The organism is Acinetobacter sp. YH01008, from assembly GCF_013420435.1.
Classification (GTDB): domain Bacteria; phylum Pseudomonadota; class Gammaproteobacteria; order Pseudomonadales; family Moraxellaceae; genus Acinetobacter; species Acinetobacter pseudolwoffii.
In genome coordinates, this window is sequence record NZ_VOYD01000025.1 from 1 (window position 1) to 40,875 (window position 40,875).

At 44.7% G+C, this 40,875-nt stretch carries 35 protein-coding genes, 1 other RNA gene and 4 pseudogenes; 22 read left to right on the forward strand and 18 right to left on the reverse strand.

The annotated features are described in order from the left end of the window. The 3 genes and pseudogenes from FTT75_RS12350 to rimI all read left to right on the forward strand — a co-directional run. Positions 1 to 125 (forward strand): annotated as a pseudogene (locus tag FTT75_RS12350) (elongation factor Tu); the annotation flags it as partial. 197 nt (positions 126 to 322) lie between these two features. Continuing rightward, a complete protein-coding gene (locus tag FTT75_RS12355; protein WP_180186529.1) occupies positions 323 to 1,207 on the forward strand; it encodes a metal-dependent hydrolase in 885 nt (294 codons plus the stop codon). 102 nt (positions 1,208 to 1,309) lie between these two features. Further along, entirely contained in the window at positions 1,310 to 1,768 is a 459-nt protein-coding gene (gene rimI, locus FTT75_RS12360) for a ribosomal protein S18-alanine N-acetyltransferase (protein WP_005096020.1), read from the forward strand. A gap of 12 nt (positions 1,769 to 1,780) precedes the next feature. Here rimI and FTT75_RS12365 read toward each other — a convergent pair whose 3' ends face one another. The 3 genes from FTT75_RS12365 to trxB all read right to left on the reverse strand — a co-directional run bounded on the left by FTT75_RS12365 (position 1,781) and on the right by trxB (position 4,404). Beyond that, the gene (locus FTT75_RS12365; protein ID WP_005096022.1) at positions 1,781 to 2,596 is read right to left on the reverse strand and encodes an arginyltransferase; all 816 of its coding nucleotides are present in this window, start codon (positions 2,594 to 2,596) and stop codon (positions 1,781 to 1,783) included. Between the two features lie 21 nt (positions 2,597 to 2,617). Next, positions 2,618 to 3,349: a leucyl/phenylalanyl-tRNA--protein transferase gene (gene aat, locus FTT75_RS12370; RefSeq protein ID WP_180000118.1), complete on the reverse strand. Its 732-nt coding sequence runs from the start codon at positions 3,347 to 3,349 to the stop codon at positions 2,618 to 2,620. A gap of 92 nt (positions 3,350 to 3,441) precedes the next feature. Continuing rightward, a complete protein-coding gene (gene trxB / locus FTT75_RS12375; RefSeq protein WP_005172342.1) occupies positions 3,442 to 4,404 on the reverse strand; it encodes a thioredoxin-disulfide reductase in 963 nt (320 codons plus the stop codon). Positions 4,405 to 4,654: 250 nt separating this feature from the next. Between trxB and FTT75_RS12380 the strand changes: the two genes are divergently transcribed. After that, positions 4,655 to 7,708 (forward strand): DNA translocase FtsK, encoded by a 3,054-nt coding sequence (locus FTT75_RS12380; RefSeq protein WP_159516752.1) that lies wholly within the window; start codon positions 4,655 to 4,657, stop codon positions 7,706 to 7,708. 64 nt (positions 7,709 to 7,772) lie between these two features. Here FTT75_RS12380 and FTT75_RS12385 read toward each other — a convergent pair whose 3' ends face one another. From FTT75_RS12385 to FTT75_RS12410, 6 genes are all read right to left on the reverse strand, one after another. Next, the gene (locus FTT75_RS12385; protein WP_005096030.1) at positions 7,773 to 8,060 is read right to left on the reverse strand and encodes a PA4642 family protein; all 288 of its coding nucleotides are present in this window, start codon (positions 8,058 to 8,060) and stop codon (positions 7,773 to 7,775) included. 272 nt (positions 8,061 to 8,332) lie between these two features. Continuing rightward, entirely contained in the window at positions 8,333 to 8,605 is a 273-nt protein-coding gene (gene minE, locus FTT75_RS12390) for a cell division topological specificity factor MinE (RefSeq protein WP_005096032.1), read from the reverse strand. 2 nt (positions 8,606 to 8,607) lie between these two features. Then, positions 8,608 to 9,420, reverse strand: coding sequence for a septum site-determining protein MinD (minD, locus tag FTT75_RS12395; RefSeq protein ID WP_005096033.1), 813 nt, complete (start codon positions 9,418 to 9,420; stop codon positions 8,608 to 8,610). Between the two features lie 66 nt (positions 9,421 to 9,486). Beyond that, on the reverse strand, positions 9,487 to 10,197 hold the full coding sequence (gene minC / locus FTT75_RS12400; RefSeq protein WP_005096035.1) for a septum site-determining protein MinC: 711 nt from the start codon (positions 10,195 to 10,197) through the stop codon (positions 9,487 to 9,489). A 159-nt stretch (positions 10,198 to 10,356) separates the two neighbouring features. Then, complete coding sequence (locus tag FTT75_RS12405) at positions 10,357 to 11,421, reverse strand: preprotein translocase subunit SecA (protein ID WP_180186531.1); 1,065 nt, start codon at positions 11,419 to 11,421, stop codon at positions 10,357 to 10,359. Between the two features lie 18 nt (positions 11,422 to 11,439). Next, entirely contained in the window at positions 11,440 to 12,366 is a 927-nt protein-coding gene (locus FTT75_RS12410) for an acyltransferase (protein ID WP_005096040.1), read from the reverse strand. A gap of 253 nt (positions 12,367 to 12,619) precedes the next feature. Between FTT75_RS12410 and FTT75_RS12415 the strand changes: the two genes are divergently transcribed. From FTT75_RS12415 to FTT75_RS12455, 9 genes are all read left to right on the forward strand, one after another. Next, entirely contained in the window at positions 12,620 to 13,273 is a 654-nt protein-coding gene (locus FTT75_RS12415; protein ID WP_074384135.1) for an OmpA family protein, read from the forward strand. Positions 13,274 to 13,410: 137 nt separating this feature from the next. Continuing rightward, entirely contained in the window at positions 13,411 to 15,450 is a 2,040-nt protein-coding gene (locus tag FTT75_RS12420) for a UvrD-helicase domain-containing protein (RefSeq protein ID WP_005096042.1), read from the forward strand. A 47-nt stretch (positions 15,451 to 15,497) separates the two neighbouring features. Next, positions 15,498 to 15,950: a dUTP diphosphatase gene (dut, locus tag FTT75_RS12425; RefSeq protein ID WP_005172331.1), complete on the forward strand. Its 453-nt coding sequence runs from the start codon at positions 15,498 to 15,500 to the stop codon at positions 15,948 to 15,950. Between the two features lie 380 nt (positions 15,951 to 16,330). Then, positions 16,331 to 17,749 (forward strand): phosphomannomutase/phosphoglucomutase, encoded by a 1,419-nt coding sequence (locus tag FTT75_RS12430; protein ID WP_074384136.1) that lies wholly within the window; start codon positions 16,331 to 16,333, stop codon positions 17,747 to 17,749. Between the two features lie 10 nt (positions 17,750 to 17,759). Continuing rightward, the gene (gene argB / locus FTT75_RS12435) at positions 17,760 to 18,668 is read left to right on the forward strand and encodes an acetylglutamate kinase (protein WP_005096046.1); all 909 of its coding nucleotides are present in this window, start codon (positions 17,760 to 17,762) and stop codon (positions 18,666 to 18,668) included. Between the two features lie 132 nt (positions 18,669 to 18,800). After that, positions 18,801 to 19,649 (forward strand): class II glutamine amidotransferase, encoded by an 849-nt coding sequence (locus FTT75_RS12440; RefSeq protein WP_005096047.1) that lies wholly within the window; start codon positions 18,801 to 18,803, stop codon positions 19,647 to 19,649. Positions 19,650 to 19,905: 256 nt separating this feature from the next. After that, positions 19,906 to 20,361 (forward strand): bacteriohemerythrin, encoded by a 456-nt coding sequence (locus FTT75_RS12445; protein ID WP_005096048.1) that lies wholly within the window; start codon positions 19,906 to 19,908, stop codon positions 20,359 to 20,361. 143 nt (positions 20,362 to 20,504) lie between these two features. Continuing rightward, positions 20,505 to 21,584: a hypothetical protein gene (locus FTT75_RS12450; protein WP_180186532.1), complete on the forward strand. Its 1,080-nt coding sequence runs from the start codon at positions 20,505 to 20,507 to the stop codon at positions 21,582 to 21,584. Then, positions 21,584 to 21,916, forward strand: a complete 333-nt coding sequence (locus FTT75_RS12455) for an RnfH family protein (RefSeq protein ID WP_100328916.1) — start codon at positions 21,584 to 21,586, stop codon at positions 21,914 to 21,916. The genes FTT75_RS12450 and FTT75_RS12455 overlap by 1 nt, the downstream gene beginning before the upstream one ends. 100 nt (positions 21,917 to 22,016) lie before the next feature. On the opposite strand, the gene FTT75_RS12460 is transcribed toward FTT75_RS12455, so the two are convergent. Continuing rightward, positions 22,017 to 22,415, reverse strand: a complete 399-nt coding sequence (locus FTT75_RS12460; RefSeq protein WP_004279275.1) for an outer membrane protein assembly factor BamE — start codon at positions 22,413 to 22,415, stop codon at positions 22,017 to 22,019. Between the two features lie 112 nt (positions 22,416 to 22,527). On the opposite strand from FTT75_RS12460, the gene fur reads away from it, so the two are divergent. Further along, positions 22,528 to 22,965: a ferric iron uptake transcriptional regulator gene (fur, locus tag FTT75_RS12465; RefSeq protein ID WP_005096051.1), complete on the forward strand. Its 438-nt coding sequence runs from the start codon at positions 22,528 to 22,530 to the stop codon at positions 22,963 to 22,965. A 65-nt stretch (positions 22,966 to 23,030) separates the two neighbouring features. On the opposite strand, the gene FTT75_RS12470 is transcribed toward fur, so the two are convergent. Further along, a complete protein-coding gene (locus FTT75_RS12470; RefSeq protein WP_074384137.1) occupies positions 23,031 to 24,152 on the reverse strand; it encodes a PilT/PilU family type 4a pilus ATPase in 1,122 nt (373 codons plus the stop codon). 30 nt (positions 24,153 to 24,182) lie between these two features. Continuing rightward, entirely contained in the window at positions 24,183 to 25,220 is a 1,038-nt protein-coding gene (locus FTT75_RS12475; protein ID WP_004279279.1) for a type IV pilus twitching motility protein PilT, read from the reverse strand. Between the two features lie 123 nt (positions 25,221 to 25,343). Between FTT75_RS12475 and FTT75_RS12480 the strand changes: the two genes are divergently transcribed. Beyond that, positions 25,344 to 26,030 carry a YggS family pyridoxal phosphate-dependent enzyme gene (locus FTT75_RS12480; RefSeq protein WP_005172317.1) on the forward strand — a complete coding sequence of 229 codons (687 nt, stop codon included), beginning with the start codon at positions 25,344 to 25,346 and terminating at the stop codon, positions 26,028 to 26,030. Positions 26,031 to 26,063: 33 nt separating this feature from the next. Here FTT75_RS12480 and FTT75_RS12485 read toward each other — a convergent pair whose 3' ends face one another. From FTT75_RS12485 to FTT75_RS12495, 3 genes are read right to left on the reverse strand one after another with little or no spacing between them, the layout of a single operon-like run. Then, positions 26,064 to 27,167 carry an acyltransferase gene (locus FTT75_RS12485; RefSeq protein WP_180186544.1) on the reverse strand — a complete coding sequence of 368 codons (1,104 nt, stop codon included), beginning with the start codon at positions 27,165 to 27,167 and terminating at the stop codon, positions 26,064 to 26,066. A 5-nt stretch (positions 27,168 to 27,172) separates the two neighbouring features. After that, positions 27,173 to 30,784, reverse strand: a complete 3,612-nt coding sequence (locus FTT75_RS12490) for an AAA family ATPase (protein WP_180186534.1) — start codon at positions 30,782 to 30,784, stop codon at positions 27,173 to 27,175. An 8-nt stretch (positions 30,785 to 30,792) separates the two neighbouring features. Beyond that, positions 30,793 to 32,046 (reverse strand): exonuclease SbcCD subunit D C-terminal domain-containing protein, encoded by a 1,254-nt coding sequence (locus tag FTT75_RS12495; protein WP_180186536.1) that lies wholly within the window; start codon positions 32,044 to 32,046, stop codon positions 30,793 to 30,795. A gap of 468 nt (positions 32,047 to 32,514) precedes the next feature. Here FTT75_RS12495 and FTT75_RS12500 point away from each other — a divergent pair, with 468 nt between their 5' ends. Both FTT75_RS12500 and FTT75_RS12505 read left to right on the forward strand, forming a co-directional pair. Continuing rightward, positions 32,515 to 32,976: an ABZJ_00895 family protein gene (locus FTT75_RS12500; protein ID WP_180186538.1), complete on the forward strand. Its 462-nt coding sequence runs from the start codon at positions 32,515 to 32,517 to the stop codon at positions 32,974 to 32,976. Between the two features lie 152 nt (positions 32,977 to 33,128). Continuing rightward, on the forward strand, positions 33,129 to 34,034 hold the full coding sequence (locus FTT75_RS12505) for a TIGR01777 family oxidoreductase (protein ID WP_100354873.1): 906 nt from the start codon (positions 33,129 to 33,131) through the stop codon (positions 34,032 to 34,034). Here FTT75_RS12505 and thiO read toward each other — a convergent pair. Both thiO and hemB read right to left on the reverse strand, forming a co-directional pair. Continuing rightward, positions 34,023 to 35,150 (reverse strand): glycine oxidase ThiO, encoded by a 1,128-nt coding sequence (thiO, locus tag FTT75_RS12510; protein ID WP_074384142.1) that lies wholly within the window; start codon positions 35,148 to 35,150, stop codon positions 34,023 to 34,025. The genes FTT75_RS12505 and thiO overlap by 12 nt on opposite strands. A 15-nt stretch (positions 35,151 to 35,165) precedes the next feature. Then, positions 35,166 to 36,179: a porphobilinogen synthase gene (hemB, locus tag FTT75_RS12515; protein WP_159138477.1), complete on the reverse strand. Its 1,014-nt coding sequence runs from the start codon at positions 36,177 to 36,179 to the stop codon at positions 35,166 to 35,168. 105 nt (positions 36,180 to 36,284) lie between these two features. On the opposite strand from hemB, the gene FTT75_RS12520 reads away from it, so the two are divergent. Continuing rightward, positions 36,285 to 36,782, forward strand: coding sequence for a thioesterase family protein (locus tag FTT75_RS12520; protein ID WP_180000918.1), 498 nt, complete (start codon positions 36,285 to 36,287; stop codon positions 36,780 to 36,782). A gap of 73 nt (positions 36,783 to 36,855) precedes the next feature. Here FTT75_RS12520 and glpK read toward each other — a convergent pair whose 3' ends face one another. After that, the gene (gene glpK, locus FTT75_RS12525) at positions 36,856 to 38,340 is read right to left on the reverse strand and encodes a glycerol kinase GlpK (protein ID WP_180186540.1); all 1,485 of its coding nucleotides are present in this window, start codon (positions 38,338 to 38,340) and stop codon (positions 36,856 to 36,858) included. 130 nt (positions 38,341 to 38,470) lie between these two features. Here glpK and ssrA point away from each other — a divergent pair. The 4 genes and pseudogenes from ssrA to FTT75_RS12545 all read left to right on the forward strand — a co-directional run. Further along, positions 38,471 to 38,829: a transfer-messenger RNA gene (gene ssrA / locus FTT75_RS12530) on the forward strand. Between the two features lie 177 nt (positions 38,830 to 39,006). Beyond that, positions 39,007 to 39,474 (forward strand): annotated as a pseudogene (locus FTT75_RS12535) (tyrosine-type recombinase/integrase); the annotation flags it as partial. A 41-nt stretch (positions 39,475 to 39,515) separates the two neighbouring features. Next, positions 39,516 to 40,329, forward strand: a pseudogene (locus tag FTT75_RS12540) (IS5 family transposase). Positions 40,330 to 40,347: 18 nt separating this feature from the next. Then, a pseudogene (locus FTT75_RS12545) lies at positions 40,348 to 40,875 on the forward strand (tyrosine-type recombinase/integrase); the annotation flags it as partial.

Genomic DNA, 40,875 nt, shown 5'->3' on the forward strand with positions numbered 1-40,875 from the left:
GTGACAACGTTGAGATGTCAGTAGAGCTAATCCACCCAATCGCAATGGACCCAGGTCTACGTTTTGCGATCCGTGAAGGCGGTCGTACAGTGGGTGCTGGTGTAGTTGCTAAAGTAACTGCATAATCGCTGATTGTTTAAAAAAAGCGCCTCTTTGAGGCGTTTTTTTTTGTCTGGATTTTTGTCAGACAATCACTCATGAGTGTCCTTAACTGATAGTGTGATGACCTAAACTGCACTTATTTATACGATAAAAATCAATAAAACTAGGCTCAATAAAACAAATAATAGATTCAGGCAGCTGTGCTTGAAAGGAGCCTACAATGAACGTAAAAGTAAAAATTTCAGAGCGTGCTGGTGCAAGCTTTCCTGTTCGTCGTATGAATTTTGATTTCGATCATGTCCCGGAATACTGGATGCATGGATCAGCCGGTTTAACGCATTTTATGACCGCTTTATCTGCACTGTTTCCGGCAGGTGAAAAGTTCTTTATCGATAGCGTTCGGGCCGTACGTCAGCATTCAGCGATCAAAGATAATGCAGAATTGCAAAAAGAAATTTCTGCCTTTATTGGTCAAGAAGCTATGCACACGCATGAACATGTCGGTTTTAATGCCTCCGCACAGCGCTATGGACATGATGTCGAGACACTGGATCATTATACCGATCAGGTGATTCAGACCACGCGTAAAGTCATGGCCAAACTGCTGAAGCCAGTTGGCATTAGCCAAGAAATGGTGGATTTGACTGCAACCACAGCACTGGAACATTTTACCGCGACCATCGCAACGCAGTTGTTAAGTAACACTCATATCCAGGAACTGATGACTGATAAAACCATGAAAAATATGTGGATGTGGCATGCGATTGAAGAAAATGAACATAAAGCGGTGGCCTATGATGTGTTTGAAGCTGTCTTTGGTAAAGGTTTAAAAGCCTATGCGCTACGGACCTCATCTTTGGTCATTTTGATGGCAACCTTAGCTGTTGTACAAAGCTATTTTCTGGCCCGTTTACTCAAGCAGGACAATCAATTGAATTTGGAATCGCTGAAATCGATATATACCTACGCGTATAGCCCATCAAAAGGGGTAATTACGGGCATGGGTCGTGAAATGTTAATGTACTTTAAACCTGGCTTTCATCCAAATGATCATGATACACATGGCCTGTTAACAGTCTGGAAAGCCAAACTCGGACTTGAATAGGATTGAAAATTAAAGAGCGATTGAAATTGCTCTTTTTTTTACTCGATTTTTTGGATGAAGTTTCTATAATGCGGAAGTTAATTCTATATAAGATGAACGAAGATGATTCGTTTAATGCAAGCAGCGGATGTAGCAGCCGTTGCAAAGATTGAAAAATCTGTTCAATCACATCCCTGGACTTTAAAACAGTTTGAAGATGCAGTGACTGCTTATCAAAGTACCGTGATCGAGCAGCAAGGGCAGGTGCTGGGATTTTGTATTTTACAACCGGTGCTGGATGAAGCCAATTTACTGCTTATGGCAATTGATCCGGCTCAGCAAGGTCAGGGCTTGGGTTATCAATTATTGGATGCCTCAGTCGCCATGCTGAAAAATAATCCGGTGCAGATTTTCCTGGAAGTGCGCGAAACTAATATTGCTGCCATCAAGCTTTATGAAAAGTCAGGCTTTCATCAGATTGATTTACGCAAAAATTATTATCCGGGTTCAAACGGAACACGCGAACATGCCATCATTATGGTCAAGGCATGTACGGATGACTTTGCTAGCCTGTTCAAATAGAAACTGACGACCTTATTTAATAATCTGGTGATTCCATCCGCTGGGTAAGGTCGTCATCAATGAGTTTCCCAGGTGCTGAATCTCCAGCTCACTCAGCGCACGGTTTAAACGTCGCCATTGGCCATCAATCAAGAGTTCTAGAGGCAGATACTGAGATTTATAATTCATCTTGTTGGAGTGTGGCACCCAATAACCGAGGTAGATGAATTGCAAGCCAAGTTTTTGCGCATGTTCAATCTGCTTCAAGATTGCAAATGCACCGAGAGAGCGGCGATTTTCATCTGGATCGAAGAAGGTATATACAGCCGAGATGCCATCATCTAGCAAGTCGCAGGTGGAAACACTGATCAAGCGATCATCCAGCCATAATTCTAAAAAGAAGCTATCCGTACAACTTTGCAATAAAAACTTTTCGAACTGATCGCGACTCGGGGGGAACATGTCCCCATCTGCGTGGCGTTCATTGATATAGCGTTCATACAGCGCATAATGCGTATCACCGGCCTGCTCTGGACTGGTAATTTTCACCCGAAGATCCTGATTGCGTTTCCAGGCTTTTTTTTGTGAACTGTTCATGGAAAATTCAGCCACTGGTACGCGTGAAGATAAGCATTGACGACACAGATGACATTCCGGACGATAAACAAAATCGCCACTGCGCCGGAAACCGGTGCGCGACAGTTCTGACAGGGTCAGTACATCAATGCGATGCGCAGGATCCAGAAAAACCATACGTGCCGACTTATTGGGCAAGTAGCTGCAATCGTGCGGCGGCGTAATATAATACTGTAAATCGTTCAGTAGGGACTTTGGCTGATAAGAGTTCATAACAAGTACCCTCTGTTATTTTCATTCACTGAGTCGCGCGTTTTGCGCTATTGTTTTACTTGAAAATACACCCTCTTGATACTTTTTCCAATCGATAGCAGGCTGTTTTACAACATCTTGTAACGAATTAAGATAGTCTTGGCGAGAAAGTGTACAGGCGCCGAGGCTTAAAAGATGGTCATTGACCAACTGGCAGTCAATCCAGGGCAGCTTATTTTCCTGCCCAATCAGCATTAAAGTATAAAAAGCCATTTTAGAAACATCGGTCTGCGTACTAAACATGGACTCACCAAAACAACCCTGTCCAATCGTTACACCATAAAGCCCACCTACAATGCGATTTTCATCCCAGATCTCAATACTATAGCCATATCCGGCATCGAACATGTCGCAGTATCCTGCGATAATATCTTCACTGATCCAGGTATCTTCTGCATAAGCACGCGGCAATGAGCAGGAACGAATCACCCTTTCAAAAGCATGATTGACCGTGATTTGATAATCCCATTTTTTCATATTGCGGATCAGGGATTTACTTGGATGATAATCATGGGGCCGAATAATGCAGCGCGGTTCCGGACTCCACCAGCAAATAGGTTCTCCCTCAGAAAACCAGGGAAATAAGCCATGGGTATAGGCTTCAAAAAGTGTGGAAGGGGAGAGGTCAGCACCAATACAAATCAGTCCTTCGCCTTCAGGGTCAACCTGCATCGGGTCAGGGAAGATAAATTGTGAGGGAGAAAGTAGATGCATGGCAAACCTGAAATAAAACTATAGATGAATCATAAGCTAATTCTAGCAATAAAAAAGCCGCCCATAATGGACGGCATTTTTATTCTTGCTGCTTAGTCTAGTTTGCCCATCGCATCAAGATATTTTTCTGCATCGAGTGCAGCCATACAGCCTGAACCCGCAGAAGTAATGGCCTGACGGTAAATGCTGTCAGCAATATCGCCCGCAGCAAATACGCCCGGTACCGAAGTTTGGGTTGCATTACCCGCAGTACCACTTTGCACCTGAATATAACCGTCGCGCAGCTGCAACTGACCGTCAAACATTGAACTGTTTGGCTTATGGCCAATGGCAACAAACATACCCGTTACATCGACGTTTTGAGTAGAGTCATCCTGGGTCGACTTGATACGTACTGAGGTCACACCAGATTGTGCATCCCCTAAAACTTCATCGACCTGATGGTTCCAGATAATGCTGATCTTGCCTTCTTTTTCTTTGGCAAATAAATGATCTTGCAAGATTTTTTCAGAACGTAATGAATCACGGCGATGAACCAGAGTCACATGCGAAGCGATATTGGATAAGTATAAGGCTTCTTCAACAGCGGTGTTACCACCACCCACAACCATGACTTTCTGGTTTTTGTAGAAGAAACCATCACAAGTGGCGCAAGCGCTGACGCCTTGACCCATAAAGGCAGCTTCAGATTCAAGACCTAAATATTGAGCTGTTGCACCGGTACAGATGATTAAAGCATCACAGGTAAATTCGTCCATATCGCCTTTCAATACGAAAGGGCGCTGGTTTAGATCTACTTCATTGATATGGTCATACACGATTTCAGTGCCAAAGCGCTCTGCATGCGCCTGCATACGCTCCATCAATGCTGGACCGGTTAAGCCTTCAGGATCACCAGGCCAGTTATCCACGTCCGTGGTCGTGGTCAATTGGCCGCCCAGTTGCAAACCGGCAATGAGGGTTGGTTTTAGGTTTGCACGCGCTGCATAGACTGCTGCGCTGTAGCCTGCGGGGCCAGAACCTAAAATAATCAGTCGTGAGTGACGTGCGCTCATCAGCTGTATCCTTTTTTATTTAGAAATTTATTGAATTATACGTGAAACTGTATAACAGTGGGGTGAGATTAAAGTCGATATTATTGATCATTGAAATCGATTTGGGCTATATATAATAAGTACACAGTGTGCTTGCACAATAGTGCATCTTTTTTCACAGAACAGGTGCATAATATGCCTTTTATTGCGTCGCTTTTTTCAAGCATTGAAGCAAAAGAATATTCATGAAGAATTGGTTACAGGACAGTATATGACAGCGGTGTCGAGTGCCTATGCACAGCGCTTAGTAATGACATTATTTTTAGTCTCATTTGGGATTTATCTGTTTCTTGCAACAGTGACCTATACGCCATTTGATCCGGGATGGATGCATATCTCTAGTGATACGCAGACCGTTTCGAATGCCAGTGGGGTTGCGGGTGCCTGGATTGCAGACCTTTTGTTTGGCTTTCTCGGTTGGGCAAGCCTGCTGATTCCTGTCTATCTGTTTATGGAAGCGGTTCAGGTCTGGTGGCCACGTAGCTTCCTGAACCGGCCATTCCGCTATGCTGCGCAATTCTTCCTGTTATTGACCACGTCAGCACTGCTGTTTTTATTCTGGCAAGTGCCTGCCGATACGCTGGATAATTCTTCCGGCGGTATCATTGGCTATGAATTAGGCCAGAGTTTAGAACAGTTGCTGACGGTATATGGTGCTGCATTCTTCCTGTTGGTATTTTGGGTGATGTTATTTACACTGGCCTTTGGGGTGAAGTGGAACAAGACCTGGAGCAGTCTCAAAGCAACACCGGCTTATTTACAGGATCTGTTCTATCGCAATATCCCTGAAGGTATGTCCGATTTTGACCGGACTGCGCCTGTGATTAAAAAAGAGCCAGTGAATGCTGCGAAGAAAATGGTCGCAGTAACCCCTGCACCTGAGCATGAACTGGTAGACATCGATCCGGTAGTGCGTGATCAGGTTGCTGAACGCTTATTTGATGATTTTGCTGATAAAGAATCGCAGCAGCCACAGTTACATGACGATATTCCTGAGGCTGTACAGCAGGCTCCTGAGCCAGTCGAGACATTGAAGCAAGCACCGCAAGTGCCGCAACAGCCAGACCGCGTCGTGGCAACAGGCGAAGTATGGCGTGCCTTACATTCCAGTGAAGATCAGCGCCATAAACAGGATATTGATGCATTACTTAAAGCTGCCGAAGAAGAGCAGCATAGTGCTCCAGCCTCACACTTGGCGGTTTCTCAAGCTGCGCCGTCTCAACATGTTCAAGCCAGAACAGCGCCTGCTACGCATACTGGGCTGGACTGGGATGATGATGAAATCTTTGATGAACTTCTGGCTGCCGTTCCACAAGGAAAAACGGCGACAGATGTGCATAGTCCATTTAATGCTGCGCCTGCTGCAAAACCCCAGAGCTTTGCCGAAGAAGTTACAAGCGCGGCGCCGGTTCTGGCATCTGTCGCAACAGCACATGTAGTCAAAAATAGTGCATTGCAAGCCGATCTGGATGACCTGGGTGATTTGCTGATTGAAGAGGATGAGCCAAAACAAACTATACGTGCCTCTAGCTATGCGCAATCTTCTGCTTTTGTACAGGCCCCGATTCAGCATCAAGTTATAGCACAACCGGTATCTGATTCTTCTGCAACTCATGCCGCAGTACGCGAGGCTTTATCTAAAGAAGAATTTGTAGAAGCCTGGCAAGAAACGGCTGGCAAACCACAAGATGAAGACGAGTTTGATTTTGATGCACCTTTAACTGATGCTTCAGGCCGTCCGATGTCACGTGCGATGCAGGTGGCTGAGCGCCGTAAAGATCTATCGCCTCTTCCGGGTCTCGACCTGCTGGATGAAGTCGATCCGAATAAAAAAGTGAATTTCACTGAAGAGCAATTGTCGCGTTTATCTGAACTGCTTGAAATCAAACTGCAGGAATTCAATGTCAAAGCCAAGGTGGTTGAAGCACAGCCGGGCCCAGTGGTGACACGTTTTGAATTGGATCTGGCGCCGGGTGTGAAGGCCTCTAAAGTCACTAATATTTCCCGAGATTTGGCACGCTCGATGTCGATGGCATCGGTACGTGTGGTTGAAGTGATTCCCGGTAAACCGTATATCGGGATTGAAGTGCCGAACAGCAGCCGTGAAATGGTACGTTTGATCGAGCTTCTGACCATTCCAGCCTTCACTGATCCGAACAGTATTCTTTCCATGGCAATGGGTAAGGATATTTCCGGTAATCCGGTAATTGCTGACTTGGGCAAGGCACCGCATATGCTGGTGGCGGGTACCACGGGTTCAGGTAAATCGGTGGCAGTCAACTCGATGATTCTATCGATGTTGCTCAAATACAGCCCTGAACAGTTGCGTTTGATTCTGATCGATCCAAAGCAGCTGGAACTGGCCAACTATAATGATATTCCACATTTATTGACGCCTGTCGTCACCGATATGAAAGATGCAGTCAACGCATTAAATTGGTGTGTCAATGAAATGGAACGTCGCTATAAACTGATGTCTTTCCTGAAAATTCGTAAACTCAGTGACTATAACCGCAAGGTCGAAGAAGCGATTGCCAATGGTGAAGATCTGATCGATCCAACCTGGAAGGCCAGTGATTCAGTGGTGGGTGAGCGTGCACCGCGTTTAACGCCGTTGCCTTCGATTGTGATTGTCGCGGATGAATTTGCTGACATGATCATGCAGGTCGGTAAAAAAGCTGAAGAAATGATTACGCGTCTGGCACAAAAATCCCGTGCGGCCGGTATTCACTTGCTGCTTGCCACTCAGCGTCCATCGGTGGATGTGATCACCGGTTTAATCAAAGCCAATATTCCGACCCGTGTGGCACTGCGTGTCAACTCAAAAATTGACTCACGTACTATTCTGGATGCAGGCGGTGCAGAAGACTTGCTCGGTCATGGTGATATGCTCTTCCTGGGGCCTGGTAAAATTGAGCCTGAGCGTGTGCATGGCGCCTTTATTGCCGATGATGAAGTGAACCGGATTTGTGATGCATGGCGTGAACGTGGTGCGCCCAATTATGTCGATGAAATCCTGACGCCGTATGATGAGGAACCATCAAGTCGCGGTTTTGAAGAGGGTGGAGAGGGTGGCCCAGATCGAGATGCACTGTATGATCAGTGCGTAGCATTTGTACTCGAAACCCGTAAGGCTTCAACGTCTTCGCTACAGCGTAAATTTAGTCTGGGGTATAACCGTGCTGCGCGGATCATTGACCAGATGGAAGAGAACGGTATTGTCAGTGGCATGGGTGCCAATGGTAAACGCGAGATTCTGGTTTAAGTTTCTCTATGCTGAACCATAAAAAAGCCTGCAATTGCAGGCTTTTTTAATACGGTAGCTAAAATCAGGCAAACTTCGCCAATACCGCCAAGAACTCGGCACTTTGACGCGGGAAGGTGGCAATCACGTCATGAATGCGTTGCCCTTCAGGATTGGTTGCATTGACATCACGGCCATCAGCGACAAATTTCGTCAACAGGCGTTCATAATCAAATGGACGCATATGCTTGAAAGCATGATAAAGCACATGAAAGTCAGCATTTACACCTGCAGGAGGAAGCTGATTCAGGTAGGCAAATACACGCTCATCTGACCATTCTTCGTTAAAGGTCGCTGGTTGAGATAATGCCATCGCAATTTCCTTAATCTAATGTAGTTTTTTCGGCATGAAAAAAGGCAAAATTTGTATGAGCAAGAGACAGTGTCTTTTGAGCTGACTCTGTCGACTAGAAACATTGTTTCTAGTCTTGGGATTGAGTAAATCCTTAAAAGCCGTGCTTTAATTTACTGATCCAGTCCACTCAAAGCATAGCTTCTCGTCTTGCGGCCGGGTAAAGCCGTGCTTTACTAATCCGGCCTCATATTTTGCCTTGAATCAATTTGCTTGACCAATCAAAAATCAGATTATCGTTCTTCAGGTAAATTGATATTCATCTCAAGCATTTCAATATTGGCTTCAGAACGTACCGACATTTGAATATGCTGCTCATCGACACCACGTACATAGCGATTGACCACTTGCATGATTTCTGTCTTCATCTGATCAATTTTGTCCTGGCTCAAGCGACGACCCAAGCCTTGTTCGGAAGCAACGATAACCTTCAAACGGTCTTTAGCAGTCCGTGCGCTTGATGGTTTATCCTCGCCACTAAAAAGTTTACTCCAGAATCCTGCCATGTCTACGCTCCAAATAGTCGTGCTAACCAGCCCTTAGGTTTTACCTCGATATGACGGTAAGGACGTTCTTCGCCAAGGAAACGTGCCACGAGGTCGTCATAAGCCTGACCTGCTGCAGCCTCAGTAAAAAGAATCACCGGCTTACCTTCGTTCGATGCCTGTAAAACACTTGGACACTCAGGAATAACGCCCAAGGTCGGTACACGTAAAATATCTTTAGAAATATCGTCAATCGTCAGCATTTCCTGTTTATCGGCACGTTCCGGGTTGAAACGGGTAATACACAGATGCTTACGAATGCGACCTTCGTTTTGTTCTACTTTTTTAGTTTTACTGTCAAGCATGCCAATGATACGGTCAGAGTCACGTACTGATGAAATCTCAGGATTGGTGACAATGATGGCTTCATCAGCATGGTACATGGCCAAAATAGCACCACGTTCAATACCGGCAGGTGAATCACAGATAATGTAATCAAATTCCTGCGAAAGTTCATCCATTACACGAGCAACACCTTCATCTGTTAAGGCATCTTTATCACGTGTTTGTGATGCAGGCAAAATATATAAATTTTCAATATCTTTATCGCGAATCAGTGCTTGCTGTAATCGTGCTTCGTTATTTAAAACATTCACAAAATCATAAACTACACGGCGTTCACAGCCCATAATCAAATCAAGGTTACGTAAACCTACATCGAAATCGATCACAACAGTTTTGTGACCGCGTAGGGCTAAACCTGTTGCAAAAGATGCACTTGTTGTAGTTTTACCTACACCGCCTTTGCCTGACGTTACGACAACAATTTTCGCCACCGAATCCACTCCTGTTATGGTTCAAATCCCCTGTTTAAAATGGGGTTTTTGGTATTTATTTATACATTAAAATTGTAGAGCTTCAAATACAAGCTCTTGTTGATCATTCAAGTAAATATGCACTGATTTCTTAACGACATGCGGGGGAATATCATCCGCTACGCAATAGGTTCCCGCAATCGAGATCAGTTCTGCTTCAAGGCTGTGACAGAAAATACGGGCTGCCGTATTCCCCCCGACACCTGCAATGACACGACCACGTGCGCTGCCATACACATGGATATTGCCTGAAGCAATCAGTTCTGAACCACTGTTGATGCCGGCATTGATAATAATGTCGCCATTATGCTGCACAATACATTGGCCCGTCCGCAGAATTTCATCATGATATGAGGTCACATGCGCAACGATCGGGGCAGCAGCTGCCTGATCATCACTTGTCGCTGCTTCTGGCTTAACTTCTACCACCTGTTCTTTCGTGGCTTTCACTTCTTCTAACTGGCGATCGGGTGGCAGAACCGGGAACTGAATGGAACGCGCCTGATCACCCAGTAAACCCTCAGTCACGGCCATTGGCTGTACATCTAAGTCGATTAACAGCTGAATCAGGGCAATCAGTTCCTGTTCAACTGAACTTTCAATGACGGCCAAAGTGCCAGATGGGAATGCAGCTTGTAATTTTGGGCTAAGTTGCTGGCGGATGGCATCATGATCATTGGTATCTAAGCTAATGCGTATTGCATTGACCATTCTGCCTTTTATCCGTATATCAGCCATAATTCTTCCTTAAATACTTCTGACTTGCTGGTTTTATGTCGAAGCAATGTTGTAAATAGTGCAAATCCTAGAACAAATTGGCGTAATTCTCTAGCGATCTCAGTTATTTTTTTATGCCAACAGAACCGGATGATTTTATCTGGTTCTGCACTTTAAATGTTATCTATCTATTGAGCGCTGATTTTGCTCATGTTCTTCTAAAATCTGTTGCCACTGTTTGACTTTCACCTGTTTTTGGATCGCTTCAAGTGTTTCAAAAACAGCCGATTCGACCAACTTATCAATATGTGGATTATGTTCAATCTGAATCTGGCTGATTTTATCTGAAATTAGGGTAAAAGTCGGATTTTCTTTTTTACCGCTATGAGTAAAGGGATCAATCAGACCTTGGGTGATATTTTCCCCTAGACGTTGGCCAATACTTTGAATTTGTTGTTCAATCCGGCTACCGACAAGTGGAATTAATCGCAATAACTGGGTCAGTTCCGGGGTGTCTTCAATGGCTTGACTGACCACTTGCCCGACATTTTTAGCAATCATGGAACGTTGTGCCTGCAACTCTTTACCCAAAGATTCCTGCAAGATGTCTGCCAAGGCAACTGCCAGTAATTTACGATGATGTTCTACCAAATCATCAATCAATTTTTTATGTGATGTACTGGTGCTGAGTTCACGCTTAATACCGTCCAGTACAGTCAGCACCACACGGCTGGAAAGTTCTTCCATGAGCATGTTGTAATAAAAATTGCCTTGACGATACCAGCGCTCGGGAATGACTTTATAACCGTGACTATGCAAGTTATAGCCAATCGCGACCGCACGTAACAGACGCAGAAAGCGCAGTTGTGGAATAATGGAGAGAATTTCATACCAATGTACGAATGGAAAAAACCACCAGCGCCGATGATGGCGCTGAACAATGGCAATGCCCCAACGTGCCAGTAATTCACAGATCAGGAAGGTGGTAAACCAGACCTCAGTAATGACCACCCAAGGGCGTAAATCACTTTTATAAAACTGCAAGATTTCCGGTAAACGAATGAAGTCAAACAACCATTGACCAAAATCGCTCATTAAAATGGCATTGGCACTGAGACAAAATAGATTAATGATGATTAAGACCATCATAAAAATGTCGTAAATCAGTGCAACTTTCCAGCCCCAGGTGCCTTTACGAATAAACTTAAATGAGCTAGAGGTGATGTCGGGATTGTCGTTCTTCATAGTTACTCAGGCAAAAAATCAGACAGCGCTTTGGTCAAAGTTCTGCTGCATTTGCGCTATTAGTTGATCTTTTTCAGTCCAGATTTGATCAATCCATTTCTGGAAACGTGCACGGTATTCAGCATCATCTTCATAATTGCCGCCGAGTACCCAGTCAGGAATCTCAATTTTTCTTAAATTTACCGCAATTCGTGGCACTTCACCTAACCAAAATTCACCATAACCCGGAATACCGTCCGGATAAACGATGGTCATATCGACCAGCGCATCAATTTTATCGCCGAGAATACTCAGCGCCAAAGCCAGACCACCGGCCTTAGGTTTAAGTAAGTATTTGTAAGGAGACTGCTGCTGATCATGTTTGTCTTGGGTAAAACGCGTGCCTTCCAGATAATTTAACAGGGTAAAGGGCTGACTGATCAGCTGCTCACAGGCTTTACGTGCTTCTTCCATATCGCGGTATTTTAGCGCAGGATTTTTAGCAATCTGTTCCTTGCTATGCCGTTTCATCATCGGAAAACCTAAAATTTTAAAGGCTTGACCGACAAAAGGAATAAAAATAAGTTCCCATTTTGTAAAAAAACGCGTCAGCGGCATACGGGTCAAGCCGAAGTACTGATTGACGGTGGTATCGACCCAGCTTTGATGATTACAGGTCATCAAATAACGGCCCTGCATATTTAAATCAAGTGATTCATCTACTGTTATTTGCCATTCGGTATTGTTGAGCACATTGTCAATCAGCCAATTATTGACGCCTAACCAGCTGTTGGTAATCTTGATATTGGTTTCATCAACTTTTGCAGATTTTTTAAAAAACTTGGTAAAACCCAGTGCCAGAACCGGAGGGCCATGAAAAAAAGTACTGCCTGTCATCACTGAGGTGACAGCCAAGCCACGTGTAAGTTTTTTTAAAGTTGCTTGTTTATTGCTATTCGATGACATATCAAAACAGTCCCCAGAGATTAATCGCTTAAATTTTTTCATATTTTGAATAATATAATGAGAGTGAGGCAAATAAAAAAGCCTAAAGGCCTAACTATGAAGATATTGTGATGAAGTCCATTGTTTTAGTTACATATAAACATTACAAAATATTGCGAAACGATTTATTATTAACAAAAATTCAATGGTTATCCCGTTCAATTTAAATCATTATTTCGCTTATACAACAAAGCATACAATAAGGAGTCATGCGATGCGTGCACTAGTAATTTCAGCAGCTGTAGCAGGGGCCGTAGCACTTACAGGTTGTCAATCAACTGGTAATAACCTCGGTGGTGTGGAATATGATAAAGCTGCTTTAGGTACTTTAATTGGTGCTGCAGCAGGTTACGGTGTTTCTAAGAGTAATGCGAATACCAGCCGTCAAAACAACCGTGCAGCAGCGATTGGTGCTGTTGTTGGTGGTGCAGCAGGTGTTTATCTTGATAACAAAGAGAAAAAATTACGTCAAGCAACAGCCGGAACTGGCGTAGATGTTAACCGTAATGCAGATGGTTCGATTAACCTTGTAATGCCAGGTAGCATTACATTTGATACCAACAAATCGAACATCAAACCAAACTTCTATGGCACTTTGAATAAAGTGGCTCAAGTATTAACCGAAGATAACCAGAGCGGTATTTTGGTCACTGGCTATACAGACAGTACCGGTAATGACTCAATCAACATCCCGTTGTCTCAAGCACGTGCTAACTCTGTAGCAACTTATTTATCAGGTCAAGGTGTTTCACGTACACGTATTAATGCTCAAGGTTTAGGTTCAGCCAACCCGATCGCAGACAATACAACTGCGGCGGGTAAAGAACAAAACCGTCGTGTAGAAATCGCGGTATATGCTGTTCAATAATCTTTAAACGCATATAAAAAAACCACCTTCGGGTGGTTTTTTTATATCTGGACATTGACCTGATTAATCGTATTTTAAATTAGGCAACTGAGGCAGAGATGACTATAATCGGAGCCGAATCTAGAAGAGGAAGCCATATGTCACTCGCCAGTCAGTTAAATGACAAGCAACTTGAAGCCATGAAATACACTCAAGGACCCTTGTTAGTACTTGCAGGAGCGGGTTCAGGCAAGACTTCAGTGATCACGCGAAAAATCGCATATCTTGTCAAGCATTGCGGGATTCCTGCGCATCGTATTACTGCAATGACCTTTACCAACAAAGCGGCACGTGAGATGAAAGAGCGTGTCAGCAAATTGTTAACCCGTGAAGAAAGTAAAGGCGTTTCAGTTTCGACTTTCCATACCTTTGGCCTGAATATGCTGCGTCTGGAGCTGAAACATACCCCCCTTAAAAATAATTTTTCGATTCTGGATGCTGACGACTGCAAACGTATTCTGATGGATTTGATGCATCGTGATAATTTATCCGGTGCAGAAAGCAAAGAACTGATTGCCAAAGCCATGAAAATGATCTCGGACTGGAAAAATGATCTGATTCCACCCGAGCAGGCGCATACCACTTGTGAAACTGCCGAAGATGTCCAGTTTGCGCATTTATATCAGCTCTATGAACGTAATCTGCGTGCCTATAATGCGGTAGATTTTGATGACCTGATTGTGATGCCGACGCGCTTGTTGCAGGAAAATGCAGAAGTCCGTGACAAATGGCAAAACCGGGTTCGTTATCTGCTGGTCGATGAATATCAGGACACCAACACTGCACAGTATATTCTGGTGAAATTGCTGGTTGGCGTGATGGGGCAGTTCACTGCTGTAGGCGACGATGACCAGTCCATCTATGCCTGGCGTGGCGCCAAACCGGAAAATATGGCCTTGCTGCAACAAGATTTCCCGAATTTAAAAGTGATTAAATTGGAACAGAACTATCGTTCGACCAGTCGTATTCTTAAAGCAGCCAACACCGTGATTGGCAATAACCCGCATATTTTTGATAAAAAACTCTGGTCAGACAAAGGCCATGGTGAAGTGATCCGGGTGATTACTTGCCGTAATGATGATGATGAAGCAGAACGCGTGGTCAAAGACCTGATCACGCATAAATTGATGAATGGGAAAAGCTGGAAAGATTATGCGGTATTATATCGCGGCAATTTTCAGGCGCGTATTTTAGAAACCCATCTCCGTCAGATGCAGATTCCGTATAAATTGTCTGGCGGTCAATCTTTTTTCGCGCGTGCCGAAATCAAGGACATGATGAGTTATTTACGCCTGATCATTAACCCTGAAGATGACAGCGCTTTCCTACGGATTATCAATACGCCAAAACGTGCCATTGGGCCGGTGACACTGGAAAAACTGGGTCTCTTTGCTCAGGAAAATAACCTGTCACTGCTGGCTGCGGCAGCGGATCAGCGTTTGACCATGGCGATTCCGAAAAAGGCCACCACACAGTTGGCAGAGTTTGCCGACTTCATTGAGGGCTTTACCCGCAATTTACTTGATGATGATGAACCGGTACCGATCATCCGTCAGATGATGATTGAAGCAGGTTATATCGATTACATCAAGGAAACTGCAGCCACGCCGGCACAGGAAAAAACCAAGCTCGACAATATTGAAGTGCTTTACAGCAGCATCCAAAGCCTGATTAACCGCGCTGAAGATGTCGATGAAAAAAATATTGAAAGCGTGATTCGTAAAATGGTGCTGCTGGATATGCTGGAGCAGCAACAGGAAGAAGAAGATACTGACAAAGTCAACTTGTTAACCTTACATGCTTCTAAGGGGCTTGAGTTCCCTTATGTCTATCTGATCGGGCTGGAAGAAGAAATTCTGCCGCATAAGAACTCGATTGCTGCGGAGACGGTTGAAGAGGAACGTCGCCTGATGTATGTCGGGATTACCCGTGCACGTCAGGGTCTGACCATTACCTTGGCCGAACAGCGCAAGGCTGGCGGACAGATGAAGCAAATGACTCCAAGCCGTTTTCTGGATGAATTACCGGAAGATGAACTGGAATGGTTAGGTCGCAAGAAAAAGCTGGCGGGTAATATCGATCCGAAATTACAGGCGCAGCATTATCTGGATAATTTGCGCAATCTTATCAAACGATAAACTTCAACGCTTATACATATTTTAAATGCAACAACAGGAATGAACACATGAAAGTTCAGGTGAAAGTCCTTGACTCGCGTCTCGGTCAGGAATGGCCATTACCGACTTATGCCACCACAGGTTCAGCAGGGTTGGACTTGCGTGCCTGCGTCCATGAAACGACAGTGATTGAACCGGGTCAAACCGTTTTAGTGAAAACAGGCTTGGCGATTTATATCGAAGATCCTGCTTTTGCAGGTCTGATCTTGCCACGTTCAGGTTTAGGTCATAAGCACGGGATTGTGCTGGGTAATCTGGTAGGTCTTATCGATTCAGATTATCAGGGTGAATTGATGGTATCGGTCTGGAACCGGAGTCAGACTGCTTTCAGTCTGGAGCCGGGTGAACGTTTGGCGCAATATGTGCTGGTGCCGGTAGTACAAGCTGAATTTGATCTGGTCAGTGAATTTGAAGCCACTGAGCGTGGTGCTGGTGGCTTTGGCCATACCGGTAAAAACTAAAGAGAAGATGACCTGCAAACAATGAATGGATGTAGGTCATTTCTTAAATACAACAAAGTAAATCCTAAACATAATGTGACGCTTAAAATGGAGTTAAAAATAAAAATTTATTTTCTATATAAATAGAGTTATTCAAAATTGAAATTTATATCTTTATTTTAATTTTAGCCGGGGAAATTAAAAATAAATATAATTAAATAAGGACTATTTCATCACAGAAATTTTCTGATTATTCAGTTAACGGTAATATTTTTATAATTGATTGTTACATTGAAATGGTTTAAAAGTAGCGGGTCTTAAAACAAAAACAAATGTTTAAAGTCATGATGATGAAATAAGTCATTTTATATCTCCTTATATTTAGTGAAAAGAACAGTTTTATGGGATCTATGAATCATCTATTCCCTATGCACATTTTTCGAGCCTATGACATACGCGGTAAAGTCAGTGTACTGGGTGCTGGGATTATCGATGCAATTGCTCACGGTTTAGCACAGCAATATCAGGCTGCGCGACAGACACGTGTCGCAATTGGCTATGATGCACGGCTTAGCAGTCCGGCTTTTGCAGAAACCATTCGCCGTATTTTTCAAGCTTATTCGATTGAAGCCACCATTGTCGGTTGTTGTTCCAGTCCGATGCTGTATTTCACCGCACGGCAATTTGATGGCAATGGCATCATGGTCACGGCCAGTCACAATCCCAAAGAAGATAATGGTATTAAATGGATTGTCTCTGGTGAGCCGCCTTGCCCAGAGATGATCCAGCAGGTGGCTCATCTGGCCAAACCACATTATAGCAATCAGCAGCTTTGCCTAGACGAACAGACTCATCAAGTTATTCCAGAATTTTGTCTAAAATATCAGCATGGTATATTAAAAGATATCCAGTTGAAGCGCTCATTTAAAGTGGTTCTGGATGGTCTGAATGGTTCAGCCGGGCGCTGTGCCAATCTGGTGCTTCAAAAAATGGGTTGTGCGGTGATGGCTTTGCGTTGTGATGCCAATGGGCATTTTCCAGACCATGCACCAGATCCTTCGCAAGACAAACATCTGGAGACTTTACGCCAAAGCATCATGCAACAGCAGGCTGATCTGGGCATTGCCCTGGATGGCGATGGCGATCGCGTGGTATTGATTGATGCACAGGGCCAGATTATCACGGCGGATCAGTTACTGTGCCTGTTTGCCGAAATTTGCCTCACTGACTCAGCACCACGCAAGTTTGTTTATGATGTCAAATGTTCAACCCTGGTGCGAGACACCGTGCAACGTTTGGGCGGTGAGCCGGTGATGATTCGTACCGGAAGCTCATTTCTGAGAACTTATCTGGCACAATCTCAGCAGCAGGCGATTTTTGGTGGAGAATATGCCGGGCATTATGTCTTTAATGATGGCCGTGGCTGGGGCTATGATGATGGACTCTATGCAGCGCTCAGAGTCATGGAATATCTGGATCAAACTGGTCAAAGTCTTGCACAAGCTTTAGCGGCTTATCCGAAACGGCATGGGACCGAAGATCTTTATATTGCCACGCATCATGTGCATCCGGTTGAACTTTTAGACTTTGTTGAACAGCAATCTGAAAGAATTCGTGCGCAAATCAGTAAAATTGATGGGATACGTCTTGATTTTGAGGATGGTTTTGGCATCATTCGAGCATCCAATACAGGTGAGTATTTCACAGTGCGCTTTGATGCCAATGATGCTCAGGGCCTGAATGAAATTCGTCAGCTGTTTGTAGCCATGTTGCGTGACCGTTATCCACAGATCGCTCAAGATATTTTAGATGCTCAATAAGGAGAGGCGAATGCCAAATCAACAAACAGGCATCGACAAAGCACAGATTTTGACAGAAGCTTTGCCGTATATTCAACGCTTTGCGGGTAAAACCCTGGTAGTAAAATACGGCGGTAATGCGATGACCGATCCTGAGCTGGAAAGTTCATTTGCACGTGATATCGTATTATTAAAAACGGTTGGTATTAATCCGATTGTGGTGCATGGTGGGGGGCCACAAGTCGATTCCATGCTGAAACAGTTGGGCCGTGAATCAGACCGTATCGACGGGATGCGCGTGACTGATCCTGCCACGATGGAAGTCGTGGAAATGGTACTTGGCGGTAGTGTCAATAAATCGATTGTGAACCTGATCAACCAGCATGGTGGTCGTGCCATTGGCTTGACCGGTAAAGACGGCAACCTGATTCGTGCACAAAAACTGCTGATGGAAAAAGTGGCTGAAGATGGTTCGGTTCAGCAAATTGATTTGGGTCTGGTCGGTGAAGTCGTTGGCGTAAAAACCGATGTGCTGGAAATGTTCACCAACAGCGATTTCATTCCCGTGATTGCACCGCTGGGCGTGGATGAAGAAGGCAATACCTATAACATCAATGCAGACTTGGTGGCAGGTAAAGTCGCAGAAGCCCTAGGTGCAGAGAAGCTGATTCTGCTGACCAATATTACAGGTGTTCTGGATGAAAATAAAAACCTGCTGACGGGTTTAAGCACTCAGGAAGTTGACCGTCTGATTGAAACAGGCGTGATCTATGGTGGCATGATTCCTAAAGTCGGCTGTGCACTGGATGCGGTCAAAGGCGGCGTAGTGAGCGCGCATATTGTAGATGGTCGTGTGCCACATGCCAGCTTATTGGAAATTTTTACCGATCATGGCGTTGGTACACTGATTACCAACCGTGCCCATCCACCTCGTCCATAAGTTGTTTTTTTGCGGAAAAGAGCCTCAATTGAGGCTCTTTTTTATCTCTATTTATAACTGATAGCTATTTGAAATGACTCGGGTAGTCATGCACAATAAGCATCTAAGAAAATAGAAAGCTGAAACCAGACCATGTGCCAACTGCTCGGAATGAATTGTGCCACCCCGACGGATATTACCTTTTCATTTCGTGGGTTTTCCCAGCGGGCCGGAATTACCTCGGATCATGCCGACGGTTTTGGAATTGCTTTTTTTGAGGATAAAGCCTGTCGTCTATTTGTCGATAACCAGTCTGCGGTTGAATCTCCGATTGCCGAGCTGGTGCGTAACTATCCGATCAAATCCCGTAATGTGATTGCGCACATCCGTAAAGCCACCCAAGGCAAAATCAATCTGGAAAATTCGCATCCATTTAGCCGCGAACTGTGGGGCCGGCAGTGGATTTTTGCCCATAATGGCGATTTGCATGAGTATTTTCCGGTGCTGAGTGGCCGTTTTACCCCAGTCGGCAATACTGACAGTGAGCGCGCTTTTTGCTATTTGCTCGATCAGCTGGTCAAACGCTTTGGTTATGATGAACCGAGTCTGGATCAGGTCTTTGAACTACTTGCTGAGGTTTCACCTGCGATTGCAGAACACGGCACTTTTAATTTCTGTCTTTCCAATGGGCAGGCGCTGTTTAGCTATGCCATTACCAAATTGCACTGGCTGGTGCGTGAATACCCGTTTAGACCGGCACAGCTGATTGATATTGATGTCGAGGTGGACTTTAGTCAGGTCACTACGCCTAAGGACAGGGTTGCGGTTATTACCACCGAGCCATTGACACAAAATGAGGAATGGACCGCTTTTCAGCCGGGTGAAATGATTCTGTTTAAAGAGGGTGCCAAGTTCCGTTCGCAACTGACTCGGGTAGATCGGTTGGAACGGGAACGTCTAGATCCGTCCTTAAAACGTGTGACCAAAGCAGATTTATATTAAAAATAGATTTTTTTATTTTTTAATATCTTTTTTATTTAAATTAAAGAGAAACCATATTATTAGAAATAGTAGATTGATTAAAAAATATCTGATTCTTATACTCGGGTTTAAAATATATTCCTAATGAAAACAGTTAATTGCAAGGTTTCTCTTAAATTAAGCCGAAAGCCGACTAATTTACTTCATTTTTATTCAAATCAATACGTTATATGATGATTTTTATGTGATAAGTCCTTAATATTTATAGGTGGTCGTAATGAAAATGAAATGGGTTCCAGACTATAATACTGGTATCGATGTGATTGACGATCAGCACAAACGAATTCTCGATTATATCAATGAAATTGATGAGATCAATGTAAATACCGACCGTGCCCGTATTAAACAGATCCTCGAAAATATTATCGATTATACCCAGTCGCATTTTACTTTTGAAGAATCTCTTCAGGAAGAAGCGGGTTATAAATACCGAGTTCCACATAAACGTGTACATGACCTGTTTATCAAGAAAATCGAGTCTTATCGTGATCGTTTTGAACTGGGGCAGTCGATTGAATCAGAACTGCATGAAGTATTATCTAAATGGTTAATCAACCATATTCAGCACGATGACGCTGATTATGTCGGCGCAGTCAAAGAAAATATGATGGGCATTATCAAAGAAAAAGAACAGAAAAAAGGTAAAAACTGGTTCGCTCGTTTCTTCTCATAATAAAAGACGTAACGAGATAACAAGAATTACAATTTAATAATAAATTTTGCGCAGCAAATCACTGTCATGGTGGTTTGCTTTTTGTTTTTGATTTTCACCGCTTCACAAGGCAAAATAGCGCTAGATTTTTATAGGAATGCATCATGCAGGACAATGCTATGTCAAAATGGTTATCACCGCTGATGGCTTTCTGTTTATCGTTTATTATCATCGCGACGCTCGCACCGATAACGGGTATACAGATTGATCGTCAGCTGGATTTCTGGATGCTCTGGTTAGCCACTATGCTGATTCTGGCGCTTCCCATCTGCTACTTGGAAATTGCTTTGGCCAAGCGCTCTAAAACAACGGCATTACAGGCACTGTCAACGCTGACCCGTGAAGCAGATGCCTCACAAAAATGGCGTATAGTCGGCTGGCTCAGTGTGATCTTTATTCCTTTTCTGGCCGGTGCCATGCTGAACAATGCCAGCAATGTTCTGGCGCTTGCTGCTCTTGATCTTGCACCGAATCTTTTGTTTATAGGTCTGGTAATTGCCGCTCTGGTCTTGTCACTGCTGCCGCGTCAAATTTTGTTAGTCATTACGGCGATTGGCGTACTGGCATCTCTGATCTTGGCAAATGTGATGGGAACTGTGCTACCTGCATGGCAAGTCACGCCAGTTGAATTCTCGGAATGGGGCAATGCCACCGTATTGGCACTGGTTGCAAGTGGCCTAGGCATGGGCTTGTACTGGCAGTCTAGCCTGAGTGCTGTACAACAGCAGGATGTCGCCAGCAAGACGGTCTTGCCGATCTGGATCGCACAATTGCTTGCTGTGATTGTATTTGCCTTCTTTGCTGTACAAGCACAAATCCCTGCATTTACGTTGGTGGCCGCGATTGTAGCGACTGCTGCATTCATCCTGCAGATGGCACGAGAGCAGTTACAGCAACGTCAGCTTCACCCTGCGATTCAATGGGCGATTATGGCTGTCGTCACCCTGATCTGGGCCATTCCAAATGTGACACCAATGTTCAACGTAGTCTTACTGCTTTGGGGCTTATTGATTTGTTTGATTTACGCGCTCTTTGCGGGCTGGATCATGAAGATCAGCCATTTACGTAAATCAATGAATTTTAGCTCTGAAGGGTTCTATAACCTGTGGCGTATTGCTGTCCGTGTGGTATTGCCTGTTTCGATTATCGTGGCGATGGTCGCTGTTCTAGGACAACTGTTCTGATGAATAATGCACTGATCTGGGTGGCCTATGCGACTCCGGAGCAACAGTTTCATCTGGCTGTACCATTTCAGCCCGGCATGACAGCATTGGATGCCATCCAGCAAAGTGGCATAGTAGAGCAGGTTACCCTACCTGAACCTTTGTCTTTGGGTATCTTCGGTGTATGCTTGCAAGATCATCAGCAGCCACTGGCAGCAGGTGATCGAGTCGAAATTTACCGAGCACTGACTATCAATCCTAAAGATATCCGACGTAAACGTGCCGAGAAAAATCCGGTGGGTCGTTATGCCAGAGGCAATCTTTTAAGAAAGCTGAAACCATCTTCCGAATAGAAAGCGGCTTGAATGAGCATTAGTTTCAATGATCTGCTCAATCAATCGACTTAATCAAAAAAGCCCCTGATGATTCAGGGGCTTTTTCATGAGAAAGCGACTATAGTGGAGGCGCATTTAAAATTGCTTCTTTTGAACCTGGTAAGCCGGGTTGAGATTCTGGAATGGTTTCCAGACCTTCAACACGTTCCACGATACCAGACTGGTTAAAGTAAATTTTCAAATGCTGGCCTTGGGCTGCCGGGATCTTGGCTTTTTTAGCGTAGGTTCCTGGGGTATAGTTATAGATGTAGTCCCAGCGTAAAGGATTCAGCGGATCGCTTACCGTTGGACTGCCCAGTAAGAAACGCACCTGTTGATGACTCATTCCCACTTGAATTTTAGCGGCTTGAGCTTGGGTTAAAGGGGTTCCTTGTGGAATATCTACTTTATAAACACCTAATGTCGAACAGCCGACGAGCAAGGAAGTGACGAATAACGTCAACATGATTTTTTGCATTTTGCTAAACTATCCCAAATTAATTATGATGCATTTGATCCAAGGATAGATCATACTGCATCTAAAGTTTGTTGCATATTCCAACTTTGATTTTGTTGAGAGACCTTTTTACATGACTATTTCAAACCAAGATTTACGAAAAGCTGGACTGAAAGTTACCCTTCCACGAATTAAAATATTAGAATTACTAGAAAATTCAAGACAACATCATTTAAGTGCGGAAGATATTTACAAGACTTTACTCGATCAGGGTGAAGATGTAGGTTTAGCAACTGTGTATCGTGTGTTAACACAGTTTGAAGCCGCGGGTATTATTGAGCGTCATAATTTTGAAAACAATCATTCCGTTTTCGAGATCATGCAGGAAGATCACCACGATCACCTGGTCTGTTTGAATTGCAGCAAAGTCGTTGAATTCATCAATGATACGATTGAAAAAGAGCAGCATGATGTTGCTGAAAAATTTGGTTTTGAATTAACCGGTCACTCTCTGAATCTGTATGGCTACTGCGATGCGCCGGCCTGTCAGGAAGTGTTTCGTAAAAAATAATTTGCACTCCGGTTGAAACAAAAAACAGGCTTCTTGAAGCCTGTTTTTTTATGTGCTCAATCTGATCAGGACTGGCCATCAAAGGTGATATTGGAATGTGCACGTAATAAATGACTGCCGCCTTCTTCTGCCAGTTTGATTTGCAGACGTAAGTCATTGGGTGAATCCGCATGTTTCAGCGCATCTTTATAGCTGATCTGCTTGGCCTTATACAGGTCATACAGTGCCTGATCGAAGGTTTGCATGCCCAGTTCACGGGAACGCTTCATCAGGTCCTTGATCTCATGCACATCACCTTTACGGATCAGGTCAGCAATCAGGGGGGAGTTAATCAGAATCTCAATCGCGGCACGACGACCATTGCCATCGATGGTTGGGATCAGTTGCTGTGCCACAATGGCTTTCATGTTCAGCGACAAATCCATGAACAGCTGGTTATGCCGGTCTGCTTCAAAGAAATGAATGATCCGGTCAATGGCCTGGTTGGCGTTGTTGGCATGCAGGGTCGCAAAGACCAGATGGCCGGTTTCGGCAAAGGCAATCGCATAATCCATGGTTTCACGCGAACGAATCTCACCAATCAGAATCACGTCCGGCGCCTGACGTAAGGTGTTTTTCAGGGCAATTTCAAAGGAATCGGTATCAATCCCGACTTCACGCTGGGTGATGATACAGCCTTTATGCTGGTGAACGAATTCGATCGGATCTTCAATAGTAATGATATGACCTTTGGAATTTTCATTGCGATAACCGACCAGCGAGGCCAGCGAGGTTGATTTACCGGTACCGGTTGCCCCGACAAAAATAATGATGCCGCGTTTGGTCATCGCCAGTTCTTTTAGAATCGGCGGTAATTTGAGTTCATCCATGGTCGGAATCACGGTTTCAATCCGACGCAACACCATACCCGGCTGATCACGCTGCTGAAAGGCACTGACACGGAAGCGGGCACTTTTGTCCGGTGTGCTGATGGCGAAGTTACATTCACGCGTGTCTGCAAATTCTTTACGCTGCTTGTCGCTCATGATGGAATGGAGCAGTTGTCCTACTGCCGCGCCGGGTAATTTTATCGAACCAATCGGTAAAATCTGCCCGTTAATCTTGATTGAAGGTTCGACATCGGCTGTAATGAACAGATCCGATGCTTTTTTCTCCACCATATAATCGAGTAAGCCGTTAAAATCCATGTATAAAAACCCCAATACAATTAATTTTTCTTATAAGAATGCTTCTGGCTGTTTGGCTGCAGTACGTGCCACTTGCGGGCTGATGAGGCCTTTAGATACCAGCGTTTTCAGAGTCTGATCCAGTGTGGTCATGCCATAGTTGGCACCGGTCTGAATCGCAGAATACATTTGTGCGACTTTATTTTCACGAATCAGGTTACGGATTGCAGGAATACCAATCATGATTTCATGCGCTGCAACACGTCCGCCGCCATTTTTCTTTAATAGGGCCTGTGAAACCACAGCCTGCAATGATTCCGATAACATGGCACGAACCATATCTTTTTCTTCGGCAGGGAATACGTCAATCACACGGTCAATGGTTTTGGCCGCAGAGGTGGTATGCAGGGTGCCGAACACCAGGTGACCAGTTTCTGCCGCAGTTAAGGCCAGACGGATGGTTTCAAGGTCACGCATCTCACCGACCAGAATAATATCAGGGTCTTCACGCAGTGCCGAACGCAGGGCTTCATTAAAGCCATGCGTATCACGATGCACTTCACGCTGGTTGATCAGGCATTTCTTGGATTGATGCACAAATTCGATTGGATCTTCGACGGTCAGAATATGGTCATAGCGGTTGTCGTTAATATAATCCAGCATCGCCGCCAAGGTGGTTGATTTACCCGAACCGGTTGGCCCTGTGACCAGTACCAGACCACGCGGATATTCACAGATATCTTTAAAAATCTGTCCCATGCCCAGATCTTCAAGGGTCAGAACTTTGGATGGAATGGTACGGAATACTGCACCGGCACCACGGTTCTGGTTAAATGCGTTGACACGGAAACGGGCCACACCGGGTACTTCAAAAGAAAAGTCAGTTTCCAGATTTTCTTCAAAATCACGGCGCTGTTTATCGTTCATGATGTCATAAACAAGTTTATGTACTTCTTTATGTTCTAATGCTGGCAGGTTGATACGACGAACTTCCCCATCGACACGAATCATTGGCGGTAAGCCTGCAGACAAGTGTAAATCCGACGCACCATTTTTAGCAGAAAATGCCAACAATTCTGTGATATCCATAAGGTCCCCGAGTTCATTAAAATGTTAATTATTTTGATAGAATAATAAGGCTTTCCCACAGCTTAACCAACCCTTAGTTTATGGGCAAGGGAAAAAAAGATGAATGAAATGAGAACCCCATCAATGAATATGTTGCAACAGTCACGAAATCAGGTTTTAGCGCAAATTGAAACAGCCTGTGCTCAGGCCGGTCGTGAGCCAGATTCGGTGCAACTGCTGGCCGTTTCCAAGACCCAGCCGAGTGCAGTACTGGCTGATATGTATCAGGCGGGACAACGTGCCTTTGGCGAAAACTATTTGCAGGAAGCGCTGGAAAAAATTACGGCTCTAAAAGACTTGGAAATTGAATGGCATTTTATTGGCCATGTACAGCGTAACAAGACCAAACATCTGGCAGAAAATTTTGCCTGGGTGCATGGGGTGGATCGTCTGATTATTGCCGAGCGTTTATCCAATCAGCGTAGAGAAGATCAGCTCGCGCTGAATATCTGTCTTCAGGTCAATATTGATGCTCAGGATACGAAAGATGGTTGCCAACCGGAAGAAGTTACTGATTTAGTTAGACAAATCAGCCAACTGCCAAATGTGCGCTTACGTGGCTTGATGGTGATTCCAGCGCCGGGGAATCCTCAAGCTTTCATCGAGGCTAAAGCTTTATTTGATAGGGTGAAAGCTCAGCATGCGCATCCTGAAGATTGGGATACTTTAAGTATGGGCATGTCGGCCGATATGCAGGCTGCAATTGCTGCCGGTTCCAGCATGGTGCGTGTCGGCACGGCATTATTTGGTGCACGTCCTCAAAAGGATTAACAGGCGTTGTCGGGTTATTTTGAAAAAGTATGATTAAGCGTTATTCGATAACGCTTTTTTTCTTTGTGGCTCCAGCCATTTTGCCATGAGCCAGGCAAAGACAATCAGGCTGCCCATACTGCCGAGCAAGGCTAAAACAGCGCCGCCCAGACCATAAGCGAAGGTTGCCGGAACACAGCCCAGAATAAACAGCAGCAAAGGGAAATGGGTTACATACAAGGTATAGGAAAAATCAGCGGATTGTACCCAGACCGGATTGTAGTGACTGCGCTGCTGCTGGAGTTGTACCAGCCAGCAGCTAAATGCTAGGCCGATACAGAAATTAAAGAGAGTAAAATTTGCAGCGCGATATTGTCGGGCTTGATCGACGATATGAAACTGGTAAGCATCAATGCAGGCGATTAGAAATGCCAAGCCAAATAACCCCAGTTTAAGCACTTGTAACCGGTTTAGAAAATGTCGCTGGATATGACGAAATGAACAGGCAAAGGCCATCAGCCAGACCAGAAAATAAATAAAAAACTGAATATTCAGGATGGATAAAACGATTAAAACACTAAAAAAGCCGATTTTGGCTATTTCTGAATCTTTGAAAAAAGGTAGAAATCCGGCCAAGACATAGAACCAGACTTCATAACTCAGGCTCCAGAGCGGGGCATTGGCTGAAACTGTAGGCGTGATGAAGCCATTCAAAAACAGCAGAGCGCCAATAAAATCACCTGAATCGAGACCATAGTCAGTCCGGATCATCATGCCAAAACTGTTTTGAAAGGCATGGCTTTGAGTGGCAAAGAGTAGTGGTGCCAACAGATACAACAACAGGCTCAGAGCCATGGCAAACAGAAAGGGTGGCAAAATCCTGCGATAACGCTGTTGGGTATAACGGCGCAGATTGAACTGACCATGCTGATGAATATTGTGCTGGATCGAATAGCCAATCAGATAACCACTCAGAACAAAGAAAATCATGACCGCGGCCTGACCAAGCAGGCGCACCCATGAATACAGGCTGAGGTCAAAAGGGGCGATAAAGGCCTGAAAGCAATGCGTGAACAGTACAACAATGGCACTGATGCCCCGTAGGCTCTCGAGCTGTAAGCTGAAATAGGGCGAGAGCTTGTCTGGGGCAGGGTGCATCATTGTCAACCTATAATCTGAATGGTACTGGCGCCAGCACCGACTGGCTTGACCTGAATCTGTACTGGAATCCGTTCATGCATTTCCTGCACATGCGAGATTAAGACCACTTTACGACCCTGACTTTGTAAATGATCCAGTGCATTCATCACCATATGTAATGAGGCTGGATCTAAAGTACCAAAGCCTTCATCAATAAATAGCGATTCCAGTTTCATCGAACCGGAAGCCATATTGGCAATCGCCAGTGCCAAGGCCAGAGAAACCAGAAAGGTTTCTCCGCCAGATAAAGACAAGACCGGACGTACTTCGCTGTTCATGTCCAGATCAATAATCGCCAGACTCAGGCTGTCTGGAATACGGTGCAACTGATAGCGCGGTGCCAGCGGTTGCAGTTGTTGGTTGGCGTATTCCACCAAGATATCCAGATGATGTTCCTGAGCAATTTTCTGGAACTTGGTACCTTCCTTATGTCCGATTAAATCGTAGATACGGCCCCAGCGATATTCTTCGGCTTTGACCTGTTCAATCTGTTGCTGATATTTGGCATAGGTATTTTGATTATTGGCATTCATACGCAGTTTGGTATCAATCTCATTGAAGCTGTTTTGTTGCTCGGTTTTTTCCTGTGCCAAACTATTTAAATGTGCTTCCACTTCCTCAAAAGCAAGTTCAGGCTGTTGCTGGAGATGCTTCTGGTATTGATCTTCCAGCGTTTGCCAGGCAATTTTGGCATTTTCCAGTGCTTGATGTTGTGCCTGTAATTGCTGCCGGATTTGCTGATGTTCACTCAGACCAATGGTCAGACATTGTTGGATCAGTTCCGCATTAAAATGTCGATGCAGATTTTGCCATGTACGGATGGCCTGATCAGATTGTGCCTGCTGTTGAGTTAGCTGTTGCATTTGGGTCAGCAAAGCCTGTTGTTTAAGTAAAGCCTGATGCAAAGCTTGCTCATGCTGTTCATATACCTGGCGTTGTGCTTGAAGCTGGCTATCAAGCGCTTTTAACTGGGTATCCAGTTGCAGTCGCCATTCTGCTGCCAGCTTATAGGTCTGACCGGCATGTTGTTCGGTCAGCTGATTGAGTTGCTGACGTAAGTCTTTGCCTTGTTCAAGCAAATAATGGGTCTCGGCCTGTATTTGCGTATGCCGCTGCTCATGCATCTGTAGTTGCTGTTGAGCCTGATTCAGTTGCTGCTTGAAACCTTGTAGCTCCTGTTCCGCAGTTTTGACTTGATTGACAAGATGTAATCGCTGCTGCAAATGTTGTTGCAGCTGGGTACAGGCAGCAGGCGCATTCTTGTGCCAAGCGAGCTGCTGTGCTTCGGGCAGTACTGTAAGAATTGGCTCAATCAGTTGATCCAGTTGCAGCATTTTTTGCAGACTCAGTTGTAAGCTGTCGAGTTGCTGTTGCTGTTGTCGCCAGTTTTGCCAAGTCTGTTGCAGGATTTTGAACTGCTCGTTTGCCTGAGTGTGTTGCTGTTGCCATTGGCCAAGCTGTGTTTGCAGGGGATGGAGCAACTGGGCTGAATGATCAGGATTGGTTTGCTCAAGTCCTAACTCTTTTAAGTTTTGTTGTAATGTCTGGTGTTGTTCATTCAGTATCCGTTCAATGTGGATTAAACGCTGTTGTTTTTGCTCAAGGAGCATCTTGATTTTGGACTGTTGAATCTGGATTGCTTTTAAATCATCTTTAAGCTGATTCAGTTGTTGCTGTGCCTGTTGCAGCTGTTGATCTTGCAGCTGGTTTAGCGCTGTGTCTAATAATGCTTGATGTTGGACAAACGGATGCTGTTGGCTGCCACAGACCATACAGGCTTCATCAGGTTTGAGCTGCGCGCGCAGTTCCTGCACGCTTTGGGTTTGCAGCAGGCGCTGTTGCTGCAGCATATTTTGTAGTTGTTCAAATTCCTGTTCGGTGTTGCTGACTATTTGCTGCAGTTGAATTTCCGTATGTTCAAGCTGGATTAATTCTGTCTGTGCATGCGCTACGTCTTGTTTGAGTTGCTGTTGTTCGGCTTCCTGTTCCGCTAGACGTGCCACGTGCTGGATCAAGCCTTCCAGTTTAAGCAGTTGAGTCGTGCTCTGTTGCTGTACAGTCTGCTGCTGCTGAAGCTGTTGTTCCAATTGGGCTTGATTGCCAAATTGTTGCTGCAAACTTTCGATTTGTTGAGCCAGCTGCTGTCGGGAATGTTCCAGTTCAGTACGCGATTGAGAGAGTACTGCCGGCGCCTGTTGCTGCATCTGTTGATACAGCTTTTGATAGTCTTGCAGTCGTTGCAGTGTACTTTGTGGTTCCAGATCAAACACGGCAAGATCAGCCTGCTGTTCAAGTTGCGTCAGGCGTTGCTGTTGCTGCTCGGCAGCAGATGCGAGTTGCTGTTTCGATGATTCAATCTGTTGTTGCAAGGGTTGGATATACTGCTGTGCATAGTCCAATAAATCTGCTGATTTTTTCTTATAGTCATTGCCGACCAGATGCATCTCATGATCCAGTTTTAGACCTTGTTCCAGATGCGGCTGCATGGCATGCATATGTTGAACATGGGCTTGTTGCTGTTGCTGGATCTGAGCAAGTTGCGCAAATTCAGCATCACGTTGCTGTTGCACCTGTTGTAGCTGCTGTTCGAATGATTGTTGTTGTATCGCAAGCTGTTTTTGCTGCGTGAGCATTTGATTCTGTTGGATAAACTGTTCTCGAATGCCCTGAAACTCATCCAAATGAACCAGCAACTGCTTTTGTGCGGTCAGCTTCTGATCGGCATCCAGCTGTACATCGTAAATTTCTTTTTTGGCCTGAATTTCAGTATATAAAGCATGTTTCTGCCGATACCATTTCAGGTCATTTTCTAGTAATTTTTCACTCTGGTTAAAATGCTCAAGTATCTGGTTGAAGGCAGTATGTTGCTGTTGAAGCTGAGTAATATCGTCTTCGGATAATAATTCCAGATGACCGAGCCAGTTTTCCAGTTCATGGCGCTTTTGTCGAACCTGACTATGCTTTTCCGCTGCTTTTTTACTGACCTCACTGAAAATCTGCGAATTGGTCAGATATTCCAGCAAGTCTGCACGTTCATGATCTTTGGCTTTTAAAAATGCGCCAACTTCCGACTGCGCCAGCAGTACCGCGCGGGTAAACTGTTCAAAGCTCAGGCCCAGCAGTTTTTCAATTAAGGGGGTAACTTCAGATATTTTTTGCGTTAGCGTCGTATCATCATCGATGCACTTGATAAAACGATCTACTTTTAGATTGCCATCGACTTTCTGACGTGCCCGGCGAATCTCCCAGCGTGCTGTATAGCGTTTGCTATCCAGGGCAATAAACTCCAGCTCGGCAAAACCATGCACACAGCCACGGCGTAGAATATTCTTGGAGTCTTTAATCGAAACATCCTGACCGCCGGCATCTTTCAGGCTGCCAGTCGCACCTTTTAGACGTGGAATTTCGTTATAGAGCGCCAGACACATGGCATCGAGCAGGGTCGATTTTCCAGCCCCGGTTTTTCCAGTGATCGCAATCAGGCCGGCATGTGTTAAAGGACTGGATTCAAAATCAATATGATGGGTGCCGGTGAGGGAGGCCAGATTGTTGAGACTCAAACGTAAAATTTTCATGGCCGATCCTAGGCTTGTTGTTTCTGAGCAAGTTCGTGCTGGGCTTCAACCAGAAGTTGCTGAAAATCCTGTTGTACAGAATGATCATGTTCATAGCCCATTTTTTTCCAGATATTCAAAAACAGCGATTCCGGCGTCGGTGGTGCCAGATCAATTTTCGAATCTCCTTGCGTATGTTCGGCCTGTTGCTGATAAATCCGGCTGATGCGCAGCAAGCGGTAACGGTTGGTGGGTAAAGCCAGTTCAATTTGCTGGCGTAAATCGACTGGTGGCGGCGCATCGGTGGTGTATTCTATTTCCAGAAAATGTCGTGCCGACAGTTGTTCGATTTCTCCGGCAGGCAAGGCCTGAAGTTTAGCAATTAAATCTTCCAGCTTTTCCCGAATCCGGAACAGCTCGACGGTGCGTGGCACTTTTAGAACATCGTATTGAAAGCGCTGTTCCGGGCTTTGCTCAGGATCAATTCTGACCTCAACCACCTGATGTTGATAGTTGATTTCACTAAATGACAGCGGAATCGGTGAGCCACTATAACGGATATGCGGCTGACCAACTTTTTGTGGTTTATGCAGATGACCGAGTGCGACATAATCAATCACTTCATCAAACAGCGCCGTCGAGAGCGCTTCTTCATTACCGACAATAATTGGCCGTTCCGAGTCGGAAGTTTCGCCACCTTGCATATGTGCATGCGACATTAAAATCAGGGCTTGATGCGGCTGTTTACGGGCCTTGGCTTCGGCAATCAGTTGTTGATGCAGATAGCTAATCGCATTCTGGCTATTGCTGGTATGCTCATTCAGCCCGGTAATTTCGGCACTGCGTAAATAGGGCAGGGTCAGACACCAGGCGATGATATTTTTATCCTGATCATAAATCGGAATCAGCAAGCGATCCAGATTCAGGGTGTTTTCTGCGGTTCGGCCCACAATTCCCACAGCTTTGGCATTGAATTTAGACAGAAAAGGTTCAACCTGCTCAATCCGGTAACCGGAATCATGGTTGCCGGCAATCATCAAAGTCTGCATGTGCGGGGCCAGATTATGTGCATCGGCCAGAAACTGATACAGTTGCTTTTGCGCACTTGAGGCTGGATTGATCACATCAAAAATATCACCGGCAATCAACAAAGCATGCGGTTGTTTTGTTTTAATTTGATCGAGCAACCAAGTCAAAAACTGGGCATGTTCAAATTCACGGTCATGGTTATGGAAAAATTGCCCCAGATGCCAATCGGAAGTGTGAAGAAAATGAACTGCCATGTAGATGAACCCTGAAATGTCTGCCTTGCTACTATAGGAAAAAGCTGAGGGGAAAATCTACTTAAAAAAGATATTTCAGCGAATTGTTACTGATGTCAGGCTGAATTTATTTTAATTAGTAGGCAAAATAGCAGGATAGTCATGTCTAAATCACCCAGTCTTGAACAGTCATGCAATTCATCAGGCTGAAAAATCGGAATTTTAAAAAATAAAAACCGACGATTCGAGTGATGTGAAATCGTCGGTCAAATTTGTGTTACATGAAGATTTTGGCTGCTATTCAAAATTTCCCTGTACACTGGACTTATTGCTTTAGCTCTAAGGTCAGCAAAAATTCGTGGATGCCAGTCCAAATTTTTGTACCTTGTACCCTATATAACGTCATCCTCTGGCCGATGGTTGACAATAAAATGAAAAAAAACCTGTTTTTTTTTATACTAGCTTGATGAATGTCACTGAGTGATTCCTATGTTGCCTTTAACTCGTTATTTTATCTGGTTTTTTATTATCTGCTTTATTTTTACCTGCATTTGCGGGGTGCTGGCAGCACTGATGCCAACGGGGATGGGCGCCGTACTGACGGTTGTTCCTTATCTGGTGGCCATGATCTGGATCTTATTTAAGTTTTTAAAACAGCAAAAACGTGCCCCAACGCAGTCGGAACGTAAAAAAATCACCTTGGGGTTTAGCCTGATTTATTGGGGCTATAACCTGCTATTTCTGTTACTTGGTATTCTGATTGCCACGCGCTCTAATCCAAATGCCTGGCAGGACTTTTTGCTATATCTACAGCAGCCACAATTTATAAGTATTGTGCTGATCATGTTCTTGCTGATCGCGATTCCGTTGTATTTATTGACTTACTGGTTCTATGGCAAGCAGGCACAGCGTATGGCAGATCAAATGTTTGGCAATTCGCCGCAGGCCTGAGAGGTAGGTGGCTTTATGACGATTGATCTTGATAAATTGATCGCATCAGGCAGGATACAAATTCACCACGACAAAGAGGGCATTGATTGAAAAACCCCAGAATAAGTTGCGTATAATTTAAATAGAAAAAATAACAGGGCTAAGAATGACTTATGGATAAACCTGTAGTGCTGGTGACCGGAGCGAGGGGTTTTATTGGCAGTCATCTGGTACGTTTTTTATTGGAACGTGATTATCGGGTGATTGGGCTGACCCGCCGCAAGAATCAATCTGAACCGCATCCAGATTTTCACTGGATTAACCAGCTGGATGAATTAAAACAGCCTCAGATTGATTATGTGATTAATCTGGCTGGCGAAAGCATCGGTCAGGGACGCTGGACGGCAGCGCGTAAAAAGAAATTGCTGGATAGCCGTTTAGACACCACCAAACAGTTATTTGACTATTTAGAAAAATACCAGATCAAACCGAAACGGATTATTTCAACCTCAGCCGTTGGTTATTATGGTATTGACCCGAGCGAGCGCTGGGAGCAGGTCTGTACGGAACAAAGCCCGCCACAAGATATTTTTATGTCTGAGCTCTGTGCGAAGTGGGAACAACTGGCTTTGTCCTATAGCAGTCAGGACACCAAAATTGTTCGCTTTGCTGTGGTCTTCGGCAAAGGTGGTGGAATTCTGCCGCAGATGTTATTGCCGATTAAGCTGAATCTGTTCGGGCGGATTGGTCATGGGCGTCAGCCAGTCACTTGGGTGCATTTAGAAGATGTATTGCGTGCGATTGAATTCTTGATGCTTGAAACGACGACCGGGCAGATTTTTAATGTGGTTGCTCCGGAAAAAGTCAGTCAGGCACAGTTTGCCCGGACTGCTGCACAGCTACTGAAACGCAAACCTTTACTGCCACTGCCAGCATGCAGTTTGAAAATGATGCTGGGAGAACAATCGCAACTGGTTTTAAACGGTCAGTATGTACAGCCTCAAGCTTTACAGGATGCGGGCTTTCAGTTTGATTATCCAACCTTGAAAGAAGCGCTGCATAATATCCTAAAGCACTAAGCGACCTGGCTCCAATAGATGGGCCGGAGCATAGGGCTGTGGATCTACAATGGTCGGTGTTTGTGCAAGCATCAATTGAGCCAGTAATTTGCCTGAGGCTGGGGCCATGCATAAGCCATTGCGGAAATGGCCAAAATTGGCCCAGGCATTTTGAAATTCGGGGATTTTGCCAATATAGGGAATACCATCGGGTGAGCTAGGTCTTAATCCGGCCCATTGCTTGACCAGCGGAAAATCCGCCAGTTCCGGTACCATCCCCAGACAAGCCTGTAGAATATCTTGCCGGATTTCAGCAGAAGGCGAGGTGTCAAAACCGACCTGACGCATACTGGAACCACATACAACATGTCCGTCGCGCCGTGGAATCAGATACATGACCTTGTTCATGCACATGCTCGGTAGCCAGTTTTCTGGGGTTTTAAACAGCAGCATTTGTCCTTGCACCGGTTGTACCGGAATTTCACAGCCAAGCTGTTCTGACCAGCCTGCAGACCATGCGCCTGTGGCGATTACAAACTGATCTGCCTGAAAGTGTTGGCCGCTTTCACTGGACACACTCGTTACCCAGCCTTGCTGAATATTGAGCTGAGTGATTTTACAATGTTCTTGCCAGGTGACATGCGGATGCTGTTTTAAATAGCTGATGACCGACTGTAATAGCCGGGGGTTGCGGATATTGGCCAGTTCCGGAAAGTAAATCGCCTGTTGGAACTTGTGTTGATCAATTCGAGGATTGATTTGTTGTAGCTGAGTCTGATCAAGCAATTCGGCCTGTTGCTGAGGGTCCTGATATTTTTCCGCATAGCGCAAGCCAAGCTCAAAATCATCTTCATCAAAAATCAGCATACCACTTTCATGAATCTGGAAATCGATACCGGTCACTGGCTGCAGTTTTTGATTCCAGTCCTGATAGAGCGGTTTGGCATGTCGGGCCAACGTATTGACTGCAGCGGGGTAGCGCCAGGGATACATCGGAGAAAGAATCCCGCCTCCGGCCCAGGACGCAGCCTGCCCGGCAACTTGCTGATCAAAAATCGTGACAGAACATCCCTGTTCAAGCAGTTCCAGCGCCGACATCAACCCGGTGATGCCAGCGCCGATAATGGCGATATGCATTGCGCCGAAATCCTTTTACTTCATGTCTTTCAGTTTAAGCGCAGCTTCTTCGGCAAAGTAAGTCCAGATGCCATCGGCACCGGCGCGGCGGCAGCTCATCAGTGATTCAATAATTACGCTGTCAGATAACCAGCCATTTTGAATGGCAGCGGCCAGCATCGCATATTCACCACTGACCTGATAGACAAAGGTTGGTACACCAAAAGTGTCTTTAACTTCACGGACGATATCCAGATAAGGCATGCCCGGTTTGACAATCACCATGTCTGCGCCTTCCTGAATATCCAGCGCAATTTCATGCAGTGCTTCGGCACGGTTACCGACATCCATCTGGTAATTGTATTTATTGCCGCCTTTTAAATTGCTGGCAGAACCGACTGCATCACGGAATGGGCCATAGAAGCTGGATGCATATTTGGCTGAATAAGCCATGATTGAGGTATAAATATGCCCATTTTGTTCAAAGGCCTGACGAATTGCACCGATCCGGCCATCCATCATGTCACTTGGGGCAAATACATCTGCGCCTGCTTCGGCATGGCTTAAGCCCTGTTTAATCAGACATTCGACCGTTTCATCATTTAAGACATAACCGGTCTCATCAATAATGCCATCCTGACCATGCGTGGTATAGGGGTCGAGTGCACCATCAGTAATCAGCACCATTTCTGGCAGTTCTTTTTTTAATAAACGCAAAGTGCGTTGGACCAGACCATCTTCGCGCCAAGCCGCTTCGGCGGTCAGGCTTTTATCTTCTTGTGGGGTGACCGGAAACAGCGCCAGTTTATTGACACCGAGTTCCAGCAGACGCTCTGATTTTTTTAACAGCAAGTCTGCTGACAGGCGCTGGATATTCGGCATACTGGGAATATCTTGACTCTGGTTTTGTCCCGGCAGTACAAATACTGGATAAATCAGGTGATCTGCACTGATATGCGTTTCACGTACCATAGAACGTAAATGCTCATTTTTACGAATACGACGCATGCGAGTTGCAGGAAACGCGGGACGATTGAACGTATAGGTCATAAAAATCTCAGCAATCAGTATTAAACTAGGCACCTATTGTAGCCCTAACTGAAATTTTTGGGCATAAATTAGCGGTTTTTTATTGCGGTGGATTTGAGCAGAGTGATGACTAAGACAGAGAAAAGCTGGACAGGTAATATACACTTGGGGGCAAAGGTGGATATTGATGTGGTCTTAAATCAGTTGGTACATGCTTTTAATAGCTCTCCTTTTTTTAAGCATAATGGCATGAGCATGCGGGTGGTGGAAGGCCAGATCGAAGCCTATGTCGAAATGCAGGATTTTATGGTTGGGAATGTCGCGTTTCAAATTTTGCATGGCGGTCTTGCGGCCACGGTACTCGATAGTGTCGGTGGAATTGTAGCGATGGGGGAGCTATATAAAAAAGCCGAACCTGAAACCATTGCCGATACCATTAAAAAAGTCTCGCGTTTGGCGACAGTGGATATGCGGGTGGATTATCTGGCACCTGGGCGTGGTAAATATTTTATCGCGCGGGCAGAAACCTTACGTTTGGGGCGTAAGGGCTGCACCATGCGTATGACCATGGTCAATGATGAAGATAAGCCAATTGCTACAGCGATTGCATCTTATGCTTATTGAGGGTAAGAGATAGAAAATAAAAAGCACTGTTTAACAGTGCTTTTTTAGCTTTCGACCTTCAGATCGATACAGGTTATAGATCTGATTTGGCCCGTTTTAAGGCCTTCTGCCATTTGGCTAAATGAGCTTCACGCTCATCATTTTTCATTTTTGGTTCAAAGGCACGTTCAAGTTGCCAAGACTGCGAAATTTCCTCCAGACTGGAAAATATTCCGGATTTTAATCCGGCCATGGCGGCTGCCCCCCAAGCGGTAGACTCCAGCATTTTCGGACGCAGCACCGGCACATTGAGAATATCTGCCTGAAACTGCATCAGCATGTCATTGCTACTGGCACCGCCATCGACCCGTAATTCTTTTAAAGGGTGGGCAATATCGGATTGCATTGCACTGAGGACATCCGATACCTGAAAAGCGATTGATTCTAAGGCTGCTCGGGCGATATGCGCTTGAGTCGTACCACGAGACATGCCACAGAGCAGGGCACGCGCTTCACTGTCCCAATGCGGCGCGCCAAGTCCGGTAAAGGCTGGAACCAAAACTACGCCGTCGGTATCCTCAACTTTACAGGCCAGTTTTTCCACATCACGGCTTTGTTGAATAATCCCCAGACCATCACGTAGCCATTGCACTACCGCACCTGCCATAAATACGCTGCCTTCGAGCGCATAGGTGGTTTGACCCTGCGCTTGCCAGGCAAGGGTAGAAAGCAGTTTATTCTGACTGAGCTGGATGTCTTGACCGGTATTGAACAGCATAAAACAGCCGGTGCCATAGGTATTTTTTGCGCTCCCCACTTCAAAACAGGATTGACCAAACAGTGCAGATTGCTGATCACCTAGAATACCGGTAATGGGGATATTGGCACCGAGTAAACCTGAAGCGGTGTCAGCGATATAATTATCCGAGGAAATAATTTTTGGTAAGACCGAAGCAGGAATATGAAACAGCTCCAGTAGTTCTTCGTCCCAAGTTTGTTGATGTAGATTCATCAGCATGGTACGGGAAGCATTGCTGGCTTCAATCACATGTTCTACGCCTTGAGTCAGGTTCCAGATCAGCCAGCTATCGATAGTACCAAAAGCGACATGACCCTGTTCAGCCAGTTCACGTACGCCTTCTACATGCTCCAGAAACCAGACCAATTTTCCTGCACTAAAATAAGGATCAATCCGTAGACCGGTTTTTTGCTGAATTTTGGTCATCCAGCCCTGTTCAATCAGCTGGTTACACCAGTCAGACGTTCGACGGTCTTGCCAGACGATGGCCGGCGCGAGCGGTTTACCATTTCTTCGATCCCAAACCACCGTGGTTTCGCGCTGATTGGTCAGACCAATGGCTTTAATATCTTTGGCGAGAATACGCGCCGTAGCAAGCGCTTGCTGTACCACCGCAATCTGCGTGCTCCAGATTTCCTGAGCATCCTGTTCGACCCAACCTGAATGTGGCGTCTGAATATGGGTTTCACGTTGAGCCGTTGCCTGAATTTGTCCATGTTCATTAAAAATAATAGCCCGACTCGATGTGGTTCCTTGATCTAGGGCCAGTAAATAGCTCATAATTTTTCTGTTATTCGGCTTGAAAAGTAAAATATTAGCGCAATAATGTAATTAAGCGCATCAAGTTGTGTAAATGTTTAGAAAATGCATCGTAATTTTTGACATCTATGCTATGATTGCCTTGTACTTTGGGGGTGTTTCTGGCTTCGACGCTGGTGATGAAACTCATAGATGCATGCCGAGAGCGCATTTTCTCTCGTAAATCAAATTTGCATTTTTTAGTCGCAAACGACGAATCATACGCTCTAGCTGCCTAAGGGCAGCTTGTCCGCCTCTCCGAATACTTGTGGTTAGAGAGTCCGACTGAAGCGCACGCACACAAGTCCGTATAAAGCCAAGCCTCGGGGCTTTGTACTAAACTAAGAGGATCGCGATTTGTATCCTGTTCGTCGGGTCACAAAGAGTTAAAACAATAGACGATATCTAAGCATGTAGTATTCTCGAGCGTAATGCTGGCGGACGCGGGTTCAACTCCCGCCACCTCCACCAAATTTATAAATTCACATGACGTTATATAATGACTTATGAATTGGAAAGCCCTGATCTATAAAGGATTCAGGGCTTTTTTACGTGTACTTATAACGAATTATAAATATCTACAGCATTGCTTATCATGTATCACACCTTGTGTCATTCAATAATTATTGAAACCGCAGTGATACAAAAATGAAAAGATCCGATATTAAAAAGTGGCCGCTATCAGATACCGTATTAGCTAATCTGGAACCTGAATCAAAAGAGTATCGGGAGCTGGACGGCGAAGGCTTATATTTTCGTGTGAAGCCCGATGGTAAAAAAGCATGGTTATTCAGATATAAGAAAGCGGATGGTAAATGGTCGTGGTTGGGTATCGGTACTTATCCTGAATTGTCGGGAGCTGGTTCACGTAAAAAGGCCAGAGAAATCATTAAGGATATTTCACACGGCGATAATCCAATCATCACCAAGCAAGAACGTAAACGGCAAGAACTAGAACAGCACAATACCACCTTTGAAGTTCTGGCCCGTGAATGGTTAGACACCAAAGCGAATACTTGGGTGCAGGACACGATGACCAGAAATAAAAGTGCATTGGAAAAACATGTATTTTCTGTTTTTGGCAAACGCTTGTACACCAGCATAAAACCGATTGAATAGACCTCTTGCGAAAGTAAAAAATTGTTTATACTAGTTCCATGAAATATGAAAATTTAACTAGATTTAATGATGAGGAATTTAAACGACTTGTTGGAGTTCCTCGTCCATTATTCTTAAAAATGGTATCAGTGTTACAACATGCTGAACTTGCCAAGAAAAAACCTGGAAGACCTCATTCGTTGTGTTTAGAGGATCAATTGTTATTAACTTTAAATTACTTACGCTGTTATAGAACTCAAATTGAGTTATCCGCCGACTATAACCTAGCTGAAAGTAATGTGAATCGTACGATTCAGAAAGTTGAAAATGCTCTGATTCAATCACGGATTTTCGCATTGCTTAAAAGGAATCAAAAGTTTAGTGAGGAGGATTATATAATTGTTGATGTCACTGAGTCACAGATTGAGCGTCCCAAAAAAACAAAGAAAATTTTATAGCGGTAAAAAGAAGAAACATACGCTAAAAACACAGGTCATTTTTAACCCAAAATTAAAGCAAATTGTAAGTATATAGATTGAAGATGGCAGAAAACACGATCTGAACATTGCGCGTAAGTATTTGAAGGAGATGGTCATTTATCCTTGTATCATGGCAGATTTAGCCTATAAAGGATTTCATCAGATTAAGAGTAAGTTACTCATTCCAATCAAGAAACCTAAGAATTTATCATTACCCCAAATAGCAAAACAGATCAACCAAGAAATCAGTCGGCGTAGGATCACAATTGAACATATCAACGGCAAACTTAAACATTTTCGGATATTAACAGAACGCTATAGAAATAGACGGAAACGCTTTGGTCTAAGAATGAATTTAATTGCTGGAATGGTAAATTGGATGCTCTTAAATTAACTTTCGCAAGAGATCTAATGGATGAATCATTTAAAAAGTATTCAGCAGAAGCAGGGTATATATGAGCAGGTGAACCGAGTTCGTGCTATGGGTCGTGATATATACGATTTTGCCAAAGTAACTGGGAGAATGGATTACAACCCGGTGGAAGGCATCCAAAAATACCTACAACAAGGCAAAAAAGAAAATATGGCTCATGTGACTGAGCAGGAGTTACCAGCACTACTAAGAGCAATCAATAATTATCCAACTATAGATGTTCGGATGGGATTGCAGCTTTTAGCAATGTTATTTTGCCGACCTACTGAGTTAAGGGGAGCTAAATGGGAGGAGTTCGACCTTGAACAAGGGCTATGGAATATCCCAGAGCACCGTATGAAGAAACGGCGTGAGCATGTTGTGCCTTTATCTACTCAAGTAGTGACGATATTAAAAGAATTGCAGACCTACCAAACCAATTCAGATTATTTATTTCCGAGCAGATCGGATAAGAATAAGCCTAAATCAGACACCGTTTTTATTATGGCTTTGCGCCGTATGGGATAT

What these genes read in the sequence shown, in the direction of transcription:
- FTT75_RS12365 (WP_005096022.1), bottom strand. Translation starts at nt 2,596, where the DNA reads ATGAACTCTTATCAGCCAAAGTCCCTACTGAACGATTTACAGTATTAT.
- argB (WP_005096046.1), top strand. Translation starts at nt 17,760, where the DNA reads ATGCCAAATCAACAAACAGGCATCGACAAAGCACAGATTTTGACAGAA.
- hemB (WP_159138477.1), bottom strand. Translation starts at nt 36,179, where the DNA reads ATGACCTATACGTTCAATCGTCCCGCGTTTCCTGCAACTCGCATGCGT.
- minC (WP_005096035.1), bottom strand. Translation starts at nt 10,197, where the DNA reads ATGGCTGATATACGGATAAAAGGCAGAATGGTCAATGCAATACGCATT.
- FTT75_RS12385 (WP_005096030.1), bottom strand. Translation starts at nt 8,060, where the DNA reads ATGGCATTATCTCAACCAGCGACCTTTAACGAAGAATGGTCAGATGAG.
- FTT75_RS12445 (WP_005096048.1), top strand. Translation starts at nt 19,906, where the DNA reads ATGAAAATGAAATGGGTTCCAGACTATAATACTGGTATCGATGTGATT.
- FTT75_RS12415 (WP_074384135.1), top strand. Translation starts at nt 12,620, where the DNA reads ATGCGTGCACTAGTAATTTCAGCAGCTGTAGCAGGGGCCGTAGCACTT.
- FTT75_RS12500 (WP_180186538.1), top strand. Translation starts at nt 32,515, where the DNA reads ATGTTGCCTTTAACTCGTTATTTTATCTGGTTTTTTATTATCTGCTTT.
- FTT75_RS12430 (WP_074384136.1), top strand. Translation starts at nt 16,331, where the DNA reads ATGGGATCTATGAATCATCTATTCCCTATGCACATTTTTCGAGCCTAT.
- FTT75_RS12470 (WP_074384137.1), bottom strand. Translation starts at nt 24,152, where the DNA reads ATGGATTTTAACGGCTTACTCGATTATATGGTGGAGAAAAAAGCATCG.
- FTT75_RS12480 (WP_005172317.1), top strand. Translation starts at nt 25,344, where the DNA reads ATGAATATGTTGCAACAGTCACGAAATCAGGTTTTAGCGCAAATTGAA.
- FTT75_RS12520 (WP_180000918.1), top strand. Translation starts at nt 36,285, where the DNA reads ATGACTAAGACAGAGAAAAGCTGGACAGGTAATATACACTTGGGGGCA.
- FTT75_RS12440 (WP_005096047.1), top strand. Translation starts at nt 18,801, where the DNA reads ATGTGCCAACTGCTCGGAATGAATTGTGCCACCCCGACGGATATTACC.
- FTT75_RS12495 (WP_180186536.1), bottom strand. Translation starts at nt 32,046, where the DNA reads ATGGCAGTTCATTTTCTTCACACTTCCGATTGGCATCTGGGGCAATTT.
- thiO (WP_074384142.1), bottom strand. Translation starts at nt 35,150, where the DNA reads ATGCATATCGCCATTATCGGCGCTGGCATCACCGGGTTGATGTCGGCG.
- FTT75_RS12450 (WP_180186532.1), top strand. Translation starts at nt 20,505, where the DNA reads ATGCAGGACAATGCTATGTCAAAATGGTTATCACCGCTGATGGCTTTC.
- glpK (WP_180186540.1), bottom strand. Translation starts at nt 38,340, where the DNA reads ATGAGCTATTTACTGGCCCTAGATCAAGGAACCACATCGAGTCGGGCT.
- FTT75_RS12455 (WP_100328916.1), top strand. Translation starts at nt 21,584, where the DNA reads ATGAATAATGCACTGATCTGGGTGGCCTATGCGACTCCGGAGCAACAG.
- trxB (WP_005172342.1), bottom strand. Translation starts at nt 4,404, where the DNA reads ATGAGCGCACGTCACTCACGACTGATTATTTTAGGTTCTGGCCCCGCA.
- FTT75_RS12505 (WP_100354873.1), top strand. Translation starts at nt 33,129, where the DNA reads ATGGATAAACCTGTAGTGCTGGTGACCGGAGCGAGGGGTTTTATTGGC.
- FTT75_RS12405 (WP_180186531.1), bottom strand. Translation starts at nt 11,421, where the DNA reads ATGAAGAACGACAATCCCGACATCACCTCTAGCTCATTTAAGTTTATT.
- FTT75_RS12490 (WP_180186534.1), bottom strand. Translation starts at nt 30,784, where the DNA reads ATGAAAATTTTACGTTTGAGTCTCAACAATCTGGCCTCCCTCACCGGC.
- rimI (WP_005096020.1), top strand. Translation starts at nt 1,310, where the DNA reads ATGATTCGTTTAATGCAAGCAGCGGATGTAGCAGCCGTTGCAAAGATT.
- FTT75_RS12380 (WP_159516752.1), top strand. Translation starts at nt 4,655, where the DNA reads ATGACAGCGGTGTCGAGTGCCTATGCACAGCGCTTAGTAATGACATTA.
- FTT75_RS12475 (WP_004279279.1), bottom strand. Translation starts at nt 25,220, where the DNA reads ATGGATATCACAGAATTGTTGGCATTTTCTGCTAAAAATGGTGCGTCG.
- aat (WP_180000118.1), bottom strand. Translation starts at nt 3,349, where the DNA reads ATGCATCTACTTTCTCCCTCACAATTTATCTTCCCTGACCCGATGCAG.
- FTT75_RS12355 (WP_180186529.1), top strand. Translation starts at nt 323, where the DNA reads ATGAACGTAAAAGTAAAAATTTCAGAGCGTGCTGGTGCAAGCTTTCCT.
- FTT75_RS12485 (WP_180186544.1), bottom strand. Translation starts at nt 27,167, where the DNA reads ATGCACCCTGCCCCAGACAAGCTCTCGCCCTATTTCAGCTTACAGCTC.
- minE (WP_005096032.1), bottom strand. Translation starts at nt 8,605, where the DNA reads ATGGCAGGATTCTGGAGTAAACTTTTTAGTGGCGAGGATAAACCATCA.
- FTT75_RS12460 (WP_004279275.1), bottom strand. Translation starts at nt 22,415, where the DNA reads ATGCAAAAAATCATGTTGACGTTATTCGTCACTTCCTTGCTCGTCGGC.
- fur (WP_005096051.1), top strand. Translation starts at nt 22,528, where the DNA reads ATGACTATTTCAAACCAAGATTTACGAAAAGCTGGACTGAAAGTTACC.
- dut (WP_005172331.1), top strand. Translation starts at nt 15,498, where the DNA reads ATGAAAGTTCAGGTGAAAGTCCTTGACTCGCGTCTCGGTCAGGAATGG.
- FTT75_RS12410 (WP_005096040.1), bottom strand. Translation starts at nt 12,366, where the DNA reads ATGTCATCGAATAGCAATAAACAAGCAACTTTAAAAAAACTTACACGT.
- FTT75_RS12420 (WP_005096042.1), top strand. Translation starts at nt 13,411, where the DNA reads ATGTCACTCGCCAGTCAGTTAAATGACAAGCAACTTGAAGCCATGAAA.